Origin of the sequence: Rhodovulum sp. FJ3 (assembly GCF_032918305.1) — a bacterium.
In the GTDB taxonomy this organism is placed as follows: domain Bacteria; phylum Pseudomonadota; class Alphaproteobacteria; order Rhodobacterales; family Rhodobacteraceae; genus SAT37.
In genome coordinates this window covers 1-55,691 of record NZ_JAWJUU010000002.1, presented here as the reverse complement: position 1 = coordinate 55,691, position 55,691 = coordinate 1, and the positions used below count along the sequence as shown (strand labels likewise).

The window sequence follows — 55,691 nt, the reverse complement described above, 5'->3', positions numbered from 1 at the left end:
CGACCACGTGACCGGATTTCATAACCATCAGACGGTCCGCCAACAGACGCACAACCGCCAGATCATGGGTGACGATAATGGCGCTAAGGCCCATTTCCCGCACCAAACCGCGGAGCAGGTCCAACAGACGCGCCTGCACACTGACGTCCAGACCGCCGGTGGGTTCATCCATGAACACCAGACGCGGACCGGTCACCAGATTGCGCGCGATTTGCAGGCGCTGCTGCATCCCGCCGGAAAAGGCGCTGGGGCGGTCATCCACGCGGTCGGCGGTGATTTCCACGCGGTCCAGCCAGTCGATGGCCTGCGCGCGGATATTGCCGTAATGGCGATCCCCGACCGCCATCAGGCGTTCACCGACGTTGCCGCCCGCACTGACATTCATGCGCAGACCGTCGCGGGCGTGCTGATGTACAAAGGCCCAATCGGTGCGCGCCAACAGACGGCGGCGCGGTTCGGACATGGTCAGCGTGTCGACCAGCCCCTGATCGCGGGTGTCAAACAGAACCTGCCCGCGTTCCGGCGCAAGATGCCCCGCCAGACAGTTCAGCAAGGTCGATTTACCCGATCCGGATTCCCCAACGATGCCCAGAACCTCACCCGGATAGAGGTCAAAGTTCACATCGCCACAGCCCAACCGGTCGCCGTAGAATTTATGCAGATCGCGGACCTGCAACAAGGGTGCGGTGCTCATGCGGCGTCCTCCGTGGCGGCCAAGCGGCCGCGATGTCCGGCGGCGCGCCGCGCGGTGCAGTGATCGGTGTCCGAACAGACGAACATGCGCCCGCCCGCGTCATCAATGATGACCTCGTCCAGATAGGTGTCCTCGGCCCCGCACATGTCGCAGGGATGCTCGGCCCGCATGGGATCAAACGGATAGTCCTCGAAATCGAGGCTGACGACACGGGTATAGGGCGGCAGGGCATAGATGCGTTGCTCACGCCCTGCGCCGAACAGTTGAATGCCTGCCATTTCCATTTTCGGGTTGTCGAATTTGGGGATTGGCGAGGGGTCCATCACATAGCGCCCCTCAACCGAGACGGGATAGGCATAGGCCGTCGAAATCGCCCCGTGACGCGCAATATCTTCGTACAATTTTACATGCATGAGACCGTATTCGGCCAGCGCATGCATCTTGCGCGTCTCGGTCTCGCGCGGCTCAATAAAGCGCAGGGGTTCGGGGATCGGCACCTGATAGACGAGGATCTGACCCTCGCGCAGGGGCGTCTCGGGAATGCGGTGACGTGTCTGGATCACGGTCGACGCCGTGGTCTCTTCGGTCACGTCAACGCCCGCAGTGCGTTGAAAAAACTTGCGAATTGAGACGGCATTGGTGGTGTCGTCCGCACCTTGGTCGATCACCTTGAGGCAATCCTCGGGCACCAGACAGGCCGCCGTCACCTGCACCCCGCCCGTGCCCCAGCCATAGGGCATCGGCATCTCGCGGCTGGCGAACGGCACCTGATATCCGGGGATCGCCAGCCCCTTGAGCAAGGCGCGCCGGATCATGCGTTTTGTCTGTTCGTCGAGGTAGGCGAAATTATATTGACCCGATTGCGTCATGTTTCGGCCTTTTTCTGATGTGACACATGTCCCGGTTGCATATGAGGGACAGCGTGTTGGACTTTATTTTCTCGATTACATTTGATCAGATTTTGCTGAGCGGCCTGACCTGCGCCGTGATTTTCAAAGCATTGCCGCATGTTCTGCCCGATGACGTGGCCGGTCCTGGCGGCTGGCTGATCGACACGGGTGAATAGATCGAGCGAGGTCATTCGGCGGCCTCTTGCGTCGGGGCCGCCTGACTGCGTTCCACCTCGGCGCGCAGTTTGCGCACCAGTTCCAGTTCAGATTGGAAATCGACGTAATGGGGCAGCTTTATGTGCTCCAGAAACCCGGAAGCCTGAATATTGTCGGAATGGCTGAGGACGAATTCCTCATCCTGTGCGGGCACTCCGACGTTATCCTCACCCAGTTCTTTCCAGCGCAGCGCGCGATCCACCAAGGCCATCGAAATCGCCTTGCGTTCGGTATGCCCGAAACACAGACCATAGCCGCGCGTGAACTTGGGCTTTTCGGTTTTTGAGCCCGCGAACTGGTTCACGGTTTCACATTCCGTCACCTGCACCTCACCGATCTCGACGGCAAAGCCCAGTTCGGGGATGTCCATCTCAACCGCCACGGTGCCGACGCGCAATTCGCCCACGAACGGGTGGTTGCGGCCGTATCCGCGTTGCGTCGAATAGGCCATCGACAGCACGAACCCCTCATCCCCGCGCGACAGCGATTGCAGGCGCAGGGCGCGGGTCGCCGGAAATTCCAACGGCTCACGCGTCAGATCGGACGGCGTGTCATCGCCAAACGGTTCCTGTTCGATCAGATCATCGCGGTTCAAAAACCCCGTGACATGCGGCATGGGCGCGGGGTCGGCGGGACGGGTTACGACCTCGGGGCGCTCGCCCCCCTCTGCGGCCAGTGCAAAGTCCAGCAAGCGGTGCGTGTAGTCGAAGGTCGGGCCCAGAACCTGTCCCCCCGGCAGATCCTTGAACGTCGCCGAAATCCGGCGGTCACAGGCCATGTCGGCGGTTTCAATCGCGTTCGACAGGCCAAAGCGCGGCAGGGTCGTGCGATAGGCGCGGATCAGGAAGATCGCCTCGATCAGATCGCCGCGCGCCTGTTTGATCGCCAGCGCCGCAAGATCGGGATCATAGAGCGAGCCCTCGGCCATCACGCGATTGACGGCAAGGGACAGCTGCTCGCGGATTTGCGCGATGCCAAGTTCGGACACATCCGTGTCGCCACGGCGTTCAGACGCCAGCCACGCATGGGCGTTGTCGATGGCGGCCTCGCCCCCTTTGACAGCTACGTACATCAGCGCTCTCCGATTTTGGTGGACCGTGGCAGGGCGGCAACCTGTGCCCCTGCGGTCAGGATGAAATCAACGCCCAGCGGGAACAGGGCCGCGTTATCCGCCATCGCCCCCACATCGGGCAGGTTCATTTGCGCGCTGTCGCGGATGCCCGGCCCGCGCAGGGTCGCGCCGGTTTGCGCCAGCGCGTCCATTTCGACAATCAAGGTGGTGGACCGGTCGGGGTATTCGGGCGTGCCGATCGGGAACTGGTCCAGCGGCATCAACGCCTCCCACGTGCCGATGGCGAATGCCGCGTGACTGGGCCCGACAAAGGGCGCGCCGGTGTGAAAGGTGATCCAGTCGCGCACCGCATCGGTGTCATGCGAGGGCGCAAGATAGACCGGCGTTTCGGGATCACACAGGGTCAGGATGGCCACACCCGCCGCAACCGACAAGGGCGCCACCGGTACCGCGCCGGTTACGTCGTGGATCGTGCCGGGCATCGCCATCGCGTTCAACAGCGCGCGAAACCCGTGGGCCGCGTCGACCGCAGGATCGTCGAACCCGCCCTTCATAGCCGCAATCGTGCTCATGCTTATTCTCCGCGTACCATTGTGAAAAAATCGACCTTGGTGGCGGCGGCACGCTCGGCGCGCTGGCCCTTGGCCATTGCGGCCTGTGTGGCCAGCGGGGTCAGGATCGTCTCAACCACCGCGCCGCGTGCATCCGTCTGCATCAGGGCATCGCAGAGCGCCGCGCGTTCCGCGTGCCCCTTGTCCCGTCCTTGGACATAACCGTGTCCGACCGCGCCCCCGTCCGCCAGTTCCAGCGCACAGCGCGTGACGGTCATTTCCCCAAGGTTGAACGGCAAACCCGTGCCGCCCATCCGTCCGCGCACCATCACCGCCCCCGTTTCAGGGCGGCGCAGCCAGCGGTAGTCAGGGCCCAAATCGGCCTCATCCCACGCCAGCGCCAATGCCTCAACCGGAGCCTTGGCCAGCAGCGACATCCACGTTTTTCGGTCATTCCATTCTTGTGTCATAGACAACTTGCCGATTTATCTAGAGCTCTATACAACTAGACAAATCATAACCGACTCGCCCCGCCCCCAGCAACACCGAAGATGTGAAGATTAGGTGACACATGGCCCAAACCCCGATCTGGAAAAGCATTCAGGACACCCTGAGCGCGGACATCGCCAACGGTCATTACGCGCAGGGCGACAAGCTGCCGACCGAGGCGGAACTGTCCAAACGGTTTGGCGTCAACCGCCACACCGTGCGCCGCGCCCTGTCGGAAATGGCGGCCAACGGCACGGTCCACAGCCGCCGTGGCGCGGGCGTGTTCGTGGCCAGCCGCCCCACCGATTACCCCATCGGGCGGCGCGTGCGGTTTCACCAGAACCTGTCGGATCAGGGACGGTTGCCCGCGAAACAGATCCTGCGCCTTGAAACCCGCCTGCCCGATGCGCGTGAGGCCGAGGCATTGCGCCTAAACGACGGCGATCAGGTCCATGTCTATGAGGGCATATCGCTGGCCGATGACAGCCCCGTCGCCCTGTTCAAATCGGTGTTTCCTGCAACGCGCCTGCCGCAGATGCTGGTTGATCTGGCCGAAACGAAATCGGTGACACAGGCGCTGGCCCGTGGGGGTGTCCATGATTACACGCGGGCCGAGACGCGGCTGACGGCGAAACTGGCCACGGCGACACAGGCGTTGAACCTGCGCATTCAGGACGGCGCGCCGATCCTGCGCACCCAGAGCATCAACATCGACACAGACGGAGTGCCGGTCGAGTTTGGCCTGACATGGTTCGCGGGCGACCGGATCAGCCTTGTCATCACGCCAGACGGTTAAAATGAGGGCGAATTTTTCGCGTTCCGTCATAAAACGCACCGCGAAATGTCACAGTCACGATACAGAGCAGGGTTATCCACAGCCAAACCAACCTTGTCATGTCGAGCAGTGTCATGTCGCATATCCTGCCCCCGCTGCGCTTTACCGGCGCAACCGTCCTTCGTGACGGCGAGCTTCAGCAACGTTCGGTTGCCGTGGCCGACGGTCGTATCACCAAAGGCCCCCTGCCCGAGGTCGACCTCAGCGGGTATCTGATCCTGCCCGGTATTATCGATCTGCACGGCGATGCGTTTGAGCGTCACGTCGCCCCCCGCCCGACCGCGCCGTTTTCCTTGAACATCGGCCTGTCCAGCGTGGCGCGCGATGCGGCGTCGCACGGGGTGACGACCGCGTGGCTGGCCCAGAGCTGGAGCTGGGAAGGCGGACGCCGCAGCCCCGAGCGCGCGGTTGAGGTCATGCGCGCCGTGGGCCGGTTCCGCCGTCGCGCGTCCATTGATCTGCGCCTGCAGGTGCGGTGCGAAACCCATCTGGTCGATAGTGGCCCCGCCCTGTTGAACGCCGTTCGGGAATTCGGGATCGACTATGTGGTGTTTAACAACCACCTGCCCGAAGCGATGGAGTTGATGCAAAACGACCCCGCCCGTCTGGCCCATTGGGCGCGCGAGGCCGGTCGTACCCCCGAGGATCACATGACCCTTGTCGAGACCGCCATGGCCCGTGGCCGTGAGGTCCCCCGCCATCTGTGCCGTCTGGCCGAGGCGTTCGACGGTCTGGGCGTTGTCTATGGCAGTCATGATGACCCCGACGGGGAAACGCGCGAACGTTATTCGATGATCGGCGCGCGACTGGCCGAATTCCCCACCAGCCGCAGCGCCGCCGCCGCAGCACATGCGATGGGCGATCCGGTGATCATGGGCGCGCCCAATGTGGTGCGCGGTGGCTCGCAGGCGGGCAATATCGCCGCCGCCGATCTGGTGCGGCAGGGTCTGTGCGATGCGCTGGTGTCCGATTACTATTACCCCGCGCTGGCCGAGGCCGCGTGGACCTTGGTCGATGCGGGTATCCTGTCCCTGCCCAAGGCGTGGGCGCTGATCTCGACCAATCCGGCCGAGATCCTGCGCCAGCCTGATCGCGGGCGGATTGATTACGGGCGGCGCGCCGATTTGTGCGTGGTGAATGCAGAGACGCGTCAGGTCGAGATGACGATCTCGGGCGGGCGTCTGGCCTATCTGACGGGTGAGGCCGCGCATCGCTTTGCCCACCGGATTTCCCCGATGAGCCTTGCAGCCGAATAGGCGCGTGCGCCTTAGGTCGTTTCGTATTTTTCCAGAAACGCCTCGGCGGGCATGGACCGGAAATCAGGCAGGGCCTGACGCAGCCGGTCGTGCGACCAATCCCACCATGCAAGGGCGAGCAATCGATCCGCTATCCCGGTATCGAACCGGGCGCGGATCGGCGTGGCAGGCACGCCGGCGACGACCATATAGGGCGCGACATCATGGGTCACGACGGCGCCTGCGCCCACAATGGCACCGGTGCCGATGGTGATGTCGGGCCGGACAATCGCGCCATGCCCGATCCATGTGTCAGCACCGATCACGGTGCGGCGGCTGGCGCGGAGGGCAAAGAACTCCGCGTCGTTTTCGACATCATCCCAATAATCGGCCGAACGATACAGGAAATGGTGCAGCGACGCGGTCGTCATCGGGTGGTCCGTCGGCCCGATCCGTGTCATGGCGGCGATGTTGCTGAACCGCCCCACGCTGGAATTGGCGATATCGGACAGGCGGTCGCAATAGGCGTAATCCGCAAAGTCAGAGTTCTGGATGCGCGATCCCTGCCCCACCTCGGTATAGGCGCCAAAGGTCGAGTTCACGATCGCACAATCGGGGTGGATGAACGGCTCGGTCGCCGACAGGCGCGCCATATCAGCCCCCTTTGATCAGTTTGCGCCGCAGCCAGCCCGACAGCCAGTCCATCATCATCACCATCAGCACGACAAGAATGATGTAATAGGTGACCTCTTCCCAATCCTTGTGGGTGATCATCGCCTGTGTCAGCAACAGACCGATCCCGCCCCCCGTAATCGCGCCGATGATGGTGGCGCTGCGGGTGTTGGATTCAAGGTAATAGAGGATCTGGGACAACAGCACCGGCATCAACTGGGGCAGCACACCAAAGCGATAGCGTTGCAGACGGTTCGCGCCAGTCGACTGGATGCCTTCGATCTGTTTCTTGTCGGTGTTTTCCAACGCCTCGGAGAACAGTTTCCCGAAGGTCCCCGTATCGGTCAGCATGATCGCAAGGCTACCGGTCAACGGCCCCGGCCCGAACGCACGGCTGAGCAAGATGGTCCAGATCAACCCGTCCACCCCGCGCAGGAAATCGAACACACGCCGCAGGGCGAACCGCGTGCTGCGCAACGGATTGAACCCGCGTGCCGCAAAGAACGCCAACGGCAGCGCGATCAGACCCGCCGCCATCGTGCCCAGAAACGCCATCAGGATGGTTTCGAACATGGCCCAAGCGACCTGATGATGGTGCCACATCGAGTTCGTCCAGAAATCATGCAGCGCGCCGGCGATATTGCCGCGGCTCGGATCAATCTGATCACCGAACAGGATCTCGGTCAGGGAATGCCCGTGATAGGGACTGTCTAGCGTGAAAAAGAACAGCTCCCACCCTGTGAAATAGCGAAACACCTCGGTCTTGGACTTGGTGACATTGACGCGCCCGCCCTCGGTCGTGATCGACAGGCGGGTGTTGGACAGGTTGACCCACTCCGGCGCGGTCTCGGGCGTCAGGTTGGTTTCGATCCCGCGTCGCGTCGGCAGGGCCGTGATCAGACCAAAGCCCGGCACGTCATAGCGCATTTCGCCCTCGGGGCTGACCCGGACCTCTTGCCCGTGGTTCAGGGCGATGGTCATGCCGGTGTCGTTCAGAACGGCCCATGCAGGGAACACACCCTCGGCATATTTGCCTTTACGCTCGCCCTCAATCGCGGCGTCCCAATCGCCGCTGCGGTTTGAGCGGGTGATATGCGTCTTGTAGGAATAGCTGTCGGCCAACAGGGTCTGCGCGCGACCGGGCTCGGCCCGTTGCATCAGGCCGACCACATCAAAGGTCCAGACCACATAGGCCAGATAGGCCAGAACCATGAACGGCAGGGCCAGCGCCATCAGCCGTTTCCGCCGGAACAGCGCGTGAATTTCGGAATGCATCACCGCGTCGGTCATTTCTTGCCCCCATGGGTCAAACGGTTGCGCGCCAGATCGGACAGGTTGTCAACGACGACGATGGCGAGGAACAGCAGGATGAAAATCGCGGCTGCCTCATCAAACTTGCCTTGGCCCCAGCTGATGGTGTTCTTCAGCTCATAACCAATGCCGCCTGCGCCCACGAAACCGAGGATCGCCGAGGCGCGGATGTTGATTTCAAACCGCAACAAAGCATAGCTGAGGTAATTCGGCGCGACCTGCGGCACCACGGCAAGCCACATGCGCTGAGGCCAGCTTGCCCCGACGGACGCCAGACCTTCGACCGGTTTCAGATCGGCGTTCTCGTTCACTTCGGAAAACAGCTTGCCCAGCGCACCACAAGTGTGAAACGCGATGGCGATCATGGCCGGAACCGGCCCGCCGCCCAGAATAAAGATAAACGCCAGCGCCAGAACGATCTCTGGCAGTGCACGCATGATGTCCATGATGCGCCGACAAATCGGGATCAACCACGGCACAGGCGCCAAACCGCGCGTGGACAGCATCGACAGCAACCCGCCGATCATCGCCCCGATCAGGGTCGAGGCGGCGGCGATGTTGATCGTGTCGATCAGCGCGGGGAAATACGTGACCAGATGCGCGGGCATGTCGGCACGGCTCTCCCACGCTTCGGCCACGACGGTCGCCGGAAAATCGCCCAGTTGCGACAGGCCGTCCCAGAACCCACCGGCATTGCGCCCATCGGCCAGAACAAAGCCCGACACCAGCAAAACAACAAAAACCAGAATGGTCAGCCCGCCATAAAGACGCTTGCGCCGCACCATTTCGAAATAGGCGTCCCGTGTCGTGCCCCCACCCATGTAGTGGCCTAGTGCCGTATCGCTCATCTGTGATTGCCCCGCATAAAAAGACGGGCCGCGACATGTCGCGACCCGCTTGGATCAAGTGATCTTAGTTCGATTTTGCCTGACGGGCGGCAATGATCGACAGATAGGCGTCGTGACCAATCGGGTCAAAGCCCAGCGTCTCACCACCGGCAACGGTGTAGGTACAGTCCTGATCGCGGTCATAGAGACCATCCACCAGCGCGGTCATCTTGGCCTTTACGTCCTCGGGCAGGGTCTTGCGCAGAACGACGGGACCTTCGGGGATGGGTTTCGAGCGCCAGATTTCAACCAGATCGTTCATGTCGACCAGACCGGCGTCAACAGCTTTGCGCAGCGCGCCCGAGTTGTAACCGTCTTCCCATTCGCCCTGACCATCGGCCCAGGTCACACCGGCGTTGATGTCGCCACCCGCAACGGCAACGATGGTCTGCTCGTGACCACCGGTAAAGCGGACCTCACCAAAGAAATCGCCCGATTCCATGGTGACGTTGTATTCGGCGGGGATTTCGATCGACGGGATCAGATAACCCGAGGTCGAGTTCGGATCGCCAAAGCCAAAGGTCTTGCCTTGCAGGTCCTCGATTTTGGTGATGCCGCTGTCTTTACGGGCAAAACCGATCGAGTGATAGCCATACGAACCGTCGAGGTTGATTTTAACCAGAACCGGCTCAACCGCCTCGGGGTCCTGCAGATAGGTCGCGGCATAGCCCGATGCGCCCAGCCACGCCATGTCGATGGTGCCGCCCAGCAGGCCCTGAATCACGCCGTTATAGTCAGCCGGAGCAAACAGTTTGGTTTCAACGCCCAGAGTTTCGGTGGTGTAATCGGCCAGACACTGAAAGCTGTTCAGACGGTCTTGGGCGTTTTCGCCGCCCAGAATGCCGATGCGGAATTCGGTGATGTCTTCGGCCATTGCGGGCATCGCGATGACAGTGGTGGCCAGCAGGGCCGACAGGATCGTTTTCATGATAGGTCTCCAGGTTAAGTCCCCCGGCATCCCACCGGGGAGATGCATTCAGATCACGCCGGAATTGGCGCGTCGGAAATCGTTTCGATGGCGGTGGATGTGGCGGCCTCGCTAAAGCCCTCATCGGCGCCATAGATGTCGCGCGCAACGCCCGTGGTCAGTTGCTCGGGCGTGCCGTCAAACACCACGCGCCCGTCCCGCATGCCGATCACGCGGTCACAATACCGGCGCGCCGTGTCCAGCGTGTGCAGGTTGGCAATCACCATGCGCCCGTCCTCGTCATGAATACGGCGCAGCGTGTCCATCACGATCTGGGCGTTCATCGGATCAAGGCTTGCAATCGGTTCATCGGCCAGAATGACGCGCGGATCCTGCATCAGGGCACGTGCAATCGCCACGCGCTGTTGCTGACCACCCGACAGGGCCTCGGCGCGTTTGGGGGCCTGCTCGCCCACGCCCAAACGGTCCAGGATATCCATCGCGCGCTCAATATCGTCACGCGGAAACAGGTTCAGGGCGGTGCGCAACGTGGAATGCCGGTTCAACGTGCCGTGCAAAACATTGCTGATCACATCCATACGCGGCACCAGATTGAACTGCTGAAAAACCATGGCGCAATCGGATTGCCACGCGCGCTTGTCCTTGCCGCGCAGGGACAGAACATCGCGCCCCTCAAACAGGATTTCGCCCGACGTCGCATCGGTCAAACGGTTCAACATCCGCAGGAAGGTGGATTTCCCCGCACCGGACCGCCCGATAATCCCGATCATCATCGACCGGTCTACATCAAAGCTCACATTGTCGACGGCGGCCTTTTGTCCAAACAGCCGTGTCACCTTGCGCACATTCAGCATGTCGCACTTCCCTCAGTCCCTGTTGAGGGGCTGGATAAGACGATCAGGCGACAGAAAGTTTTCAGTTTCGTTATGATTTTATGACAGGGCACAAAACCGCGCACCAAAGGCCCCTTGCCCCAAGGCGCGAACATGTTATCTGAACACCAAGCCCGATACCCGCGCCCTAAGGACCACCACCCTATGCCTGACACCCCCCATCACGGCCTCTCGCACCGCGATCTGCGCAGCGTCCTTGGCCGCTTTGCGACCGGGGTGACCGTGGTGACGACCGGCACGGCGAATGGTCCACTGGCGATGACCGCAAACAGTTTCACCTCGGTCTCGCTGGACCCGCCGCTGGTCCTGTGGTGCCCCGCCACCAAATCCGCGCGCAGCCCCCATTTCGTCGACGCCAGCCACTTTGCCATCCACGTGCTGGCCGATCACCAACTGGACATCGCGCGTCATTTCGCGAAATCGGGCGACGATTTCTCTTGCGGCCCCTTCACGACCGGCCCGCATGATCTGCCCCTGCTCGAGGACTGCGCCGCGCGCCTTATCTGCGAACGCCACGCGGTCTACCCCGGCGGTGATCACCACATCGTCCTTGGTCAGATCCTTGACGCCGTCTCGGGCGACCACCGCCCGCTTCTCTTCTGCGACGGTCAGTTCACCTGATACTTTCGGCCTTCATCTTGGCCCAAATACTCACATCCCGCTTACCACTTAAAACGACGCAGGGCGGCCCGTTTCCGGACCGCCCCACGCGCAATTTGATCTGTCTGGCCTTAGTTGTGGCTCTGGAGATAGGCGATGATCGCCGCGCGATCCTCTTCCTTCTTCAAACCGGCAAAGGACATTTTGGTGCCTTTCAGGAAGGACTTTGGCTTGGCCAAAAACGCGTCCAGCGCGGCCGCATCCCAAACATTGCCGCCCTCGGCGAACTCGGTCATCGCCTTGGAATAGCGAAAGCTCTCCACCGCGCCCGGCGCGCCACCGACGATCCCGTTCAGAACCGGACCGGACTTGTTCTTGGCCTTGTCGCCAACCATGTGACAGGAGGCGCATTTCTTGAACAGCTTCTTGCCATCCTCGACCATCGCGGGATCGGGTGCGGCAACCGCGGCGACCTCAACCACCTCTTCGGTGACCTCTTCAACCACCTCTTCGACAACCGCTGCGGCCTCTTCAACCGCGCCTTCCTCGCTGCCCTCTTCGTCCGGCGTCACGTCCAGAACCATGGCGCGCATGGTGATCTCGACGCTGTCCTTACAGTTCTCCATGCAAGGGGCCTGCGAAAACTGCGGATACTCGGTTTCGGGGCGATCATCGATGATGAACCCGTCCGCATTCGGCATCTCCACCTCAAGGAAGTTCTCGTTGCTGAGCACGAAATCATCATCCACAAGGTAGTTGGAATAAAGGATATAAGCCACGATCGCATAGGTCTCATCCGCGCTCAGGCTCTGGGCGTTCCCGAATGGCATCGACCGGTGCACGTAATCCCACGCCGTTGACAGATAGGGCCAATAGGACCCCACCGTTTTCAACGGATCCTCGTGGTCCAGCGTGTCATCCCCACCGGCCAGTTTGGGCCAGTTGCCCGCCCCTTCGGCGAATTCACCATGACAAACCGCGCAGGCCTCGGAAAACAGCGCCTCGCCATCCTCAACCGACCCAGACCCGACAGGCAAACCCGTTCCATCGGGACTAACGTCCAGATCCCATGCGGCGATCTCTTCGGGCAGGGCCGCGCGCCCAAGGCCCAGCTTTTCTGCAGCAGCAGGTCCAGCGGCCAGTGCAAAACCGGCGGCCGCGCCCATCAGGATCTTACGATACTTCGACATTTTCGGCCTCTCCGTTTTCTTTGACCCACCACGTCTGGATACAGTTGTTGTGATAGATAGAGTTCAGGCCGCGCACCTCGCGCAGCTGGGCTTTGGTCGGCTGAACATAGCCAGTGCTGTCCATCGCGCGGCTCTGGAGCAGCATCTCGGAGCCGTCCCAATCAATGTCCAGATAGAACCGGCTGAGGGCGTTTTTCACACCCTGCGCCCCAAGGCGCGCGGTCTGCCACGTTTTGCCCCCGTCAATCGAAACGTCCACGCGTTCAATCGCGCCACGCCCCGACCACGCCAGACCGGTGATGACCAAGGGGCCGGGTCCATGCGTGATGGGCGATTGGGGACTGGGCGATGTGACAACCGATTTGGCGTCCATGACCCATGTCCATTTACGGCTGGTGCCGTCCTCAAGCGTATCGGTGTATTTCGAGGTTTCTTCGCGGCTCTCGACGGGGCCATCCATGACCTCAATCCGGCGCAGCCATTTGACCCACATGTTGCCTTCCCAACCGGGGACACACAGACGTACGGGATAGCCGTGCTCCATGCGCAGGGCCTCGCCGTTGGCCTTGAACGCGACCAGAACATCGTCCAGCGCCTTTTCCATCGGGATCGAGCGCCCGTTGGACGAGGCATCCGCGCCCTCGACATAGACCCACTTGTCCGACAAATCGCCCGCCGCATCCAGACCGGCCTCGGCCAGCAGGGTGCGCAAGGGCACGCCGGTGTATTCCATGTTGTGGATCATACCATGGGTGAACTGCGCCCCGTTTAGCTGGGCCCCTGCCCATTCCATGCCGGTGTTGGCCGCGCATTCACAGAAATAGACGTGGTTTTCGCGGGGAAAGCGTTCCAGATCGGCATAGGTGAACACCAGAGGCGTATCGACCAAACCGTTGATCATCAGGCGATAGTCCGATTTCGACAGTTCGATCGCGCCCGAATGATGCCTTTCAAACGCACAGCCCTGCGGCGTGATCGTCCCGTCCAGCGCGTGGATCGGCGTAAAGTTGATCGAGCTGATCGGATCGGCGGTCAGCCACGGCACATTGCGCCGGATGACGTCCTCTTCGAACTTGATCGGCAGACCATAGGGCGTGGCATCCACACCGTCGCCAAGGGCCTGTGCCCAAGGTTGCTTTTCCGTGATCAGGGGATCACCTGCCGCCTGCGCAGCACCGGCGGTCATGGCCGCCCCACCCGCCGCCGCGGTGGCCTTTAGAAAGCCACGGCGCGTGGTAAAGGGATCGCGTGAATCGCTCATATTGTTACCTCCTCCGAAGTCACAAAACTTATATTCTTTTTTGCGAATGTGTCCAGTCCTACCTTAGACCCCCGTCACCTGAACGGATTGGTTGGGGTCGATGGTCACGGTGCCTTTGCGCTTGATGTAGTTTTCCACCACATCCCAGATCGCGGGACCCTCGGTGCCCTCGTTCACACTGGCCCAACCGGCGATGACATAGGTTTTCGCGGGATCAACCGCCTCGCCCGTTTTCAGCAGGGTCATATTGGTGATCCGGCTGCCTTGGGGTTTGGAGACGTCGATGTGATAGCCCATGCCGCCAACGCGCACCATGTCGCCGCCCTGTTGGTAATAGGGATCGGGGTTGAACAGGTTGTCCGCCACATCTTCGAGAATAATGTGCAGCATCTCGCCCGTCATTTCCGAACGATAGGCCGCCGGATAGGACATGGACGTGACGTTGTGCAGATCCTCGCGCGTGATCGGATCGCCGGGCAACAGGCTGGGCCCCCAGCGGAAGCCGGGCGACAGGGCGATGTCGGCCTCACGCTCTTCGATCAGGGCGTTACAGATCAGATCGTCCCATGTGCCGTTAAAGTTGCCGCGCCGATACAGCAGACTATCGGTGTGGCCCAGAACTTCGGACAGTTCACCTGCAAACGGGGCGCGCTCGGCCTCAATCACCTTGGCCATCTCGGGATCGGGGGTGATGACGTCGCTAAAGATCGGGATCAACTTGTGACGGAAGCCCATCATCTGACCATCGCGCACGTCCAGATCAACGCGGCTGACGAATTTACCGTTCGAGCCACTGGCGATCAGCAGGGTTTCATTGACCATCACCGGTTCGGGCAGTGCGTCGTGGGTGTGACCACACAGAACCACGTCGATCCCGTCGACCTGCGCGGCCATCTTGCGGTCCACGTCGAACCCGTTGTGCGACAGGCAGACGACCAGATCGGCCCCCGCCGCGCGCACCTCGGCGACGACTTCGCGCATGCGTTCCTCGCGCACACCGAACGACAGGCCGGGGAACATCCAGCCGGGGTTGGCGATGGGCATATATGGAAAGGCCTGACCGATCACGGCGATCTTGGCCCCGCCCCGTTCAAACATCTTGTAGGGTTCATAGGCGGGTTCGTCCCATTCGGCGTCAAAGATGTTCGCGCCAAGGAACGGAAAGTCCAGCGTGTCCACGATTTCATTCACGCGGTCGATCCCCAGCGTGAATTCCCAGTGCGAGGTCATCGCATCGGGGCGCAACTTGTTCATCACGTTCACCACGTCCTGACCGGCGGTCTTGTGCGCGGTATAGGACCCGTGCCACGTATCCCCGCCATCCAGCAACAGGGCCTCGGGACGGTCCGAGCGGATCGCGTTCACGACAGTGGCCACGCGGTCCATGCCGCCCATGCGACCATAGCCTTTGGCCAGCGCGACAAAGTCCATATAGGTCAGGGCATAGGCCTCGGGCGTGCCCGGTTTATAGCCGAACAGGTTCAGGAAATCCTGCCCCGTCACATGGGGCGGCAAGCCGTTCACTTGACCGACGCCGATGTTGATGTCGGGTTCGCGGAACCAGATCGGGCGCAGCTGGGCGTGGATGTCGGTCAGGTGGATCAGCGTGACGTTGCCATAGGTGTCAAAGTCCAGCAGATCGTTCTGGCTGAGCTTTTGCTGGGCCGCCAGACGGGACCAGTTACCAACGCCAGACGCGCCGATCACCGCCGAGGCCGCCACGGTTGCTTGCAGGAAATCTCGCCGCGAAATCATTGTCGTGTTCACTCCGTTCAGAATGCAGAAAGCCGTCCGGTGCCCGCAGAATGCGGTCCGTGGCGTGTGGGGTAAGATAAAGGAACAAACGAATGACCCATGCGCGCGTGGAGCACGCGCATGGGGAGGGTATGCTTAGTTGCGCACCGCAGGGGCCTCAACCGACAGGCCGTTGCCGCGCGAGGCGACGTAGAGTTCCAAGGCGACGAATTCGTCCGAGCCGGGCTTGAAGGTTTCGGCGCGGGTGTCACGCACACAACCTTTGAAACGGGCATGGGTCGAGTTCAGCTTGGCGTTCTTCAGACGGTAGGTCGGGAACCCGTTGATCTGGCCTTGGCTCAGGTGATCGGCGCGGATGTAGTTGTCATAGTTGTCTTCATGACAGTTCGCACAGGACAGTTCCAACTGACCATAGCGGGTGTAATACATCTCTTTGCCTTGCTCCCAAGTGGATTGGGCCGGACCGTCGATGGCGACGTTCACGGGCATGCCGCGCGACTGAACCGAGATCAGAGCGGTCAGGTTGACCATGTCCTTATCGTTCCAGCCATAAGCGTCAGCGCCCATGCGTTCCGTCCGGCAATCGTTGATGTACATTTCCATCGTGTACACCTTGCCGGCGTCCTCATTCCATTTGGGCAGTTCTGCGCGCAGACCCTTCAGGCTTTCGGGGCCTTCGTGGCAGGATGCACAAGACTTATCTGCACTGCCTTCGACGGTGTTCCAGACATCCATGCCCTGATCGACAAAGATCATGCCGGGGTTGTCAAAGTCATCCATCTGAAGGGCTTGGGTTTCCGAGGTCCGGAATGTCCAACCCGAGCGGATTTCGTCGACATACTCCATATGCGCCGGAGCACCGGTTTGCGTGACGATCTCGGTTTCCCCGTTGACCACGAGGCTGGCCATATCGTCCGCCTGTGCACCACCGGTTGCCAGTGTCAGTGCGAGTACGGACGATGCCACCACCTTGAGCGACGTTAGTTTCATGTTCTTCCTCCCTGAAGTGAAACCAGCGTTCAGCCTTAGCCGACCGAGATTGATTTCGTTTCCTCGTAGACCGAGCCGTCGTCGTCGTACCAAGTGAATTTGAAATCACCGGCCGCAGGCACAGTGGCGTCAAATTCCAGATACGGGTTGGTCGACACAGCCGGTTCCAGCGTGACGTCGATCACGGATTCACCGTTAAAGTCGCAGGTGAACCGGTTGATGATCGAACGCGGGATCGGGTTGCCCTCTTTGTCCTTACGCTGGCCGGATTCCATGGGGTGACTGATCAGCGTCTTGATGGTGATCGAGTCCCCTGCAGCCGCAGACTTGGGCACTTTAACGCGGGGTTTTACGCCTTTTGCCATTTCCTAATTCTCCTCTGATCAGCCGCCGCAGCCGCCGATGGTCACTTTGACGGTGTTGGATGCGCGCACAAAGCTGCCGTCGGCCATTTTCGCAATCGCGATGACCTCTTGCGTGCCCGCCAGACGGATGCGCACGGAGGCACGCTGGGCCGCCGCCAAGGGACCGAATTTGAATTCCGCAACGCCCGGCGTCGGGTTACCCGAAGCCAGAACCATGATCGCCGCAGCGCCGGGGGCGTCGACCTCGATCGGAACGGTGTTGCCGTTTTCCGCGATTTCGGGCGTGGTCAGCGTCAGACCGCCGTCACCCACCGCAGCACCACCGGTAAAGGTGGCAATCGAATCTTCGACCGCACCAAAGGCCGGCAGAGCCAGAGCCGCCGCAGCCGCCCCCGCACCCAGCGCAAGTGTGTCGCGTCGTGTCAGTTCCATGTTGATCTCCTTTTCAAAGGGGACGCGCCAAGGGCGGTCACTCTTCCTTCAATGTCATCAGATATGCGACCACGTCTTCGACCTGTTGCGCGGTCAAAAGCGGGGGCAGCGGATCGACCTTTGCGGCCTTGCCGGTATAGGCGTCACCCGGACGGACATAACCGGTGTCCTTGTAGAACGAGGGCATGATCGTACCGTCGTAGGTCATCTTGGCGTTGGCCACGATCCCGCGCAGTTCTGCCTCGTTCCAGCGGTCAGCAACACCGTCCAGAACCGGCCCCACCTCTCCGTGGAACGGAACGTCCGACATTTCACTGATCGCGTGGCAGGAAACACAGTTGCCCATGCTTTTCGTGCTGACAACGACGCGGCCCTCGACAGGGTCCCCTGCCGCCCCGCTCAGCGATGCAGCAACTGCGCCGTATTCGTCATACTCGACGGCCTGCGGTGCGGTTTCAGCAACCGCCGCACCCGCCCCAAGCATCAGGCACGTGACGCCAATTAGCGTAGGTTTCATTCGAAGACTCCTCCCTTAGCCTTTCACGTTTTGTTGAGCGTAACCGACGCCCTGCGGGGAACGCAACAACAAATATAATTTTTTGCATGCATTGGTATCCACTGTCTGGAATGCCACTTTACACCCCGTCAACGCATTGTTTCTTTTGATGTTTTTACCTACTGAAGGACACGCGCGACATACTTCTGGAAATGCTCTTCGCCCTCGTAGCCCTTTTCAAGCACCCACGTCAGCAGCGCCCGAGTCGTTCCGCGACCGAATGCACCGGGCATCGAAACGACCGCCGCCTCACCGCCGTTTTCCACCCCCTCGCCGTCCTCGGGCATGAACATCATCGTCGGCGTGAACACCACGCCCCAGCGCCGCGCCATGTCCTTCTCCGACAGGGTCGTGCCGTCGAAATCCGTGACCTCGACATCACCGAACAGGTTCATCTGGACCACGAAATAGTTCTCGCGGATCAGGGCGTCGATTTCGGGATCGGGAAAGACCTCTTCGTGCATCTTGCGGCAATAGATACATCCGCGCTGCTCCCAGATGACCAGCATCCGCTTGCCCTCGGCATTGGCCTCGACCAGATCCTCGGACATATCCTTGAACGTATCGCGCAGCCACGTGGGTTTATGCAGGCCATCGTCGCCCATCGGCGCAGCGATGGCGGCTTGGGCGGCCATCATGGCCCCCACGATCAAACCGGTCAGGTGCTTCATATCAGACCCTCCTCTTGGTCTATCCGAAACGGGTGAACATCGGGAATGTGTCCAGCATCCATTGGGCAATGAGGGACACGGTATTGGTGGCAATCAGCACGCCGAACAGGATCAGCATCCCGCCCATGACCTTTTCGACATGGCCCATGTATTTGCGGTTACGCTGAACCCAGCCCAAAAACGGGCGCGCGAAAATGGCGGCGATGATAAAGGGGCTGGTCATGGCGATGCCGTAGGTGAACAACAACAGCCCCCCGCGCGTCACATCCCCCATGCCGCCCGCAATCATCAGGATCGCGGCCAGCGCAGGCCCCACACAGGGCGTCCAGCCGAACCCGAATGCCAGACCCATCACATAAGACCCTATCGGCCCCGAAGGTGCGCTTGGCCCCTCGACCCGCGCCTCGCGGTAAAACAGGCCGATCCGCAGCACGCCGATGAAATGCAGCCCGAACAGGATCAGAACAGCAGCGGCGACCCAACGCAGGGCGTCCATATAATCGCGAAACGCCTGCCCGATGGCCGTCGCCCCCATCCCGAGCAGCACAAACACCGTCGTCACGCCCAGCGCGAATGTGACCGAAGACAGGATCAACCGGCGGTGTGTTTCGGGGGGCAAACCATCCGCGTCGCGCAGTTGTGCAACCGACGTCCCCGCCATATAGCACAGGTAAAACGGCACCATCGGCAGGATACAGGGCGACAGAAACGACAAGAGGCCCGCAACCAAGGCCCCTAAAAACGAAATATCCGGCACGCGTGGCCCTCCCTTGCCGTGCAGCCAAAAACATATTACTATATTTATATGTATCAGAGGACCCGTCAATGAAAACGATACGCACAGGGATCACAGCACTGGCACTGGCCACAATGGCGATGGCCACGGCTGCACGTGCGGAATTGACGTTGATGATGGTGGATCAACCGGGCTGTGTGTATTGCGAACGGTGGGAGGCCGAGATCGGCCCCATCTATCCCAAAACCGCCGAAGGGCGCATTGCGCCGCTGGTGCATCACGAAATTCGCACCGCCCTGCCCGACGGTGTGACCCTGAAATCCAAGCCGCGCCTGACACCGACCTTTGTGCTGTTGCAGGACGGGACGGAAATCAACAGGCTTGAGGGATACCCGGGCGAGGATTTCTTTTGGGGCCTTCTTGGCATGATGCTAGAGCCCCTGCCCGAATGGCAAAACCGGTCCGAGGACACGTCCGTCGGCGGTTAAATGGGCAAAAATGCGGCACATGCCCCAAAAATGGGACTAAAACGCCGCATATACTCGAATACGCCCCCCTGCGATGCTATATGCAGGACTGGGATTTGAGATTTTGGACGGAACAGACAGCGATTTCGGTCGCTGATGGGGATGACATGACACAGGCAGCGCACGCTATGGGAATGGAAGGCGGGTTTGTTTTGGACAGTCAGGACGACGAGGTCGCACTGGCCAACGACATGGTCAGCAAGGCCGAAGCCGCGTCGAACTTTCTAAAGGCGCTCTCGCATGAGGGCCGCCTGATGATCCTGTGTCATCTTTCCACTGGTGAAAAGACAGTGACCGAATTGGAGAATCTGCTATCGTCCCGTCAGGCAGCGGTCAGCCAGCAATTGGCACGGCTGCGTCTGGAGGGGCTTGTAGCACACCGTCGCGAAGGCAAGGCGATCTATTACTCGCTGGCGGATGATCGTGCGCGTCGCATGATCGCTTTGGTCTACGATATGTTCTGCAACGCCCCCTAATACGGCCTTGCGCCGAGGGAGGAACATATGGACGCGTTACCCTATGGGGTTATTGCGGCCCTGATCGGGTTGTGCACCGGCATTGTGCTGGGCCTTGCGGCCCGTTTGGGCGAATTCTGTACATTGGGTGCCATCGAAAGCGCCGCCTATGGTGATGACCAACGCCGTTTGCGCCAATGGGGCGTGGTTCTGGGCACCGCGATCTTCAGCACGTTTTTGTTGGCAGACGCGGGTCTGATCGACCTGCAGGCCACAATCTATCACAGCATCCAATGGAACCCCTTGGCCAGCATCGCGGGCGGCTTGCTGTTCGGCTATGGCATGGCCTTGGCGGGGAATTGCGGCTTTGGCGCGCTGGCGCGGTTTGGCGGCGGCGACCTGCGGTCGATGGTCGTGGTCGTCGTGATGGCGATTGCGGGGTTTGTGACCCTGAACGGTCCCTTGGCGCAACTGCGCATTACCCTCTTCCCCCAAGACATAAGCTTTGTCCCCCAAGGGATCGCGCACACCCTGTCGTCGCTGACGGGGCTGCCGCCGCTGGCCTTTGCGACGGTAATCGCCCTTGGCGTTGCGGCGTGGGGCCTGTCCTATGCGCCGTTGCGCGCCGCGCCGCGTCGGGTGATCTGGGGCGTGGCCGCCGGTCTGGCGATCACGATGGCATTCTGGGGCACCTCGGCCCTGAACGATCAGACGTTCGGCGCCGTCCCCGTTGAGGGGCACAGCTTTACCGCGCCTCTGGGGCGCAGCTTGCTGTGGCTCATGATGTCCTCGTCGGGCGGCATGGGGTTCGGCGTCGGATCGGTCGCCGGTGTTCTGGCGGGGGCGTTTATCGGATCGTCCATCAAGGGCCTGTTCCGGTGGGAGGCCTGTGAGGACCCGCGTGAGCTTGGCCGTCAGGTCAGCGGCGCGATCTTTATGGGCATCGGCGGGATCATCGCCATGGGCTGTTCCGTCGGTCAGGGCCTGTCGGGCGTGGCGACGCTGGCCTATTCCGGCCCTGTGACCTTGGCCGCGATCTATGGCGGCGCCCTGTTCGGGTTGCGCCGGTTGATCGCAGGGTTTCAACCGGACTAAGCGCGCTCAGGCCCGCGTGGCACGCGACGGGCCTGCGCCGAAATACTGTTCCACAATCTCCGCGATGTTTTCCGTGCGCAGGGGTTTGGCCAGCACACGGTCCGCGCCTGCGACCTCAAACCGGCGGGCCTCTTCTCCCACAACGGCCGCAGTGACGCCAATGATCGGCAGGGTCGGGAAATCGGGGCGCAGTTTCGCGATCATCTCATCCCCTGCCATATTGGGCATGAAGAGGTCGGTCAGGATGATATCGGGTGTATGGTCATCGACCATTTTCAAACCCTCTACCCCGTCATTGGCGACGATCACCTTCGAGAAATGCTGACGCAAGACAGCGGCCATGATTTCGCGGATGATCTCGCTGTCCTCCACCACCAAGGCACAGCCGTCGACCACGGTTTTGGCGGGCTCGGCGGCGGCAGGTTTCGGGGGGGTGACATCGTTTGACGGCGTGGGAGTGGCCGCAACCGCCCGCACATCCAGAGCAGGCCGCGCGGGGGCCACGACGCCCTTGGCAAGGCTTTCGGGCAGGGTAAAGGTGAACTGCGCACCGCCACTGGGGCTGTCGCTGTGCCAGACCTTGCCGCCCAGCAGTTCAATCGCGGATTTCACGATATAAAGGCCCAGACCACTGCCATCGACGCGCTTGGTGCCGTTGGACAGACGCCGGAAGGGTTCAAAGATTTTCTCGACATCCTCAGGCGGAATGCCCTGACCGTTGTCGATCACCGACCATTGGCCAACGCGCCCCTTCTCGGTGTACTGGGCCTCATAGGCGATGATGACGTTTTGCGCTGTTGAATGCAGCAGTGCGTTGCGCAACAGGTTGCTGAGGGCGGCGCGCACGCGGTTCACCTCAATCATACAGATGTCATGCGCCCCGTCGCCCAGATCGACCGACAGGCGCACGTTATGATCGCGCGCCATCTGGTCAAAGCTGTTCATGACGCGCTCCATCATATTGGCAGGCGCCATGGGTTGCATCCGCACCGGCAGGTTGCGTTCGGGATAGACCGCCTGACGCATATCGCCCAGCGTCGCCAGCAACTGCTCGGACGCCTCGTTGATCTTGGGGCTGACCTCGGTCCAGTCGGGGTCGAGATCCATCCGTTCGATCAGCATAGCAATGATCGACGCGGGCGTGCGCAATTCGTGCGAGATGATCGAGAACAGCTCTTTCTGGCGTTCCTGTTTCTCGTTCAGCCGATCCAATGCGTCCTGAAGCGCGACCTCTTTGCGCCACTCCGAGGTGATGTCGATCAGGAACCCATAGGCCATCGCCCGCCGCCCCTTGCGCAGTTCATAGGCGATATAGACCTTGATCAACGCCGTACCCTCGACGTCATTGGGATCAGGCGGGGCCGAGCCTCCCCTGCGGAAATGCAGGGTGAATTCGTTCATCTCGGCGCCGACATTGCTGAGGGCCTCTTCGACCTTGTCGCTGTCTTCGGGGCGCAGGCGGCTGCTGACGCGGTGCAAATCGACCACATGCGGAAAATCCAGAATGCGACTGGCCGCATCGTCCAGAACCATGCGCCCGCGTTTCAGGTTCACCGTAAACCGACCGATGTCGGCGAAATCGCGCACGTTCTCCAGACGGGTCACGGTCAGGCGTTGGATATCGGCCTCAAACCGCAGGCGGGTCTTGTTCAACAGGATCGCAAACAGGATAAAGGTCAGGGCCGCCGACATCGCCTCGGACAAGAGGCCGAATTCGGGGTCGTCGGACACCGGATAGATGAACACGCCCGTGGTCAGGGAATAGGCCGCCGCGCCCCCAAACACCACGATGGGCGCAAGGTTGACCGACAAAACCGCCGCCAGAAACGTCAGAAGCAGGGTCATTTCCACGATCGGCGCGATGTAGATCCCCGTGTAGTACATCCAGATCATGGCGCCAAAGACCGGCAGGAACATCAAAGCGCGCAGGAAATGGCGACGGCGCGGGGCCTCAACCGCCAAAATCATCGCCATCGAGGACACAAAGGACGCGCGCAGTCCGCGAAAGAACACCTCGGTCCAGGACATGTCGGAAAACCCGCTTTGGCCCCACCACGGCCCGACGACCACCGGCCCCAGTGCGGACAGGGCCACCATCATGACCATGCACATCGGCACGACCACGGCAAAGTTCACCCCGATCAGGGCCAAATCCGCGCTGATCGGATCGGTACGGCCCATCAAAAACAGATGCAGCCATCGCCCGCCCAGCCCCGCAAACAGACCCACGGCCAGATTGACGGTCAGGTTCAACAGATGCAGCCGCAACAAAACACCCAGATCGGGCGCGTCAGCCGTCTGCATGAACGGAAATAGCAGACTGATCCCGTACAGACCGCAGAACACCACCAGCGGGTACCACACAATCCGCATCGGAAAGACCACGATGCCCAGCACGATCGCGAAGAGAGAGATGTGCGGCGTGCTTTGTAAAAACAGGGTGCTTTGGCCGTGGACGCTGATCGCGGTGGAAAAGGATAACGTCCAGACCAGCATACAGACCGCGTAAAACGCCATATGCACGCCCAGTCGCCCGCGGCTGACCATGCGCAGCCCTATGATCTTGGAGCGCACCTCATCCGCAAACAGCATCCCGTCGGTAATCAATGGTTTCCCCCTGACCCTGCCCCGCCCATGCGGGAGCGTCTTTTCTGCCCTGTAGGTTTAACGACCAAGGCGGCACTTAGGTTACATATTTCACAGCTTTGGCGCGAAAATCTGTGTCGATTCAGCCCAGCCCATCGCAGTGACGCCCCCCGATCCCCGCCAAAGGATCAAACACCCCCGTGCCTAGGTGAAATTTAACAGCCAAGAGACGCTATGCCGCAAGGAAAATCGCCCGAAACCTCCATTGCATACAATTGCACACATTGACTTGCCCCCGCCCGTCCGCTAGGCGATACGCCAAGATACACACACCTGCGCACCTTGCGCTTTTGTGTACGGTCGGCCCCATTTCCCGCGCGCGGGCCGATCGCATTCTGATCGCGGAGATGACGGACATCATAGCTATGACAAAGACACCCGATATCATTTACACCATTGTTGACGAAGCCCCCGAACTGGCCAGCGCCTCGTTGTTGCCGATCATCCGCTCTTTTGCTGCGGCTGCCGATATCGACGTCGCAACGCGCAACATTTCGGTTGCGGCCCGTATCCTGTCGGCCTTCCCCGACTACCTGAACGAAGATCAGCGTATCTCGGACGATCTGGCCGAACTGGGCAATCTGGTGAAAACGCCCGATGCCAACGTCATCAAGCTGCCGAACGTATCGGCCTCGGTGCCCCAGCTGACCGCCGCGATCAAGGAACTGCAATCGCAGGGCTTTGCCGTTCCCGCCTACCCCGCCGATCCCGCAACGGATGAGGAAAAAGACATCCGCGCCCGTTACGACGCGATCAAAGGCTCGGCTGTGAACCCCGTCCTGCGCGAAGGCAACTCGGACCGTCGCGCCGCCAAGGCCGTCAAGGAATACGCCAAGGCCAACCCGCACTCGATGGGCGAATGGACCGCAGACAGCAAGACCACCGTCGCCTCTATGCCCGGCAACGATTTCTTCGCCAACGAAAAATCGGCCACCATCACCGCCGCACAGGCCGGTGGCGCGAAAATCGTCTTTACCGCCGCTGATGGCACCCAGACCGTTCTGAAAGACGGCCTGAACTACGAAGAAGGCACCATCGTCGATGCGACCTTTATGTCGGCCTCGGCGCTGCGCGACTTCATCAAGGCCGAAGTCAACAGCATGGAGCCCGGCGTTCTGTTCTCGGTCCACCTGAAGGCGACCATGATGAAGGTCTCGGACCCGATCATCTTTGGCCACTTTGTGTCGGTCTACCTTGAGGACTTCATCGCCAAGCACGGTGACAAACTGGCCGCTCTGGGCTGGAACCCGAACGGCGGTATCGGCGATCTGGAGAAACTGATCGCGGACGATGCTGACCTGCAGGCCGACCTCAAGGCCGCTCTGGACGCGCGCCCGCCGATGTACATGGTCGACAGCGACAAAGGCATCACGAACCTGCACGTGCCCAGCGACGTGATCATCGACGCCTCGATGCCCGCCGTGATCCGTGCCGGTGGCATCGGCTGGGGTCCGGATGGCAAACCCGCCGACACCAAATGCTGTATCCCCGACAACTGCTATGCGGGCGTCTATGCGGAAACCGTCGACTTCTTCAAAGCCAACGGCAAACTGGACGTCACCACCGCCGGTGCCGTTTCGAACGTTGGTCTGATGGCCCAAAAAGCCGAAGAATACGGCAGCCACCCCACCACGTTTGAAATCCCGTCCGAAGGCACCGTGGAAATCGTTCTGGACAACGGCGGCACCCTGCACAGCCACGCCGTCAGCACCGGTGACATCTGGCGTTCGGCCACGGTCAAAAAGGCCCCGATCGACGACTGGATCAAACTGGGCGTACGTCGGTTCAAGGCCACCGGCACCGCCGCCTTCTGGCTGGACGAGAACCGCGCGCACGATGCCGAACTGATCAAATACGTCACCCCCGCCCTGAAAGAGGCCGGTGTCGACATCCCGATCATGGCACCGCAGGCCGCGACCCGCTTCACGCTGGAGCACATGGTCAAAGGCACCGACGTCGTCACCATCACCGGCAACGTTCTGCGCGACTATCTGACCGACCTGTTCCCGATCCTCGAACTGGGCACCTCGGCCAAGATGCTGTCGATCGTCTCCCTGATGCAGGGCGGCGGTCTGTTTGAAACCGGCGCGGGCGGCTCGGCCCCCAAGCACGTTCAACAGCTGGTCGAAGAAAACCACCTGCGTTGGGACAGCCTTGGCGAATTCTGCGCCCTCGGCGAAAGCTTCAAGTTCCTCGCCGACAAAGGCAACGCCAAGGCCGCTGTCTTTGGTGCCGCGATTGAGGACGCCACCCAGAAGGTTCTGGAAAACGGCAACAGCCCCGAGCGTAAGGTCGGCCAGAACGACAACCGCACCAGCCACTATTTCTTTGCCCGCTACTGGGCCGAGGCATTGGCCGCACAAACCGACGACGCCGATCTGGCCGCGCACTTTGCCCCCATCGCCAAGCAACTGGTCGAGGGCGAAGAGGCGATCCTGTCCGAGATCAAAGCGGTCGAAGGTCAGCCCGTTGATCTGGGCGGCTACTACAACACCGATCCGGTGAAAACCGCCGCCGCGATGCGCCCCTCGGCCACGCTGAACGCGATCATCGGCTAATCCGGTTCTGGATCACAAATGGCGAAGGGCGGCCCATCGGGTCGCCCTTTTTCTTTGCCTGTCGCGCGGCCCCTAGGCCGGCATGCCGATGGCCGCGCGCCCCTCATCGACCTTGAGGGAAAAATCGGTGCCCAGCCATTGATCGGCATCCGCCGTGGTCAGAAAGGCAATCGCGCGGGCCACCCAATCGGGGGTAATGTGGTTTTCCCACGGAATCTGGCTGACCGGATTAATGCCCGAGGCGCGGATCTGTTCCTGCATCTCGGTCGCGACCGTGCCGGGGCTTAGACCAAAGACGCGCACGCCCATGCCGTGGGCCTCTTTATGGGCGACGCCGGTCAGACGCTGAACGGCGGCCTTGGAGGCGCAATAATGCGACCACCCCTCAAGAAACGAATTCGCCGCGCCGGACGAGATATTGACGATGGTGCCCCCGCCCTCTTGGGCCGCCATGACCGGCATGGCGTGGCGCAACCCGTAATAGACCCCTTTGACGTTCACATCGATGATCCCCGACCAGGCCTCGGGATCGCTGTCCATAATCCGTGCGATCGGATCAATCAGCCCTGCGTTGTTCACCAACAGATCCAACCGTCCCGTCGCAGACACCGCCCCGTGGATCAGCGCCGCCACCGCGTCATTGTCCGCGACGTCGGTCGCGACCGCCGTGGCCATGCCGCCGGTGTCGGTGATCTCATCCGCAAGGCGCGTGATCGCAGGGGCAGAGCGCGCGGCCAACACAACATGGGCACCAAGATTGGCCAAATGGCGCGCCGTCGCTGCGCCAATCCCGCGCGAGGCACCGGTGACAATCGCGGTTTTGCCCGTCAAATCGGGGGTCGTGGTCATGAATGATACTCCTTTGGATCAACAGTAAGGACCGGCGAAAACAGGTCATCCGTCACAAGGGCGCGCACCGCCACGCTTGACCCCACAAGCCCAAGCGCGATCATGGCCGTCAACGCGACCGCCATGATCCACTGTGCCGGATGACCGGTTTCGCAGGCGGGCTTAGCCCTCATTCGGGCCTTTGAAACCATCGACGTAACCCCAGTTACAGGGCACGTTCGTCTGCGCCTTATCCGCAGGCAGGGACGCGCAATCCACCAGATCGAAATGGATGTCGAGGTCAATCTCGGTTCCCGTGGGCGAACCGGGGAAGGCGATAAAATCCATACCGAAATCCGTGCGGGTGATGGTGCCGGTGGCCTCAAAGCTGGCCGTGCGGATCTCGTCATAGTTCGGGATGAAATCCGGATAGAGGCGATCCGCCACCTGCGTAAAGTCCAACTCGACCGGAGCACTGACGCCCAGCATGGTCAGGGTGCCCGCCATGGTGCCCTCGGTTTCGGACGTCATATGGATATCGCCCGAGGTAAAGGTGACCGTCGGAAAGGCCGGCACGTTCATATAATCGGCGTTGCGGATGTGGTTGTCCCGCCCGACGTGGTTTGAATTCACCGAAGCCGCCTCAACCGTCACGGTGATTTTCGAGTTCTCGGGATGCGCCTCATCAATCAGGAACTCGCCCTGAAAATCGTCAAACCGTCCAACGGTGCGCGACAGGTCCATATGGTCGATTTCCCAACCCAGATGCGCGTGACCAAGGTCAAGCGTCCATTCATGCGGCTCGGCCAAGGCGGGCGCAGCCATGGCAGTCAGGGTCAAGGCGGTCAGTGTGGTGATGCGTGTCAACATGGTCTCTCTCCTGTTTGGGCCAAATCACTTGGTTGACGCCTTTATGACCCCTGCGCATACTGCGAGAAATCGACCTATACGACATACTCTCATGCACATCTCGCACGAATAGGACTGCTATGGACCTGTCCCTGCTTCAGACTTTTGCCGATGTGGCCCGCCTCGGGTCCTTTGCCGCCGTCGCCCGCGATGAAGGCGTCGATCCATCCTCCGTGTCGCGCCGTGTGGCCGCGCTGGAACAGGCGCTTGGCCTGACCTTGTTTGAGCGCACAACCCGCCGCCTGTCCCTGACCGAGGCGGGGCGCATCTATCTGGACCGGACCAGCGCGATCATGGACGGGTTGGCCGAGGCCGCCGACGTGGCCCGCGACGCCATCCGCGAACCCTCGGGCCTGTTGCGGGTGACGACCTCGGTCGCGTTTGGCGAACGCTGGCTGACCCCGCGCCTGAGGGCGTTTCGCGCGGCCTATCCACGGGTCCAGATCGAATTGATCCTCAGCGACGGGCGCATCGACATCGCCGCCGAAGGGATCGACGTGGCCCTGCGTCTTGGCCCCGCGGTTGAGGGCGCCTTTGTCGTGTCCAAGCTGTTTGACGTGCATTACCGCGCGGTCGCGGCGCCCGAATATCTGGCGCGCGCGGGGCGGCCTACCGATCCACAGGAGTTGACCAATCACGACGGGGTGCATTTCGCCCTGCCCCGTTTCGGCGGCGCGTGGCAGTTTCGCGCGGATCGCAACAGCCCGCCCATCGCCGTCACCCCGCGCCCCGCGCTTGCGATCTCAAGCGCACTGGCCGTGCGCCGCGCCGCGCTTGAAGGGATGGGCGTGGCCCTCTTGGCCGATTGGACCATTGCCGAGGATCTACAAGCGGGCCGCCTGATCGACCTTTTCCCCGGCGTAGAGGGCAGCGCGACCGATTTCGACACGGCCGTCTGGACCGTCTACCCCAGCCGCGCGCACCTGCCCGCTCGCGTCCGCGCCTTTGTCGACCACGTCAAAACCAGCGCACGGGGTGAGTAAGGGAAAGGACGTCTTGCGGCCCACGCCTCGGCAAAACGACGAGAACGCGCCCCTTACAGTCGTACATTAATCCGCACACCCGTTCACAGACCCGAGAGTAAAGCGCTCGTGATTGGTGGTTTTGATTGTGCGACATCTAATTGATGCGCGCAAAAGTTGCGCTGCCAATTAGGAAAAAAGAATGCGTTTTACACTGCCCCTTATTCTGATCACCACGGTTTTGACGGCCTGCAGCGGCTCCCATCTCACCGCCGAACAACAGGCCCAACGCAAGGTCAATATCGCCCAGAACGAAGCGGCTTGGGCCAAAGCGCAAACTGTAAACGTTGGTGGAAAGCTATTCAGCGTCGCAATTGTCACCGAACGCAACTCCGCACTGATCCGGCCTGTCGGCGATACGCCGTCCTACACTGTGGCAGATGTCGAGGCCGCGTCGCGCGCGGTCAGCCACTGCGATGGCACAATGGATGCTGGCGTCCTTGCGTTCTTGTCAGGCGACATCCGGACCGCCAACTTGGTCGACCTCCACGACAAGTTTTCTGGCGACTTCAATTGGCTCGTGCGACTGGAGTGCTAAGTGTCTGCTTTAACGCTCCTAAAGGCGCTTGCGGTCGTGTTGCCCCTTGCCGGATGCATCAGCACGCCACAGCCCGCCGACCCCACGTCGGCGATCGCCGAGGTCAATTCCCGAACCAACCATTTCCCGTCTTATCCACAGGCGGGAGTAACCTATCTTTCCTTTGATTTGGCCCACGGGTTTCAGATCAATTACATCGGAAATTCCGGCAACGCGTGGCTTTGGTATCCGGGAAATCAGGTCGCTTTGAGTGAGGAATACAAAAAAGACAGGATACGGGAACAGAACGCGATTTGTTGGCGCTCGACCGAAATCAGTTTCAATTCGGTCACCGGCACCAGAGGCGATCAATACGCCTGTGAAAGCCTAGACTTCGCCCAGCGCACAACAATCTCGTCACTTTCGGGCGACGTGTTCAACCTTCAATCAGGAAATGTCCCCTACACCTTGGACAGATGTTTGGCGCCGACTGAATTCCAATTCGACAGGCAGCGATATTCCTGCTGATCATTGCCTCAACCATTTTCATGGTTGAGGCGTTTCATTTCCACGATCAATACGGCAGGCCGGTATAGTTCAGGGCCATGGTGGCCTGTGCGCTGTTGAGGGTGGCGAGTTGTTGTAGTTCGCTTTCCTGCATGCGCTGATCGAACTCGTTTTGCTCGGGGAAGCGGTGGAGCAGCGACGTCATCCACCAGCTAAACCGCATCGCACCCCAGATACGGGCCAGTGCTTTTTCCGAATACTGCTCTAGCCCCGATTGATCCCCGTCCAGATAGGCTGCGCGCAGGCCCTCATACAGGTAATTCACATCCGACGCCGCAAGGTTCAGACCCTTGGCCCCCGTCGGCGGCACGATATGCGCGGCGTCACCCACAAGGAACAAATGGCCCCAGCGCATCGGCTCGGTCACAAAGCTGCGCAAGGGGGCGATGGATTTCTCGATCGACGGGCCGGTCTGCATCGTCTCGGCCACCTCGGCGGGCAGACGGCGGCGCAGCTCATCCCAGAACGCCTCATCCGACCAATCCTCGACACGGTCCGTCAGGGGCACCTGAATGTAATAGCGCGACAGGGTCTTGCTGCGCATAGAGGCCAGCGCGAACCCGCGCGGATGGTTGGCATAGATCAGTTCATCCGCCGCCGGAGCCGTATGCGATAGAACGCCCAGCCAGCCGAACGGATAGACCCGTTCATATTCGCGGCGCACGTCGACGGGGATGGATTGGCGGCTGACCCCGTGGAACCCGTCACACCCCGCGACGTAATCGCAGTCCAGACGCTGTTCCACGCCATCGACGGTGTAGGTCACATAGGGCGCGTCAGATTTCAGATCGTGCAGAACCACGTCCGACACCCCGTGGATGATCGTCGCGCCGATAGCATCCTGCGCCTCATACAGGTCCTGCGTGACCTCGGTCTGGCCATAGACCATGACCTGCCGCCCGATGGCGACGTTGAAATCGACGCGGAACATGCCTTCGACCGTGGACAGGTAACAGCCCTCATGCGGGATGCCCTCGCGGTCCATCCGGTCGCCACAGCCCGCCTTGCGCAGCAGATCGACACAGCCCTGTTCCAACACACCGGCGCGAATCCGGCCCAGAACGTACTCACGCGTTTGGCGTTCCAGAACGACGGTTTTGATCCCCGCCTTGTTCAAAAGTTGCGATAGCAAAAGCCCAGAGGGGCCGCCCCCGATGATGGCAACCTGCGTTTTCATAGATATCTCCATATTCCCTGACCGCGAATATAGAACATCCATGCAGCGGATTAATGGACGGTGGGCGCAATCGCTGGTACATTTGGAACATGCGCACCCTATCTGACCGGCATATTCCGAACTTCGACCTCTATGGAGAGGCCAGCCCCTTTCCAGATGTTCTGCACGTGGAACGGATCGTGGACCGCGCGGCGGCGCATGACTGGTCTATTGCCGTGCATCGCCACCCGAACCTGCATCAGTTGTTCCTGATTGAAACGGGCGGCGGGCATGTGCAACTGGACGGGGATCGCCACGCCTTGCACCCGCGTCAGGTGGTTAGCGTCCCGCCCATGACCGTGCACGGGTTCCAGTTCGACCAAGGCACGCGGGGCTGGGTTCTGACCCTGCCGGTGGCGGAATTTGCGGATGTGCTGACGGGCGACGGGCCGCTGGCCACGCCCTTGTCGCGCTGGGGGCATGTGGATTTGACCGAGGCGATACAGACCCATGTGGCGCGTCTGGCGGGCGAACACGCGGCGCAGGATGCGTTTCGCATTCCGGCCCTGCGCGCACAGGCGATTGATCTGCTGTGTCAGGTGGCGCGCGCCCTGCCCGCGCCCGAGGATACGGCGGCCCCCACCCGACCCGACATCATGGCGCGGTTTGACGATCTGCTGCGCGCGGGTCTGCGTGATCGGCGCACGGTGGCCGAATACGCCGCCGATCTGGCCATCACGCCGACGCATCTGAACCGCGTGATCCGCGCGGCAACCGGCCTGTCCGCCGCGCGCTATGTCGAGGTGCAGATGATCCAAGAGGCGCGCCGCCAATTGGCCTATACCCGCCTGTCCGTGGCCGAAATCGGCTATCGCATGGGGTTTGAGGACCCCGCCTATTTCTCGCGCGTGTTCCGCCGTCACACCGGCGAACGGCCCACGGAATACCGCCAGCGACTGCGCCATTAGGGGCAAAACCCGCGCAGGAACCGCCCATTTGCCGCGCGTTTCGCCCAAATTTCGGGCAGCAATACGCAAAACACCCCATATCCCCCCGCAACCCCGACCCCGCGCCCCTTGCCCGTGCGGGGCGGAATCGGCTGTCCTGAACGGGCAGAGCGTTTAGGGTTCCGCCGCCGCCCGATGGGCAAAGGGTCTGGTCCGAGAAGCGCTACCCCAGTGGCAAATTCCGCGGGGGCACACGGCGGGCCAAAATCCCGGGAGACTACTGCGCTGGTTTTGACCGCGCCACATCTCTTTGTTCCGCCTGCGGCCAATCCACAATCAATTGGCGGAACGCACAGTGGGGAAGACTATGATCAAAAAGACCTTATTGTCCGCAACGGCCTTGTCGATTGGGGTGCTGGCCTCGGGTGCGCTGCCCGCGATGGCGCAAGAGAAAACCGATTTCAAACTGGCGTGGTCGATCTATGTGGGCTGGATGCCTTGGGGATACCTTGAGGACAGCGGCATCATGGACAAATGGGCCGACAAATACGGCATCACCGTCGATATCGTTCAGATCAACGACTATGTGGAATCCATCAACCAATACACGGCCGGTGAATTCGACGGCGTCTCGGCCACCAACATGGACACCCTGTCGATCCCGTCGGGCGGCGGCGTGGACACCACGGCCCTGATCATCGGGGATTATTCCAACGGCAATGACGCGGTCATCCTCAAGGGTGAGGGCACGCTGGCCGATCTGGCGGGCAAGCCTGTGAACCTCGTGGAACTGTCGGTGTCGCATTACCTGCTGGCACGCGGTCTGGATACCGTTGGCCTGTCCGAGGCCGATCTTGATGGCGTCATCAACACCTCGGACGCGGATATGATCGCGGCCTATGCCACCAATGACGTCGAGGCGGTTGTGACGTGGAACCCGCTGGTGTCGGAGATCATGGGATCGAATCCCGATGCCACCAATGTATTTGATAGCTCACAAATCCCTGGCGAAATTCTGGACCTGATGGTGGTGAACACCGAGACCCTGGCCGCGAACCCCGATTTCGGCAAGGCCGTTGTGGGCGCATGGTATGAGGTCATGTCGTTGATGGCCGCAGGCGATCCTGAGGCCCTGACGGCTATGGCGACCGCATCGGGCACCGATCTGGCGGGCTATCAGGCCCAGCTTGGCGCGACCGAGATGTTCTTTGACCCCGCCGCCGCCGTAGCCCAAGCGACCTCGCCCGACCTCCCGACCACCATGGTCAGCGTGGCCGAGTTCCTGTTTGACAAGGGCATCCTTGGCGAAGGCGCGCCCAGCGCGGATTACGTCGGTGTGGCCTATCCTGACGGGTCGACCACCGGCGACGCGGGCAACGTCAAGTTCCGCTATGACGCCACCTATATGCAGATGGCCGCCGACGGCGCGCTGTAATCCCGCATGACGGATCGGGCCGCCATTCGGTGGCCCGACATCCCCACCCTGCACCTGTGATCCCATGCGTCTGATCAACAAAACCCCAGCCCGTGCGGGCGCCGTGTTTCTGGCCGCGCTGCCGTTTATCGTGATTGCGATTGCCTATGCGATCGGATCCGATATCCGCCTGTCCGCGAACCCGCAGGACAAGCTGTTGCCAGCGCCCGGCACGATCTGGGACACGGCGGTGCGCCTGTTCACTGAACCCGACAAACGCACGCGCGACATCCTGTTGTGGAAAGACACATGGGCCAGCCTGATCCGCCTTGGGGTCGGTGTCGCGGTCTCGGCGGTGATCTCCCTGACGCTGGGGATGGTGATCGGATTGCTGCCCTATGCGCGGGCGGGTCTGTCGGGGTTTGTGGCCGTGTTGTCGATGGTGCCGCCCCTTGCCCTGTTGCCGATCCTGTTCATCGTGTTCGGCCTTGGGGAATTGTCCAAGATCGTTCTGATCGTCATCGGCATTACCCCGTTCATGACCCGCGATCTAGCCCAGCGCGTGCTGGACATCCCGCGCGAACAGATCGTCAAGGCCCAGACGTTGGGCGCATCCAGCGGCGTGATCGCCCTGCGCGTGGCACTGCCGCAAATCCTGCCGCGTCTGATTTCGAATATCCGCCTGTCGCTGGGCTCGGCGTGGCTGTTCCTGATCGCGGCCGAGGCGGTGGCGTCCAACGTCGGCCTTGGCTACCGCATCTTTCTGGTGCGCCGCTATTTGGCGATGGATGTGATCCTGACCTATGTGATGTGGATCACCCTCTTGGCCTTTGTCATCGACTGGGCCCTGCGCCGCCTGTCGCGCCGCGCCTTTCCGTGGATGGAGGCAGGGCTATGACCGGTTTTCGTTTCCCCATAGGACAGCGCCAGACCCGTGAGGTGTCGCGATGAGCTTTGTTCAAGTACGCGATCTTTGGCAGGCCTACGGCGACCGATCCATCCTAGAGCGCGTCAATGTCGACGTGGCCGAGGGCGAGTTCATCTCGATCGTTGGCGCGTCCGGCTGTGGCAAATCCACGTTCCTGCGGATGCTCTTGGCCGAGGAACGCCCGACCCGTGGCAGCATCCGCATCGACGGCGGCGAACCGGCCCTCGAACCCAACCGCGAACGCGGCGTGGTGTTTCAGAAATACTCGGTCTTTCCGCATCTTACTGTGCGCGACAACCTGATCGCGGGGCAATCGTTCTCCACCCGCTGGGGCGCGCTGTTTGGCGGGGCCAAGGCGGCGGCGCGCGCAAACGCCGACGATATGCTGGCCAAGATCGGCCTGAACCACGTGGCCGATCAATACCCCGCCTCCCTATCGGGCGGGATGCAGCAACGTCTGGCCATCGCCCAAGCCCTGATCGCGAAACCGCGTGTTCTGCTGCTGGACGAACCGTTTGGCGCGCTGGATCCGGGCACGCGGGTACAGATGCACGAATTCCTACAGGCCCTGCGCGATGAGACCGGCATGACCGTGTTCATGGTGACCCACGACCTTGAAGAGGGGTTCAAGCTGGGCGACCGCGTTCTGGTTTTTGACAAGCCGCGCTGGGACCCCCACGACCCCGGCGCCTACGGGGCTACGATCACCTACGACTTTGACGCCCGAGATGGCGGCATTCCGTTTCAACACCTCAACCCACCTACGACAAAGGACATTACCGATGCTCTCTAATCCGATGGATCGGACACGTTCCCACCACCCGCGCGACCATGCTGACGCTCTGGCCGCCCGCGCGAACCGCGCCCACCACCCCGACTTGACCAAGCTGGGCGGATGGAAGGCAATGCAGGCCGAAAAGGACCTGCCCGAAGGCCGCTGGGATGAGGAACGCCGCTGGGCGCTGCGCATGGGTCTGACCGGCGCGGACACCATTGAGGACAAGTCGATCCCGACCTTTGCGCGCGGGGAACTGCCCCATTACGCGGGCATCAACACCTTCCTCAAGGCCCCCTATGCCGAGGACGTTCTAGAGGTCGCCAATTACGACGCCACCGTTCTGGGCATTCCGTTTGACGGGGGCACCACCTATCGCCCCGGTACGCGGTTCGGCCCCCAAGGCGTGCGCAAGATCAGCGCCCTTTACACCCCCTACAACTATGAAATCGGCGTCGATCTGCGCGAACAGATGACCATGTGCGACGCCGGCGACGTGTTCACCATCCCCGCCAATATCGAGAAGAGTTTCGACCAGATCAGCCGCGCCGTCAGCCACGTGTTCAGCTCGGGTTCCCTGCCGATCATGATCGGCGGCGACCATTCCATCGGCTTCCCCTGTGTGCGCGGCATCGCCGAATGCACGTCCAAGAAAATCGGCATCGTCCATTTCGACCGCCACGCCGATATTCAGGAAAAGGATCTGGACGAACGGATGCACACCACCCCGTGGTTCCATTCGACGAACCTGCCCAATGTGCCCGCCAAGAACCTTGTTCAGGTCGGCATCGGCGGCTGGCAGGTCCCGCGCGAGGCGGTCAAGGTCGCGCGCGAACGCGAAACCAACATCATCACCATGGCCGATATGGAGCGTATGGGCGTCGACAAGACCGCCGAAATGGCGCTGGAGATGGCATGGGATGGCGTGGACATGGTCTATATGTCCTTTGACATCGACAGTATCGACTGTGGCTTTGTGCCCGGCACCGGCTGGCCCGAACCGGGTGGGTTCCTGCCGCGTGAGGCGCTGGCGCTGGCGTCCAAGGTCGCGGCCGAAGGGATCTGCGGCATGGAACTGGTCGAGGTCTCGCCACCCTATGACACCTCCGACATCACCGCCCTGATGGGGACGCGGGTGATCGTGGACGTTCTGGGCGCAATGGTCAGCAACGGCACGCTGGGCAAGCATAAACGCCATATCGACAAGCCGGTCTCGGTCCCGCACGGGGAATTCGAGGGCAAACGCTGGTCCAACCCGAAACCGCATTTCTGAGGTCGCCATGCCCCATGATCACGGCCCCGACGGGCATCATCATCACCATCACGACCACCACCACCCGCATGATCACAACCATCCCCATGATGGCGATCACCTGCACAGCCATATGCATCACCACGACGATGCGGCGGATTTGCAGGTTCTGGCGACCCAGTTCATTGACGGGTTCCTGAATGCCAAGGACAAGCCCAGCTATCTAAAACTGGCCGGTGTTCCGTTTGAACGGCCCGGCACAGGGGGCGATAAGGTCTTGAAACTGGTGGATATTGAGTTGAAAACCGAATGGCAGGTCGGCACCGCCGCGCCGAGCTTTGGCTCGCGTGAGCTAAGCTATCTGCCCTACCCCGCCCAGATGGTGACCGAGCGTACCAATATGGGTCTGATTTACGTGTCCATGGACGAAAAACAGGTCATGGACATTCGCGACTTTCTGCGCGCGCGCAAACAGGAGATTGAGGCATGACAAAACTGGCAACCACAATGGCGGCCCTGATTGGAACCACCGGTGCGGCATTGGCCCATGGGGGGGCACATCTGCACCCGCACGGGTCGGACACCGCATGGGGTCTGGTTCTGGGTGTGACCGCGCTGGCCCTTGCCGGTGCGATGATTATGGTCGCGCGCAACCGTGGCTAAGACATTGGGGCGCCTGCGAAATCGGGCGCCCTACCCGCCGTTTGGCACGGTGATATCGGCAGGGGCCGAACGATCCAGAACCGTGCGCATATTGATCAGGTCATTGCCCGCCACCTTGGTGCGCGCCTGATCCTCGGACATCCCCAAATCCCGCCAGCGCGCCATCAAACGATGCTCTAGCACCTCCTCGGGCACGTCCAGAAACAGGCTGATGTCCCAGCGATCTTTGATCCCCGCCCAATCGCCGTCCTGTAACAACAGATAGTTGCCCTCGACCACCACCGTGTCGATATCCGCGCCGATTTCCTCGGCCCCTGCGATGGCGATTTCGCGGCTGCGGTCGAATACGGGGATATAGACCGTATCGCCCCGCGCCACGCGGTCGATCATCGCGCGAAACCCGCCCACGTCATAGGTATGCGGCGCGCCCTTGCGCGGCAGGTCCCCGCGCGGCCCAAGGATACGGTCATCAAGGTGATAGCCATCCATCGGGATCACAGCCGCCCGCGCGCCAGCCTTGGCCAGACCCGCCATCAACGGGGCCGAAATCGTCGATTTCCCCGCGCCGGGTGCACCGACCACGGCGATCATCTTGCGCGCCTCGCGCGCAGGCGTCTCCAGCACCCGCGCAATCACGGTGTTCAAATCCATAACCGCCCCTCCCTTGCCGACGTCAGGCGGCATTGATCAAATGCGTTTGTCCAAGCAGGGTCAAGGCCGCGCGAAAACTCTCGTCCTCTACCGCCTGATAGAGGGCCAGTTCATCCAAAACCGACGCGCCCAGCGCGGCCTCAAACGCGGCGCGGTTGGCGGATTGACCAAAATTGCTCTGTTCATCCGAGCCAAGGTTCGATTGGAAAATCCCCGCCGCCGAAACGGGCAGGAAATCCTCATACGTTTGCGGATCCACGATCAGATGCCCGCCCGCGATCAGGTCCTCAACCGAGGCCGCCGTGCCATCGACCGGCGCGCCCGCGCGATAGCGGACATAGGCCAGCCCCTGTTGACGCAGCGCGGTTAGATCGTCGGGAAAGCCCGCGAATGCATCCGAGAGGGCCGCGACATATTCCGACGCACGCTCTCCATTCGGGCCGACGGACACACGGCCCCGCGCGTCGTTCAGACAGGAATCATACATCGCCCGCCCCGACGGTTTCAGGGCGACGCCACGCTGTTCGATTTCGCCAAACCGCGCGGTGTGCGTGCCGGTTTCGCCGTGAAACGAAATCGGTTCCTGCAGCGCCTTGAACGAGGTCTGGCGCAACAGGATATCGGCGGCGCGGCGCGGCGGGCCCTCGACCACGGCCTTGGGGGAAATGCCGCGCGCGGGCATCTCGGCCTGTACCGCGTCAATATCCAGTGTGCGTGGCGTCAGGTGGTTGATGTGGGGTCCGCGAAAGCTGACCACGTCGGCGATCAGACGGTGCGCGGCGACCAGATCGGAATAGGTATCGGCGTCCACCGTCGCCTCGGAATGCCAGCGGAAGGTCTCTAGCGCGGCGGCGACAAACGCCTCGGCCTCGGCTTGGGTCAAACCGCCCTTCGCCTCGGCCTGTTCGATCAGGCGCAGGGCGACGGGTGTCACAATTGAACGGTTGTTCAATATCTCGGCCGCACGGGCCGCCAAATCCTGATCCTCTAGCAATTCCAGACGGATCAGGGATGTGAACACCCGAAACGGATTGCGCGACAGGGAATGCGGATCGACGGGGCGAAACGCGGTCGAATGCACCGGCAGACCCGCCACGGACAGGTCATAATACCCCACCGGCACCATGCCCATCACCGCAAACATCCGCCGGATCAGCGACAGTTCCGCCGGCGTACCCACACGGATCGCGCCATGGCGTTCGACGTCCAACCGGTCCAGCTCATCCGCCGCGCGCATCCGGTCGCGCATCGCGGGGTTCTCCGCCAGAACCCGCGCGTTCACATCGCGCACAAGGTCGATCAGCGTGCCATATTGCGGCACCTCGGCGCGATACATGTCCGACATGGCGCGCGAAAACAGGGTGCGGATGGCGTCAGGGTGTAGGAAATCGGTCATATCATCCTCAACTCAGGTGGCGGCGCGCGCTGATCGCATGGGTCAGGATCGCGCCGGTCTCGTAATAATGGCGTTTGATGGGGGCCAGCGGTTCGCGATGTCCGGCCACGGGCGCAAGGGGTAGCGCGTCCATGCCACCGCCCGTCAGGGCACGCGCGGCGGCGGTGCCAAACACGGTGCCGGGACCAATGCCCCGCCCGCTATAGCCAAAGATCGACAGGGCATTGGGGCCGAATTCAACCACCTTGGGCACATGGTCCGAGGTCATCGCGATATCGCCTTGCCAGACATGGTCGAACGCGATGTCGCGCAGATCAGGATAGAGCGCGGCCAGCTTGCGACGCGCCCATGCGTGATGGACCCCGCGCCCCGCGCCCGCCACATCGCCGATGCCGCCGACGATCAGACGCCCCGCCGCATCCGTGCGGATCGAGGACATCACCATCGCGGTGTCCCACGCGCCCTCGCCCTCGGGCAGGATGCGCGCGCGCATTTCGGGCGACAGGGGCGCGGTGGCGAACTGGCTGTATCGCACGGGCACATAGGTCGGCGCGGCCCCACGTGGCGCGCCCATACCGCGGTGATAGGCGTTGGTCGCCATCAACACCGCGTCCGCGCGCACGGTATAGGCCCCGATGCGCGCGGCCCAATGATCGCCCTGCCGCGTCAGGCGGGACACGGGCGCATGTTCGTGGATCGCCGCGCCCGCGACCTGTGCCGCGCGGGCCAGACCCCGACAGTATTGCAGCGGCTGGATCGTCCCCGCACGCGGATCAAACAGCGCGCCGTGAAACGCCGCCGATCCTGTGCGCGCCGCCGTTTCCCCCGCATCCAGCAGACGCAGGGGCGCACCGGTCCGGTTCCCTTGGGCCAAACGATGTTCCAGATCACGCAGACCGCTCGGCGCATGGGCCAGATGCAGGGTCCCCGCGCGCCGCGCCTCACACGCGATGCCATGGGTGTTGATCAGACCGAACACCGCATCGGGCGCCGCGCCAAGGGCAGCGACCAACCGCATTCCCGCCTCGTCGCCCAAGGCCGCGCAGACCTGATCGGGCGGCAACCACAAGCCCGCGTTGACCAGACCCACGTTGCGCCCCGATCCACCGTGTCCGATCTGGGCGGCCTCGACCAGAACCACCCGCGCGCCACGCGTGGCGGCCTCAAGCGCGGCGGCGCATCCGGTGAACCCGCCGCCGATCACCAACAGATCGGCCTGCGCGTCCCCCGTCATGCCCGCGTACCCGATCAGGTCGGACGCGCCGAGCCGCCAGAGCGGCCTATCGGTGTCAGATGTCAAACTTGACCCCTTGGGCCAGCGGCAATTCGGCGGAATAGTTCACCGTGCTGGTCTGACGGCGCATATAGCCCTTCCACGCGTCCGAGCCGCTTTCGCGGCCACCGCCGGTTTCCTTTTCGCCGCCAAAGGCCCCGCCGATTTCCGCGCCCGACGGCCCGATGTTGACGTTGGCAATGCCGCAATCCGAACCGGTCGCGGACAGGAACGTCTCGGCCTCGCGCAGGTTCAGGGTAAAGATGCAGGACGACAGGCCTTGGGGCACATCGTTTTGCATCGCAATCGCCTGTTCCAGCGTGTCGTATTCCATCACGTAGAGGATCGGCGCAAAGGTCTCTTCGCGCACCGTGTCGGTCTGTTCGGGCATCACGGCCAGCGCGGGCGACACATAGGCCCCACCGGCGGGCACGCCATCGGTGACGGCCTCACCGCCGTAAACGGTCGCACCTTCGGCCCGTGCGGCGTCCAGTTGCGCCAACATCCGGTCCCGCGCACCCGCATCGACCAGCGGCCCGATCAACGTGCCCTCGGTACGCGGATCACCAATGGGCAAAGACGCATAGGCCGCGCGCAGACGCTCAACCAGATCACTGGCCACGGATTTATGCACGATCAACCGGCGCAGCGAGGTACACCGCTGCCCCGCCGTGCCGACGGCGGAAAACACGATTGCGCGCACCGCCATGTCCAGATCGGCAGAGGGCGCGACGATCATCGCGTTGTTACCGCCCAGTTCCAGAATACTGCGTCCCCAGCGGGCCGCGACCTTGGGCCCGACAATCGATCCCATGCGGGTCGAACCGGTGGCCGACAGGATCGGCACGCCCTTGGACATAACCATGGCCTCGCCCACTTCGGGGCCGCCGATGACCAGTTGCGCCAGACCTTCGGGCGCATCATCGCCAAACCGTTCAATCGCGCGGTTCAGGATTTTCATACAGGTCATCGCGGTCAGGGGCGTCTTTTCCGACGGCTTCCAGATGATCGGGTTCCCACAGACCAGTGCCACCGCCGCGTTCCACGACCAGACCGCAACGGGAAAGTTGAACGCCGAAATGATCCCCACCGGCCCGACGGGATGCCACGTTTCCGTCATCCGGTGACCGGGGCGTTCGGATGCAATCGACAAGCCGTACAATTGGCGCGACAGCCCGACCGCGAAATCGCAGATGTCGATCATCTCTTGCACTTCGCCCAGACCCTCGGACGTGATCTTACCGGCCTCCAGCGTGACCACCGCGCCCAACTCGTCCTTGGCCGCGCGCAGTTCCTCGCCCAAAAGGCGCACCAACTCGCCACGGCGCGGCGCGGGTACCTGACGCCATGCGGTAAACGCCTCGCCCGCACGCGCGATGATGGCGGCCATGTCCGACGGATCGGTCTCGGTCACATGCGCCACAACGGCCCCGTCGATGGGCGAGGTCACGGCCAATGTGCCGCCCGTTAGGTCCTGTGCGTTCAGCCCCGCCGCGGCGAGGGTCTGTTCATGTGACATGGGGTTCTCCTGTTTCGTGGGACGGGCCGATATCAAACCCGTCCATTTGTTCGCTAAATTCACATTAGCGGCTGATATCCGCCCGAATAAGTGCTAAATACGCACGAACCTTGGAGAAAAGCGAACATGATTGCACCGCGCCGGTTCCTACCCTCGATCAGTTCCCTCTTGGCGCTTGAGGCGGTGGAACGTCTGGGCACGACCTTGGCGGCGGCGGATGAATTGTCGCTGACCCACTCGGCGGTCAGTCGCCAGTTGCGTGTGCTGGAGGATCAGATCGGCGTGCATATGTTCCACCGCGAAGGGCGCGGCCTGCGCCTGACCCCTGCGGGGCAGCAATACGCGCATTCGGTGCGCCAGACCCTGAACGATCTGGCGACGGCAAGCTTGCACCTGCGCGCCAGCGGCTCGCGCGCCAAGATCAGTCTGGCCGTTCTGCCCGCCTTCGCGATGTACTGGCTGACGCCGCGCTTGGGCGGGTTCATGGACCTCTATCCCGACGTTCTGGTGAACCAGAGCACGCGCCTGACCCAGTTCGATTTCCAGCGCGAAAAATTCGATGCCGCGATCCATTACGGGCGCCCCGATTGGCCCGGTGTGGACCACGTCGAAATCTGTGCCGATCGGGTGATCCCCGCCTGTGCGCCCGCCCTGCATCCCGGTGGCAGGCCCAGCGTGCAGGACATCCTGTCCATTCCCCTGTTGCATCTGGAATCCCGCCCCGGCGGGTGGGAGCACTGGGCCCAGCGCCAAGGGGTTGAGGCCAGCCGGTTGCGCGGCCCGCTCTATGATCAGTTCGCCACACTGGCCCGCGCGGCGGCGGCGGGTCTGGGGGCGGCGCTGCTCCCCGACTTTGTGGCCGAGCATGAGTTCGCGACGGGGGGGTTGGTCCCGCTCTGGGATGCGCCGACGCCCACCGACGGGTCCTATTTCATCGTCTGGCCCACCTCGCGCCCCCGCACCGAGGCGTTGACGCATCTGTGCGACTGGCTGTCCTCGGCGGCGCGGAATTAGGCGGCGGGGGTGGTCAGATCGGCCATCAGTTCCAACAGGCGTCCGACCTCATCCAGACTGTTGTAATGGCAGAGGGAAATGCGGATACAGTCGCTCATCCCCAACGGATTTAGGACATTGCCCGAGTAATGATCCGCCTTGCGCGTATGGGTGCGGATGCCGTTCTGGTTCAGGTATTCAACCACCTCTTCGGACGGGCGGCCCGCAACCACACAGGACACCAGCCCCTCACGCGCGGGGTTTTCAACGCCGCCAAGAATCGTGATCCCCGGCAGATCGGCCAGTCCCGGACGATTGCCAACCCCATGCAACATCGCATCGGTCAGGGCCTGTTCATGGGCGTGGATCGCGGCGCCTGCGGCCTCGATCCGCGCGCGGGGATCGGTTTCGTCGCTGACCTCAGCCCCCAGCCAGTCGAAATAGGCCACCACATCGGACATGGTCGCATAGGCCCCCGTGTCCCGCGTGCCCAGTTCCCAGGCACCGGCAGGCGCACCGTCGAGCGCATTATGCGCCACCGCCGAGAGACGATCCGACACCCACGCCATGCCATAGCCGTGGCGCGAGAACATCTTGTAGGGCGACACGACATAGCCGTCGATCCCGTAGGCCGCCAGATCAATGCGCCCGTGCGCGGCGTGCTGAATGCCATCAACGATGATGAAACAGTCGGGCGCGACCGCACGGATTTCGGCAGCAATTGCGGCAACGTCCACGCCCATCCCCGTCACGGGCGAGGTATGGATGATCGTCGCAACCCGCGTATCGGGCGTGATTTCGGTGCGGTAGGCGTCCACGCCAACGGTGCCCGTCGCCGCGTCATGGGGGAAATGCACAACCTGCAGCCCCGCGCGTTCACCCCATTGGCGCGTCGCACTGCGCGTTGCGGGATGTTCCAGCGTCGATCCAACGACACGACCGCCGCGTGGCCCCGCATCCAGACAGGCCGCCGAGATCAGACGAAAGCAGAGCTCGGTCCCGCTTTCGCCCGCGAAGAACTGCCCACCGGGCGCGTTGAACAGGGTCGCCATATCGGCGCGGGATTTGGCGATGATGTCGACCAAGGCCTGCGCGGCGGCGTTCGCGCGCCCTTGGTTGTCGGGGATGGCGGCGAAGGTGGCGCTTGTCTCCGCCACGGATTTCAGGGCCAGCGCGCCGCCCGCGTTCTCAAAGAACACACGCGGCCCCGTGAACGGGCAGGTCTCGACATGGGCGAAACGCGCCCGTACCTCGGCCAAAAGTTCCGGCGAAAACGACATCCTGTACCCCGTTGGTTTAGTTGGTGAATCACGCGCATTGGTTCACGGAACGCGCGCCAGACACAAGGGCGAAACGCCCTGTTCCGATACCCAATACCGGCGCTGATGTCGGACACGCCTTCGGCGAGAGTATTTTTGCCAAGATGAAAACAGAAGCGCGCGCGAAATCCTACGCCGGATCAAGTTTTTGCGCGGCGCGAAAGGATCTGAGACAGGTGATGCCACATGTCGGCGCCGTAGCTGCGCGCGACGAGGAGGCGCAGGGTGCCCTTTTCGGGGCGCAGGGCGAAGGCGCTAAAATGGCTGATCAAGGTGCGGGTTGCCCCGCCGGGTGCAAGGACGCGAGGCGGGAGGTTCACGAGATGTGGCAACAACGCGTCGATGTCGCCGCCCAAAATGTCCAGCGTGATCCAGCCGTCGGATTGATCGGTGACGCGGGCCCCACCTGCGTCGAGAGCGGTGAGATCCGCGCCCATCGCCATGTATTGCGACGGACCGGTCCAGATCACGTCAACCGCGCCGCCGAATTGTCCCTGTCCGGCCTGTGGGGGTGCCACTCCCACGATGTGTTCAGGGTGTAAGCCCGTCGGAAAGGCGAGCGACATCAAACGGAGATCGCCGCGCTCGGCCAAGGTGTAGGGTCCATGATTGACGACCGACGGCGTACCGCCGCCCAGCGCATAAGTGGCAAGCAAATCAGTCACGTAGGCGTCCCCCCTCTGGATCAACGAAATGCGGCGACACCACGCGGCAGGTCAAGTCGCCCCCCTCAATCGGGTTGGCGGCGATGACCGTTTCGCCCTCCACCGGATCGGCAAGATAGGCCAATGCGATGGAGCGCCCCACATGCGGCGAATAGCAGGCCGACGTGACCCAACCACGGTCGTGATCCAAGTTGCGCGGGGTATCAGGCGTGAACAGATGCGCGCCCGCAACCATCGTCCCCTCGGCCTCGACCGGCATCAAACCGACCAACCGGCGGGGATCATGTGCCAGACCTTCGCGCCGTGACATGACCGCGCCAATCGCGTCCTTTTTGACCGATACCATCCGCCCCAGCCCCAGCATCTGCGCCGTGGTTTGACCGTTCAACTCATTCCCGGCGGCATGGCCCTTTTCGATGCGCAAGACGCCAAGCGCCTCGGTCCCATAGGGCGTCACATTCAGGTCCGCGCCGAGCGTCATCAGACGCTCCATCAATGCATTGCCATAGCGTGCGGGCACGGCCAGTTCATAGGCCAGCTCCCCTGAAAAAGAGATGCGGAACAGGCGTGCGGCCAATCCCCCGCAGACCGTCAAAGACGCACAGGCCATGAAGGGAAATGCCGCGTTCCCAAGGTCGAATTCGTCAACCATCCGCGACAGCAACGCGCGCGACTTGGGACCCGCCACGGCGATTTGCGCCCATGCATCCGTGACCGACATCAGTGACACATCGAGGTCCGGCCACAGACATTGGCGCGCGAATTCCATGCGTTGAAACACAAGTCCCGCCTGTGCCGTGGTGGTTGAGACGACGAAATGCTCGTCACTCATCCGAGCGCAGGTGCCGTCGTCATAAGCGAACCCGTCCTCGCGCAGCATCAGGCCATAGCGCACCTTGCCCACGGCGAGCGTGCTCATCATGCCTGCGTAAATCCGATCCAGAAAGACGGCGGCATCCGGCCCCTGCACGTCGACTTTCCCAAGGGTCGAGACATCGCAAATCCCGACATCTGAACGCACCGCCATGGCCTCACGATCGACGGTTTGACGCCAATGATGCTCGCCCGCGCGGGGGAAATATTGCGCGCGCATCCATGGGCCAACCTCGGTGAACACGGCGCCTTGTTTGCGCGCCCACGCATCGGTCGGGGTCAGGCGACGGGGCCGGAAATACGCGCCCGTATCCCCGCCCCCCAGCACCCCAAGCGACACCGGCGTATAGGGCGGACGGAACCGCGTCGTGCCCGTTTCGGGGATCGGTTTACCGGTCAATTCGGCCATCAGGGCAAGCGCGGTGACATTCGCCGTTTTGCCCTGATCCGTCGCCATCCCAAGGGTGGTCCAACGTTTCAGATGCTCGACCGAGCGCATGTTTTCGCGGTGCGAGAGGGCGATATCCTTGACCGTCACATCGTTCTGGAAATCGACCCAAGCGCGCCTTTTGGACGGGACATGCCAGATGTCACCGGCGGGCATGTCCGCGCCGACGGCCTCGGCCTCGGGCAAGGGGATGTCGGGCGCAGATTTCCCGAGGGCGACCACCACGTCCCGCGCGATCATGGCCCCGTCGGCAATGGCGGAAATCGCGCTGTCCCCGCATCCGCGCGCGGCACCGGCGGCCACCATCGCATCGCCCGCACCGATGGTCGGCAGGAACGCGCGGTGCGCCTCGGACCATGACGGCGCGGCCCCGCGCTGGGTCAACAGGGCGATGTTCGGGTTCCATCCCCCCGCAACGCCCAAAGCCCCCGCCGTGATCCAGCGCGCAGGCCCGTCGCCCTCCACACGGATCGCGCGCAGCCCCTTGCGTCCCTTGCTGCCCGTCACAGTCGCGCCGCGAAACACCGGATAGTCCGGCGACACCGGCACATCCGCGCGCGTGTCGATCACACCGGCCAAAGGCACCCCCGCCGCGACCAGATCGCGGGCGGTGCGGTGGCCGTCATCGGTGCTTGTGAAAATCGCGATGGGGTCGTCTGCGTTCCGTTGCGCCGTCACGGCCCAGCGGTTGGCATAGGCGCGCATCGCACCCGATAACATGAGGCCCGGGCGGTCGTTGTTTTCAAACGGGATGTGGCGTTCAATCGCGCCCGCCGCAACAATGGTGCGGGCCGCCGTGATCCGCCACAAGGTCTGGCGCACAGGGCCATCGGCGTGCCGTTCCACCGCGCCAAACACACCGTGATCATAGACGCCGAAGACCGTCGTGCGCGGCATGATCCGGACGTTGCCCATCTGACGCAACTGGGCGACCACCGCATCCGCCCACTCGGGCGCCGGCGCACCGTTCAGCACCTCACGCTCGGCCAACAGGCGCCCACCGGCGCGCGTGTCCTCATCCGCCAGAACAACGTTCAATCCCGCCGCCCCACAGATCAGCGCGGCCATCAAACCGGCCCCACCCGCCCCGACGATCAACACATCGGGATGCAAATAGCCCTCATCATAGACGCCCGGATCGGCCTCCATCGACAGCCGCCCCAAACCGGCGGCGCGCCGGATGATGGGTTCATACAGACGCTCCCAAAAGGCACGCGGCCACATGAAGGTCTTGTAGTAAAACCCCGCCGCCAGAAACGGCGACAGAACATCGTTCACGGCCATCACATCGCGGGTCAAACCGCCTATGTGGTTCTGACTGAACGCGGTCAAACCGTCGGACAGTTCAACCACCGTGGCGCGGGTGTTTGGTGTCTGCGCGGCACCCGTACCGATGGTGATCAGGGCATTGGGCTCCTCCGATCCGGCTGTGAAAATCCCACGTGGACGGTGATATTTGAAACTGCGCCCGACCAGTTGCACGCCATTGGCCAATAGGGCCGAGGCCAAGGTATCCCCGCGCGCACCCGTCATCGCCCGCCCGTCAAAGGTGAACCGCAAAACCGCATCACGGTCGATCAAGCCACCGGAAATCCGCGTCATGCCTGTCCCCCTTTGTGCGCCAGTTCCGCGCCCAAGACCTCATGCGTCAGGGTGTTGCGCGTCACGATCAACCACGACCGGTCGCCGTGCTCATGAAACCAGAGTTCGCGATGCACACCGGCGGGGTTGTCGCGCAAAAACACATAGTCGCAAAACGTGGCCTCGGCCCCGTCGGCCATACCATCGGGCCGGTTCATCAGGGACGCATCGCCCAGATAGGTGAATTCGGACGCATCGCGCGGGCCCAAAAGCGGATGAGGGATCAACATCGCCGCCTCCTAATGCAGGTTGGGTTGGGCGCCGACGCCCTTTTCATCAATGACATAGCCACGGTTGAACCGATCCAACCGATAGGCGCTCGCGGTCTCATGCGGACGATCCGTGGCCAGCAAATGGGCAAAGGCATAGCCCGAGGCAGGCGTCGCCTTGAACCCGCCATAGCACCAGCCCGCGTTCAGATAGAGCCCCTCGATCGGCGTGCGGTCGATGACGGGCGAGCCGTCCATCGACATGTCCATGATCCCGCCCCAAGAGCGCAACAACCGCGCCCGCCCGATCATCGGCATCAGGGCCATGCCCCCCTGCGCGACATCCTGCAACACGTCCAGATTGCCGCGCTGTGCGTACGAGTTATAGCCGTCGATATCGCCGCCAAAGACCAAACCGCCCTTGTCCGACTGGCTAATATAGAAATGCCCCGCGCCAAAGGTGATGACGCCGGGAATGGTGGGCTTTAGACCCTCGGACACAAAGGCCTGCAAAACGTGGCTCTCAATCGGTAGACGCAGGCCCGCGCGCTCCATCACGCGGCTGCTTGACCCGGCGACGGCCACACCGACCTTGGGCGCGCGAATGTCGCCGCGCGTGGTCTGAACACCCTGCACGCGACCGCCCTCGATCAGGAACCCCGTGACCTCACAATGCTGGATCAGATCGACGCCCAACTGATCGGCGGCCCGCGCGTAGCCCCACGCCACCCCGTCATGGCGCGCCGTGCCCGCGCGGCTCTGCCGTAACCCGCCCTTGATCGGGAACCGCGCATTGTCGAAATTCAGGAACGGCACGATCTCGCGCAACTGATCCTGCGACAGCAACTCGCCCCCCGCACCGATCAGATGCATCGCATTCCCGCGCCGCCGATAGGCATCCCGCTGCCCGTCCGAATGGAACAGGTTGATGATGCTGCGCTGGCTGACCATGGCGTTAAAGTTCACCTCTTGTTCAAGGGTCTCCCACAGCTTCATCGAGAACTCGTAAAACGGCTGGTTCCCCGGCAAGAGATAGTTCGACCGAATAATCGTCGTGTTACGTCCGATGTTTCCGGACCCCAGCCACCCTTTTTCCAGAACCGCGATCCGCGCCTGACCAAAGGTCTTGGCCAGATAGAACGCGGCTGCCAGACCGTGACCGCCACCGCCCACAATAATGATGTCATAGGCCGGCTTGGGCGCAGGATCGCGCCACAGCGCGCCCCATCCCTTGTGCCCCGTCAGGGCCTGTTGCAACACCCGAAATCCGGAAAAGCGCATGAAACTCCCCACATCCAATTCCCCCATTGTATCGCCCCGCGCCGCGCTTTACCTTTCACCTTGGGACAAATACTTAATCTAAACGGACAGATGCAGCGGATCGGCTTTGTATTAATCGACGGGTTTGCCTTGCTCAGCACCGCCGCAGCGATGGAGCCCCTGCGCGCCGCCAACCTGTTTGCGCCAAAGCCGCTTTATGACCTCGTGCCGCTGTCGACATCGGGCGGCTGGGTCGGTGCCTCCCTTGGGGCGGGGTTTCAGACGACGCGCCTGCGTGATGCGGGGGCCCTTGATATGGTGTTTGTGGTCGCGGGCGGCGATCCGATGGCCTTGCGCGATCCGGACCTGATGACGTGGCTGCGCGACATGGACCGGCGCGGCGTTCCCCTTGGCGGCATCTCGGGCGGGGCGGCGGTTCTGGCGCGGGCGGGCGTGATGGATCAACGCCGCTTTACCGTTCACTGGCACCATCTGGATCAGGTGCGCGCCCTCTCCGACCGGTTCGTGGTGGAGCAGCGTCTTTATGTGATCGACCGCGACCGGTTGACCTGTGCGGGCGGCGCGGCGCCCCTTGATATGATGTACGCGATGATCCGCGCGGACCATGGCGCGCCCCTTGCCCGCCAGATAAGCGATTGGTTCATCCAAACCGACATCCGCCTGCCCGACGCCCCGCAACAGGCGGGCATCGGTGCACAGTTCGGCCCCCTGCCCCGCGCGGTTGAGGACGCCCTTGACCTTATGCACAGCCACCTGTCCGACCCGTTGGCACGTGATCAGATCGCCGATCTGGTGGGCCTGTCCACGCGCCAATTGCAACGCCTGTTCGATGCCCATATCGGCAAGGGCCTGATGGCCACCTATCGCGATCTGCGCCTGCGTGCCGCCGATGACATCCTGCGCAAAACCGTTCTGCCGGTGGCGGATGTGGCGCAGATGACCGGCTTTGGCAGCGCGCCAGCCTTTGCCACGGCCTATCGCACACGGTTCGGCCATCCGCCGCGCGACGCCCGCAAAACGCAAAACGGCGGCCCAAATTCGGACCGCCGCAATCGCACCTAAGCACTCGGTATTAGTCTTCGACGGGGACGATATCAAAGACGAACAGATGGGCCTGATCGCCCTCGTTCTTGACCCAGTGATGGACCTCTTTGCTCTCCAGAACCGCCGTGCCGGGGGCGATGTGGTGCTTTTCCTTGCCACGGATTTCCATCACGCCGTCGCCCGAAACAACGAAAAACGCGCCGGGGCGGTGCTCATGCCCATGGACGGCGACCACGCCGCCGGGTTCAACGGTGACTTGGCGGATGCGCACCTGAAAGCCCTCCATCTCGGGGATTTGCGCACCCAGTTCCAGCGCGCCACGGCCCGAGACGCTGACACCTTGGTGTTCGGTGGGGGCCTGTTCGGCCAAGGTGACGGTGGCCGATACCAATGCTGCGGCCAAGGTGGGGATAAACAGTTTCATGTCGGTCTCTCCTGTTCTGCGTGTGGGAGAGATATGAGGCCAGGTCAGTTAGCTAATCAAGTAAACTAAGTGAATGCATAATGTGACCCGCCCGACCCGATTGTGATGGCGCAGGTGCTTGACCGAAATAGCTAGGTCAGTTAACGATTCTGCCCTTATTGCCGGAGGCCCCCATGGATCAGAGCAACGCGTTTTCCTTTCCCCTGACGATCACGCGGCCCGAATTGATGGTGGATGGCAACGACCGGCAATTGCGCCGGTTGCTCTATGATGTCACGGCCTTGGCCGCGCGGATCGAACAGATGCGGGCGGAATTTGCCAAACGCCTTGAGGTGTCCAAACCGCAATACAACATCCTGCTGCACCTCGCCCAACATCAGGGCCAGACGGGGCGCACCGTGGCGCAAGTGGCCGAGGCCCTGCGCGTGACCGGTGCCCATGTGACCAAGGAAACGCGTCTGTTGATCGATCAGGGGCTGATGGTCAAACACCCCAACCCCGAGGACGGACGCAGCGTGTTGTTGATGATTTCGCCCGAGGCCGGTCGACGCATTACCGAGCTGTCCGCGGTCCTGCGCAGGGTGAACGACAACCTGTTCGCGACCCTGAGTGCCGAGGCCTTTGCCCAGATGTCCCAACATGTGCACGACACGTTGAACGACGCGGAACGCACGCTGCGCAACCTGCCGTTCTATCTGGACAACACGACGGATTAGACGTCGAGACCCGCGTCGTTCAGGGCCGCACGAATGCGGGCGATCTCGCGTTCGGTCGTCAGGCCCTGTTGCGCGTGATCCCAGATGTCGCGCAGCACCTCGTCAATCGCGGCCTCAGGGTGCAATGTCGTGCAGGCGCGCAGACGGCACAGCACGCTGATCATGGTCAACAGAACCTCGGCATTGCCCGCCCCGTCGCGCACAATCGCGCGAAAGGCCTGAATGATCAGGGCGTCGGTATCAAGCGGCGGCAGGTACACGCGGTCAAATGCGGGATCGGGCGTGGGTTGGTCGGTCTCAGGGTGGCTCCAGTTCCAGAGCAGCCGCTCAAGGCGCGCGATCACCTCAACCGCTGTGCCCTGATCGTTGATGCCGGGCGACAGGGCCTTGGACGCGGCCTCTCGCAATATGGCAAGCGCATAGGTCGGGTCATCCTGAATGGTGCGGTTTTCGGACACGACGAAACACCGGCTTGGCGCATCGCCGCCCTGATCACCGGTGATCCAGCCCACAGACTGCCCGCGCAACACCCGTGCGCCCGGCAGATGGCGGACATAGATGCGCGCGTCGCGGTCCTTGGCCAAGGATTGCAGTTCTTCGATGTCGATATGCGCCACATAGCCCGACCCGGGCGCGGGGATGTCGACATGTGGCCCATCGGGCGGGCCGTCCCCCGACCACGCCACGCCGCCCAGTTGGGGCACATCGCGCGCACGTGTCAGGGCCTGTTCCGCCGCCGTCTCGGCCTGATCCAACGCATAGGCCAAGGACCCGATCCGCGACAATTGCCCGATCCAGCGCACCAGCGACAGCACAATCGCCGCCACAACGAACACCGTCGCGCCAAACACGATCACCGCCGCGCTGTCGCTATAATATCCCGCGCGAAACAGGATCAGCGACGTCAGCGCAAAGACAAAGGCCCCAAGAAACGTTGCCAGAACCGTCTGTGTTTCGGAATCCTCGGCCAACAGGCGGTGAATGCGCGGCGTGGATTGATCGGCCAAGGTCCGGTGCGAGGACACCATCACACCCAGCGAAAACGTCACCACCGCCAGCATCCCGTTCGCCAGAACTGTCAGAATGGGCAGGGTTGTAGCTTGGGTAAACCGGTCTTTGGGGCCGTCGGGGATATAGCCATCAAACAGTTCCGCCGACAGCGCCGCTAGAAAGGCCAACGCGGTATAAAGCGCCACGCGCACCCACAACACGCGGCTGAGACGGCGCGCCTGCCAATAAAACCGTGCAATAATCGGTCGGGGGTCCAAAGCCATAGGTCATCCAAATTCAAAATCCGCCCGACATGGGGCTTGGGATGAACAATAGCCCGTCCCTGCCAAGTTGACAGGTCTCTTAGCCCTCGAACCCGACCGATTTGGCAAACAGGTCCAGATATGACCCCTCGGGCGGTTGGCGGCGGGCGTTGTATTTGCGCATCTGGTCCTTGAACAGATGGACGACCTGTGTGTCCTCGCTCACAAAGGCCTCAACCCCCGCGGGCGGGGCAAAGAACAGATCGCTCAGCCACCAAGGCACGGGCGAATAGACATCCATCGGACGCGCGTGCACATGTTCGCCCGTCTTTTGCAACGCATGGTTCAACCCGCGCGGCCCATAGACGATCCGCAACAGTTTCCCCTGTTTCAGCAACCGCCGCCCGACCGGCGTTTTCTCGACGATCCGGCGCTGATCCGCGTTCATCCATTCGGGCACGATTTCGGGGTTCTCGATATGCTCAAGCAGATGATCAAGCGCGGCTGAATCGGGCGGCAACCGCAAGGTGGCATTGTTGATCTGCCCCGAGCTATTCGGCCCCGACCACGAAATCGCATAACCGTCCTGCACGCTCACCGGACGCACGGCCAGAATATCGCTGTCCATCCAGACGTAATCGGTCTTTTTCATCAGGTAGAGACGGAAAATATCGGCCAGAAACGACGGCGCCGCGTTTTTGGCAAGGCGACGGGGCGGATCATAGACCTCTTGCACGGGCACCAGTTCCAGCCCCTCGATCTGTGGGTCCATCGGATCGGTGTGGAACAGTTTGACCACATGCCCCTGATGCAGAAAGGAATGGATCGAAAGCCGCTCAAACCAGCCAAGCTCACTCCCCTTCCAAAACATTGCAATGACCGGAAGTGCCTGCCCCATCGTTCATATCCCCTTTTTTGCCGAGGTAATATCGCCAAGGCGGTGAAGTCAATTCCGGATCAGACCTTCACGGCGCGGCGGATTGGGCTTCTCATCGCGGGTTTGCGGCGATAGGTTTCTCCCAAGGGTTGTTTTATCTTGCCTTTGCACGCCATATCGGGCCCGTTCCCGCGGTGGTCAAGGGACACGGATGTCGCCCGCATTAACCCGATGATGAGGGAGCTCATGCCCGTACCACGTTCGGGTGAGGGAACGGATGGCGTTGGAATGTAGGCCGCAAAAACCCTCACGCCCGGCAATGGGGATTGCTGAGGCACGAGTGCATGACGATACCACCACCAAATAAGGGCCGCGCATGATAAACACGATACTGGGCAGGTTCCGCAAAAATTGAGATGGCACAATCCCTCTCACCCAACAACAAAACCGTCTCCGACATCAACTTGCCGCATTGGAGCGTCAAGCAATGAATATGTTCACTTTCCATACCCCCGAGCGTCCTGAACCTCTTGGACTTGACCTTGCCAATCTTGCCGGTGGCGGGTCGTGTCCCTCACAATTCTACGGAAAAACCCATGATGGCCTGGATGTCTACGTTCGGTATCGTGGCGGCATACTGCGCGTCCATGTCGCCAATGTGCCAGGTGTTCGTGCAGTAGACGACGGTCAATGCATCCTACAGACGCAAATCGGGACGCAGTATGATGGCACGATATCGCTCAGCCAATTTTGCAGCACCTTTGGCGTGACCGTAAACGGGATCATGCCCAAAGAGACGAACCCAGAGGCCCATCGCAACGCTGACTTCACAGGACAAACGACCTATTGGGAAAGTCACCTTGATCAAATCACCATTGAGACGTCGCGCAGAATTCTTAGTGAGGCATGCCTGACCTTACCCGATGCCCTATTGGTGCGGCCAGTGGTTACCGACGCCCACAAGCTAGAGCGCCTTGAAGCAACCACGCCGGAACAGATTGACTATTGGCATGCTTGGCTGATCACCGGAGCATCTGGTATGGCGGAGTTAAACATCGATCCAGAGTTCGGAGTCTTGCCGGCCCCTGATCAACTCGTTGTCGAGATCCAATTTTCGCCTTGGCAATTTCCGGCGCCAAGGTATACCGGCCTAACGAAACATGCGGAAACGGATTTGGGATGCAGACTCTTCGTTCCAGGAGAGCGTGGGATGCCGGAAGACATAGCACTCACGACCGATACTTTGCGCATGAGGTCAAAGTTCCGGAAAAACGATGAAGTCACGCGAAACCAGCTTGCCGCTCTAGGGGAAGCAATCTCTCGGTTGATCCCACCAACCAATCTAGAAAGGAGAGACCTAAAGACAGGCAGCCTTATTGACTATGTCGACCGACCAATCGACCCCGTCATTGTTGACTGGTGTAACTCCGCCGAAAACCGGTGGGTATCAATCACGCGAACAGACCGAAATGGCCCATGGATCGGCGAGCGCCCCACAAGACCCTGAACACTCCGCGCCTGGACTTAGCGCCATCCGTAAGAACGCAAACAGCCCCATGCGATTTGCTGGGGCTTTAGGTATAATTTGGTTGCGGGGAGAGGATTTGAACCTCTGACCTTC

58 protein-coding genes (1 of these 58 running past the window's edge) are annotated in these 55,691 nt (G+C 61.9%); 22 read left to right on the top strand and 36 right to left on the bottom strand.

Going from position 1 to position 55,691, the window contains the following annotated elements; translation table 11 throughout:
* Positions 1-694: the 5' portion of a phosphonate C-P lyase system protein PhnK gene (gene phnK, locus R1W00_RS05235; protein WP_317261673.1), read on the bottom strand. The gene continues 83 nt to the left of window position 1, outside the view; 694 of the gene's 777 nt are visible here — the first part of the coding sequence; the start codon lies at positions 692-694; its stop codon lies off the left edge, out of view.
* Positions 691-1,563 (bottom strand): alpha-D-ribose 1-methylphosphonate 5-phosphate C-P-lyase PhnJ, encoded by an 873-nt coding sequence (locus R1W00_RS05230; RefSeq protein ID WP_317261672.1) that lies wholly within the window; start codon positions 1,561-1,563, stop codon positions 691-693. The genes phnK and R1W00_RS05230 overlap by 4 nt, the downstream gene beginning before the upstream one ends.
* Before the next feature lie 53 nt (positions 1,564-1,616).
* Here R1W00_RS05230 and R1W00_RS05225 point away from each other — a divergent pair, with 53 nt between their 5' ends.
* Positions 1,617-1,760 (top strand): hypothetical protein, encoded by a 144-nt coding sequence (locus R1W00_RS05225; protein WP_317261671.1) that lies wholly within the window; start codon positions 1,617-1,619, stop codon positions 1,758-1,760.
* An 11-nt stretch (positions 1,761-1,771) separates the two neighbouring features.
* On the opposite strand, the gene R1W00_RS05220 is transcribed toward R1W00_RS05225, so the two are convergent.
* Genes R1W00_RS05220 through phnG form a run of 3 tightly spaced genes read right to left on the bottom strand, consistent with a single transcriptional unit; the run spans position 1,772 to position 3,893 of the window.
* Complete coding sequence (locus tag R1W00_RS05220; protein ID WP_317261670.1) at positions 1,772-2,872, bottom strand: carbon-phosphorus lyase complex subunit PhnI; 1,101 nt, start codon at positions 2,870-2,872, stop codon at positions 1,772-1,774.
* Positions 2,872-3,444 (bottom strand): phosphonate C-P lyase system protein PhnH, encoded by a 573-nt coding sequence (phnH, locus tag R1W00_RS05215; RefSeq protein WP_317261669.1) that lies wholly within the window; start codon positions 3,442-3,444, stop codon positions 2,872-2,874. The genes R1W00_RS05220 and phnH overlap by 1 nt, the downstream gene beginning before the upstream one ends.
* Positions 3,445-3,446: 2 nt before the next feature.
* Positions 3,447-3,893 carry a phosphonate C-P lyase system protein PhnG gene (phnG, locus tag R1W00_RS05210; RefSeq protein WP_317261668.1) on the bottom strand — a complete coding sequence of 149 codons (447 nt, stop codon included), beginning with the start codon at positions 3,891-3,893 and terminating at the stop codon, positions 3,447-3,449.
* Between the two features lie 101 nt (positions 3,894-3,994).
* On the opposite strand from phnG, the gene phnF reads away from it, so the two are divergent.
* Positions 3,995-4,708: a phosphonate metabolism transcriptional regulator PhnF gene (gene phnF / locus R1W00_RS05205; protein ID WP_317261667.1), complete on the top strand. Its 714-nt coding sequence runs from the start codon at positions 3,995-3,997 to the stop codon at positions 4,706-4,708.
* Positions 4,709-4,806: 98 nt separating this feature from the next.
* Complete coding sequence (locus R1W00_RS05200; RefSeq protein ID WP_317261666.1) at positions 4,807-6,003, top strand: alpha-D-ribose 1-methylphosphonate 5-triphosphate diphosphatase; 1,197 nt, start codon at positions 4,807-4,809, stop codon at positions 6,001-6,003.
* An 11-nt stretch (positions 6,004-6,014) separates the two neighbouring features.
* Here R1W00_RS05200 and R1W00_RS05195 read toward each other — a convergent pair whose 3' ends face one another.
* The 5 genes from R1W00_RS05195 to phnC form a co-directional block, all read right to left on the bottom strand.
* Positions 6,015-6,635, bottom strand: coding sequence for a chloramphenicol acetyltransferase (locus tag R1W00_RS05195; protein WP_317261665.1), 621 nt, complete (start codon positions 6,633-6,635; stop codon positions 6,015-6,017).
* 1 nt (position 6,636) lies between these two features.
* Positions 6,637-7,944, bottom strand: coding sequence for a phosphonate ABC transporter, permease protein PhnE (gene phnE, locus R1W00_RS05190; protein ID WP_317261664.1), 1,308 nt, complete (start codon positions 7,942-7,944; stop codon positions 6,637-6,639).
* On the bottom strand, positions 7,941-8,813 hold the full coding sequence (gene phnE, locus R1W00_RS05185) for a phosphonate ABC transporter, permease protein PhnE (RefSeq protein ID WP_317261663.1): 873 nt from the start codon (positions 8,811-8,813) through the stop codon (positions 7,941-7,943). Before phnE (R1W00_RS05185) ends, phnE (R1W00_RS05190) begins: the two co-directional genes overlap by 4 nt.
* Positions 8,814-8,877: 64 nt before the next feature.
* Positions 8,878-9,780 carry a phosphonate ABC transporter substrate-binding protein gene (phnD, locus tag R1W00_RS05180; protein ID WP_317261662.1) on the bottom strand — a complete coding sequence of 301 codons (903 nt, stop codon included), beginning with the start codon at positions 9,778-9,780 and terminating at the stop codon, positions 8,878-8,880.
* Between the two features lie 53 nt (positions 9,781-9,833).
* A complete protein-coding gene (gene phnC / locus R1W00_RS05175) occupies positions 9,834-10,634 on the bottom strand; it encodes a phosphonate ABC transporter ATP-binding protein (RefSeq protein ID WP_317261661.1) in 801 nt (266 codons plus the stop codon).
* Positions 10,635-10,817: 183 nt separating this feature from the next.
* Between phnC and R1W00_RS05170 the strand changes: the two genes are divergently transcribed.
* Positions 10,818-11,294 carry a flavin reductase family protein gene (locus R1W00_RS05170; protein ID WP_317261660.1) on the top strand — a complete coding sequence of 159 codons (477 nt, stop codon included), beginning with the start codon at positions 10,818-10,820 and terminating at the stop codon, positions 11,292-11,294.
* A gap of 110 nt (positions 11,295-11,404) precedes the next feature.
* On the opposite strand, the gene R1W00_RS05165 is transcribed toward R1W00_RS05170, so the two are convergent.
* From R1W00_RS05165 to R1W00_RS05125, 9 genes are all read right to left on the bottom strand, one after another.
* Entirely contained in the window at positions 11,405-12,463 is a 1,059-nt protein-coding gene (locus tag R1W00_RS05165; protein ID WP_317261659.1) for a c-type cytochrome, read from the bottom strand.
* A complete protein-coding gene (soxC, locus tag R1W00_RS05160; protein WP_317261658.1) occupies positions 12,447-13,724 on the bottom strand; it encodes a sulfite dehydrogenase in 1,278 nt (425 codons plus the stop codon). Before soxC ends, R1W00_RS05165 begins: the two co-directional genes overlap by 17 nt.
* Positions 13,725-13,787: 63 nt before the next feature.
* Positions 13,788-15,479: a thiosulfohydrolase SoxB gene (gene soxB / locus R1W00_RS05155; RefSeq protein ID WP_317261657.1), complete on the bottom strand. Its 1,692-nt coding sequence runs from the start codon at positions 15,477-15,479 to the stop codon at positions 13,788-13,790.
* A 135-nt stretch (positions 15,480-15,614) separates the two neighbouring features.
* On the bottom strand, positions 15,615-16,469 hold the full coding sequence (soxA, locus tag R1W00_RS05150; protein ID WP_317261656.1) for a sulfur oxidation c-type cytochrome SoxA: 855 nt from the start codon (positions 16,467-16,469) through the stop codon (positions 15,615-15,617).
* Positions 16,470-16,504: 35 nt separating this feature from the next.
* Entirely contained in the window at positions 16,505-16,834 is a 330-nt protein-coding gene (gene soxZ / locus R1W00_RS05145) for a thiosulfate oxidation carrier complex protein SoxZ (protein WP_317261655.1), read from the bottom strand.
* Positions 16,835-16,852: 18 nt separating this feature from the next.
* Positions 16,853-17,266, bottom strand: coding sequence for a thiosulfate oxidation carrier protein SoxY (soxY, locus tag R1W00_RS05140; RefSeq protein WP_317261654.1), 414 nt, complete (start codon positions 17,264-17,266; stop codon positions 16,853-16,855).
* 37 nt (positions 17,267-17,303) lie between these two features.
* On the bottom strand, positions 17,304-17,783 hold the full coding sequence (soxX, locus tag R1W00_RS05135; RefSeq protein WP_317261653.1) for a sulfur oxidation c-type cytochrome SoxX: 480 nt from the start codon (positions 17,781-17,783) through the stop codon (positions 17,304-17,306).
* Between the two features lie 158 nt (positions 17,784-17,941).
* Positions 17,942-18,493 carry a thioredoxin family protein gene (locus R1W00_RS05130; RefSeq protein WP_317261652.1) on the bottom strand — a complete coding sequence of 184 codons (552 nt, stop codon included), beginning with the start codon at positions 18,491-18,493 and terminating at the stop codon, positions 17,942-17,944.
* A 19-nt stretch (positions 18,494-18,512) separates the two neighbouring features.
* Positions 18,513-19,250 carry a cytochrome c biogenesis CcdA family protein gene (locus R1W00_RS05125; protein ID WP_317261651.1) on the bottom strand — a complete coding sequence of 246 codons (738 nt, stop codon included), beginning with the start codon at positions 19,248-19,250 and terminating at the stop codon, positions 18,513-18,515.
* Between the two features lie 68 nt (positions 19,251-19,318).
* Between R1W00_RS05125 and R1W00_RS05120 the strand changes: the two genes are divergently transcribed.
* The 3 genes from R1W00_RS05120 to R1W00_RS05110 all read left to right on the top strand — a co-directional run bounded on the left by R1W00_RS05120 (position 19,319) and on the right by R1W00_RS05110 (position 21,306).
* Complete coding sequence (locus tag R1W00_RS05120) at positions 19,319-19,717, top strand: thioredoxin family protein (protein ID WP_317261650.1); 399 nt, start codon at positions 19,319-19,321, stop codon at positions 19,715-19,717.
* 230 nt (positions 19,718-19,947) lie between these two features.
* On the top strand, positions 19,948-20,232 hold the full coding sequence (locus tag R1W00_RS05115; RefSeq protein ID WP_317262392.1) for a metalloregulator ArsR/SmtB family transcription factor: 285 nt from the start codon (positions 19,948-19,950) through the stop codon (positions 20,230-20,232).
* Between the two features lie 27 nt (positions 20,233-20,259).
* Positions 20,260-21,306: a YeeE/YedE family protein gene (locus tag R1W00_RS05110; protein WP_317261649.1), complete on the top strand. Its 1,047-nt coding sequence runs from the start codon at positions 20,260-20,262 to the stop codon at positions 21,304-21,306.
* A gap of 6 nt (positions 21,307-21,312) precedes the next feature.
* Here R1W00_RS05110 and R1W00_RS05105 read toward each other — a convergent pair whose 3' ends face one another.
* Entirely contained in the window at positions 21,313-23,913 is a 2,601-nt protein-coding gene (locus R1W00_RS05105) for a hybrid sensor histidine kinase/response regulator (RefSeq protein WP_317261648.1), read from the bottom strand.
* A gap of 398 nt (positions 23,914-24,311) precedes the next feature.
* On the opposite strand from R1W00_RS05105, the gene R1W00_RS05100 reads away from it, so the two are divergent.
* Positions 24,312-26,510, top strand: coding sequence for an NADP-dependent isocitrate dehydrogenase (locus R1W00_RS05100; protein WP_410901536.1), 2,199 nt, complete (start codon positions 24,312-24,314; stop codon positions 26,508-26,510).
* 72 nt (positions 26,511-26,582) lie between these two features.
* Here the strand turns inward: R1W00_RS05100 and R1W00_RS05095 are convergent, their stop codons facing one another.
* The 3 genes from R1W00_RS05095 to R1W00_RS05085 are packed head-to-tail and all read right to left on the bottom strand — an operon-like array spanning position 26,583 to position 28,208.
* A complete protein-coding gene (locus R1W00_RS05095) occupies positions 26,583-27,359 on the bottom strand; it encodes an SDR family oxidoreductase (RefSeq protein ID WP_317261646.1) in 777 nt (258 codons plus the stop codon).
* Entirely contained in the window at positions 27,356-27,532 is a 177-nt protein-coding gene (locus R1W00_RS05090) for a hypothetical protein (RefSeq protein ID WP_317261645.1), read from the bottom strand. Before R1W00_RS05090 ends, R1W00_RS05095 begins: the two co-directional genes overlap by 4 nt.
* Complete coding sequence (locus R1W00_RS05085) at positions 27,522-28,208, bottom strand: YceI family protein (protein WP_317261644.1); 687 nt, start codon at positions 28,206-28,208, stop codon at positions 27,522-27,524. Before R1W00_RS05085 ends, R1W00_RS05090 begins: the two co-directional genes overlap by 11 nt.
* Before the next feature lie 119 nt (positions 28,209-28,327).
* On the opposite strand from R1W00_RS05085, the gene R1W00_RS05080 reads away from it, so the two are divergent.
* From R1W00_RS05080 to R1W00_RS05070, 3 genes are all read left to right on the top strand, one after another.
* The gene (locus tag R1W00_RS05080; RefSeq protein WP_317261643.1) at positions 28,328-29,230 is read left to right on the top strand and encodes a LysR family transcriptional regulator; all 903 of its coding nucleotides are present in this window, start codon (positions 28,328-28,330) and stop codon (positions 29,228-29,230) included.
* A gap of 181 nt (positions 29,231-29,411) precedes the next feature.
* Positions 29,412-29,807: a hypothetical protein gene (locus R1W00_RS05075; protein WP_317261642.1), complete on the top strand. Its 396-nt coding sequence runs from the start codon at positions 29,412-29,414 to the stop codon at positions 29,805-29,807.
* Positions 29,808-30,314 (top strand): hypothetical protein, encoded by a 507-nt coding sequence (locus R1W00_RS05070; RefSeq protein WP_317261641.1) that lies wholly within the window; start codon positions 29,808-29,810, stop codon positions 30,312-30,314.
* A gap of 46 nt (positions 30,315-30,360) precedes the next feature.
* Here R1W00_RS05070 and pobA read toward each other — a convergent pair whose 3' ends face one another.
* Positions 30,361-31,530 carry a 4-hydroxybenzoate 3-monooxygenase gene (gene pobA / locus R1W00_RS05065; RefSeq protein WP_317261640.1) on the bottom strand — a complete coding sequence of 390 codons (1,170 nt, stop codon included), beginning with the start codon at positions 31,528-31,530 and terminating at the stop codon, positions 30,361-30,363.
* An 89-nt stretch (positions 31,531-31,619) separates the two neighbouring features.
* Between pobA and R1W00_RS05060 the strand changes: the two genes are divergently transcribed.
* The 7 genes from R1W00_RS05060 to R1W00_RS05030 all read left to right on the top strand — a co-directional run bounded on the left by R1W00_RS05060 (position 31,620) and on the right by R1W00_RS05030 (position 37,488).
* The gene (locus R1W00_RS05060) at positions 31,620-32,477 is read left to right on the top strand and encodes a helix-turn-helix domain-containing protein (RefSeq protein WP_317261639.1); all 858 of its coding nucleotides are present in this window, start codon (positions 31,620-31,622) and stop codon (positions 32,475-32,477) included.
* Between the two features lie 346 nt (positions 32,478-32,823).
* Positions 32,824-33,891: a putative urea ABC transporter substrate-binding protein gene (locus R1W00_RS05055; RefSeq protein WP_317261638.1), complete on the top strand. Its 1,068-nt coding sequence runs from the start codon at positions 32,824-32,826 to the stop codon at positions 33,889-33,891.
* Between the two features lie 64 nt (positions 33,892-33,955).
* Positions 33,956-34,768: an ABC transporter permease gene (locus R1W00_RS05050; RefSeq protein ID WP_317261637.1), complete on the top strand. Its 813-nt coding sequence runs from the start codon at positions 33,956-33,958 to the stop codon at positions 34,766-34,768.
* Positions 34,769-34,817: 49 nt separating this feature from the next.
* The gene (locus R1W00_RS05045) at positions 34,818-35,591 is read left to right on the top strand and encodes an ATP-binding cassette domain-containing protein (RefSeq protein WP_317261636.1); all 774 of its coding nucleotides are present in this window, start codon (positions 34,818-34,820) and stop codon (positions 35,589-35,591) included.
* On the top strand, positions 35,581-36,846 hold the full coding sequence (locus tag R1W00_RS05040) for an agmatinase family protein (RefSeq protein WP_317261635.1): 1,266 nt from the start codon (positions 35,581-35,583) through the stop codon (positions 36,844-36,846). Before R1W00_RS05045 ends, R1W00_RS05040 begins: the two co-directional genes overlap by 11 nt.
* Before the next feature lie 7 nt (positions 36,847-36,853).
* Positions 36,854-37,315 (top strand): hypothetical protein, encoded by a 462-nt coding sequence (locus R1W00_RS05035; RefSeq protein WP_317261634.1) that lies wholly within the window; start codon positions 36,854-36,856, stop codon positions 37,313-37,315.
* Positions 37,312-37,488, top strand: a complete 177-nt coding sequence (locus tag R1W00_RS05030) for a hypothetical protein (protein WP_317261633.1) — start codon at positions 37,312-37,314, stop codon at positions 37,486-37,488. The genes R1W00_RS05035 and R1W00_RS05030 overlap by 4 nt, the downstream gene beginning before the upstream one ends.
* Positions 37,489-37,518: 30 nt before the next feature.
* Here the strand turns inward: R1W00_RS05030 and R1W00_RS05025 are convergent, their stop codons facing one another.
* The 4 genes from R1W00_RS05025 to R1W00_RS05010 are packed head-to-tail and all read right to left on the bottom strand — an operon-like array spanning position 37,519 to position 42,327.
* Positions 37,519-38,139 (bottom strand): nucleoside/nucleotide kinase family protein, encoded by a 621-nt coding sequence (locus R1W00_RS05025; protein WP_317261632.1) that lies wholly within the window; start codon positions 38,137-38,139, stop codon positions 37,519-37,521.
* 22 nt (positions 38,140-38,161) lie between these two features.
* Positions 38,162-39,535 (bottom strand): VOC family protein, encoded by a 1,374-nt coding sequence (locus R1W00_RS05020; protein WP_317261631.1) that lies wholly within the window; start codon positions 39,533-39,535, stop codon positions 38,162-38,164.
* 7 nt (positions 39,536-39,542) lie between these two features.
* Entirely contained in the window at positions 39,543-40,835 is a 1,293-nt protein-coding gene (locus tag R1W00_RS05015; protein ID WP_317261630.1) for an FAD-binding oxidoreductase, read from the bottom strand.
* Positions 40,825-42,327, bottom strand: coding sequence for an aldehyde dehydrogenase family protein (locus R1W00_RS05010; RefSeq protein ID WP_317261629.1), 1,503 nt, complete (start codon positions 42,325-42,327; stop codon positions 40,825-40,827). The genes R1W00_RS05015 and R1W00_RS05010 overlap by 11 nt, the downstream gene beginning before the upstream one ends.
* A 126-nt stretch (positions 42,328-42,453) precedes the next feature.
* On the opposite strand from R1W00_RS05010, the gene R1W00_RS05005 reads away from it, so the two are divergent.
* Positions 42,454-43,341, top strand: coding sequence for a LysR substrate-binding domain-containing protein (locus R1W00_RS05005; RefSeq protein WP_317261628.1), 888 nt, complete (start codon positions 42,454-42,456; stop codon positions 43,339-43,341).
* Here R1W00_RS05005 and R1W00_RS05000 read toward each other — a convergent pair.
* The 5 genes from R1W00_RS05000 to R1W00_RS04980 all read right to left on the bottom strand — a co-directional run bounded on the left by R1W00_RS05000 (position 43,338) and on the right by R1W00_RS04980 (position 49,756).
* Complete coding sequence (locus tag R1W00_RS05000) at positions 43,338-44,600, bottom strand: aminotransferase class V-fold PLP-dependent enzyme (protein WP_317261627.1); 1,263 nt, start codon at positions 44,598-44,600, stop codon at positions 43,338-43,340. The genes R1W00_RS05005 and R1W00_RS05000 overlap by 4 nt on opposite strands.
* A gap of 179 nt (positions 44,601-44,779) precedes the next feature.
* Positions 44,780-45,304 carry a sarcosine oxidase subunit gamma gene (locus R1W00_RS04995; protein WP_317261626.1) on the bottom strand — a complete coding sequence of 175 codons (525 nt, stop codon included), beginning with the start codon at positions 45,302-45,304 and terminating at the stop codon, positions 44,780-44,782.
* Positions 45,297-48,227, bottom strand: coding sequence for a sarcosine oxidase subunit alpha family protein (locus R1W00_RS04990; RefSeq protein WP_317261625.1), 2,931 nt, complete (start codon positions 48,225-48,227; stop codon positions 45,297-45,299). The genes R1W00_RS04995 and R1W00_RS04990 overlap by 8 nt, the downstream gene beginning before the upstream one ends.
* Positions 48,224-48,496 carry a sarcosine oxidase subunit delta gene (locus R1W00_RS04985; protein ID WP_317261624.1) on the bottom strand — a complete coding sequence of 91 codons (273 nt, stop codon included), beginning with the start codon at positions 48,494-48,496 and terminating at the stop codon, positions 48,224-48,226. The genes R1W00_RS04990 and R1W00_RS04985 overlap by 4 nt, the downstream gene beginning before the upstream one ends.
* Positions 48,497-48,505: 9 nt before the next feature.
* A complete protein-coding gene (locus R1W00_RS04980) occupies positions 48,506-49,756 on the bottom strand; it encodes a sarcosine oxidase subunit beta family protein (protein ID WP_317261623.1) in 1,251 nt (416 codons plus the stop codon).
* A gap of 90 nt (positions 49,757-49,846) precedes the next feature.
* On the opposite strand from R1W00_RS04980, the gene R1W00_RS04975 reads away from it, so the two are divergent.
* The gene (locus R1W00_RS04975; RefSeq protein ID WP_317261622.1) at positions 49,847-50,818 is read left to right on the top strand and encodes a GlxA family transcriptional regulator; all 972 of its coding nucleotides are present in this window, start codon (positions 49,847-49,849) and stop codon (positions 50,816-50,818) included.
* 10 nt (positions 50,819-50,828) lie between these two features.
* On the opposite strand, the gene R1W00_RS04970 is transcribed toward R1W00_RS04975, so the two are convergent.
* The gene (locus R1W00_RS04970) at positions 50,829-51,224 is read right to left on the bottom strand and encodes a cupin domain-containing protein (RefSeq protein WP_317261621.1); all 396 of its coding nucleotides are present in this window, start codon (positions 51,222-51,224) and stop codon (positions 50,829-50,831) included.
* 173 nt (positions 51,225-51,397) lie between these two features.
* On the opposite strand from R1W00_RS04970, the gene R1W00_RS04965 reads away from it, so the two are divergent.
* Entirely contained in the window at positions 51,398-51,940 is a 543-nt protein-coding gene (locus R1W00_RS04965) for a MarR family winged helix-turn-helix transcriptional regulator (protein ID WP_317261620.1), read from the top strand.
* Here R1W00_RS04965 and R1W00_RS04960 read toward each other — a convergent pair.
* Positions 51,937-53,214 (bottom strand): DUF2254 domain-containing protein, encoded by a 1,278-nt coding sequence (locus R1W00_RS04960; RefSeq protein WP_317261619.1) that lies wholly within the window; start codon positions 53,212-53,214, stop codon positions 51,937-51,939. The genes R1W00_RS04965 and R1W00_RS04960 overlap by 4 nt on opposite strands.
* Before the next feature lie 79 nt (positions 53,215-53,293).
* Positions 53,294-54,064, bottom strand: coding sequence for a hypothetical protein (locus R1W00_RS04955; RefSeq protein WP_317261618.1), 771 nt, complete (start codon positions 54,062-54,064; stop codon positions 53,294-53,296).
* A 493-nt stretch (positions 54,065-54,557) separates the two neighbouring features.
* On the opposite strand from R1W00_RS04955, the gene R1W00_RS04950 reads away from it, so the two are divergent.
* Positions 54,558-55,577 carry a hypothetical protein gene (locus R1W00_RS04950; protein ID WP_317261617.1) on the top strand — a complete coding sequence of 340 codons (1,020 nt, stop codon included), beginning with the start codon at positions 54,558-54,560 and terminating at the stop codon, positions 55,575-55,577.
* The last annotated feature ends 114 nt before the right edge of the window (positions 55,578-55,691 follow it).

What these genes read in the sequence shown, in the direction of transcription:
- R1W00_RS05230 (WP_317261672.1), bottom strand. Translation starts at nt 1,563, where the DNA reads ATGACGCAATCGGGTCAATATAATTTCGCCTACCTCGACGAACAGACA.
- R1W00_RS05220 (WP_317261670.1), bottom strand. Translation starts at nt 2,872, where the DNA reads ATGTACGTAGCTGTCAAAGGGGGCGAGGCCGCCATCGACAACGCCCAT.
- phnH (WP_317261669.1), bottom strand. Translation starts at nt 3,444, where the DNA reads ATGAGCACGATTGCGGCTATGAAGGGCGGGTTCGACGATCCTGCGGTC.
- phnG (WP_317261668.1), bottom strand. Translation starts at nt 3,893, where the DNA reads ATGACACAAGAATGGAATGACCGAAAAACGTGGATGTCGCTGCTGGCC.
- phnF (WP_317261667.1), top strand. Translation starts at nt 3,995, where the DNA reads ATGGCCCAAACCCCGATCTGGAAAAGCATTCAGGACACCCTGAGCGCG.
- R1W00_RS05200 (WP_317261666.1), top strand. Translation starts at nt 4,807, where the DNA reads ATGTCGAGCAGTGTCATGTCGCATATCCTGCCCCCGCTGCGCTTTACC.
- R1W00_RS05195 (WP_317261665.1), bottom strand. Translation starts at nt 6,635, where the DNA reads ATGGCGCGCCTGTCGGCGACCGAGCCGTTCATCCACCCCGATTGTGCG.
- phnE (WP_317261664.1), bottom strand. Translation starts at nt 7,944, where the DNA reads ATGACCGACGCGGTGATGCATTCCGAAATTCACGCGCTGTTCCGGCGG.
- phnE (WP_317261663.1), bottom strand. Translation starts at nt 8,813, where the DNA reads ATGAGCGATACGGCACTAGGCCACTACATGGGTGGGGGCACGACACGG.
- phnD (WP_317261662.1), bottom strand. Translation starts at nt 9,780, where the DNA reads ATGAAAACGATCCTGTCGGCCCTGCTGGCCACCACTGTCATCGCGATG.
- phnC (WP_317261661.1), bottom strand. Translation starts at nt 10,634, where the DNA reads ATGCTGAATGTGCGCAAGGTGACACGGCTGTTTGGACAAAAGGCCGCC.
- R1W00_RS05170 (WP_317261660.1), top strand. Translation starts at nt 10,818, where the DNA reads ATGCCTGACACCCCCCATCACGGCCTCTCGCACCGCGATCTGCGCAGC.
- R1W00_RS05165 (WP_317261659.1), bottom strand. Translation starts at nt 12,463, where the DNA reads ATGTCGAAGTATCGTAAGATCCTGATGGGCGCGGCCGCCGGTTTTGCA.
- soxC (WP_317261658.1), bottom strand. Translation starts at nt 13,724, where the DNA reads ATGAGCGATTCACGCGATCCCTTTACCACGCGCCGTGGCTTTCTAAAG.
- soxB (WP_317261657.1), bottom strand. Translation starts at nt 15,479, where the DNA reads ATGATTTCGCGGCGAGATTTCCTGCAAGCAACCGTGGCGGCCTCGGCG.
- soxA (WP_317261656.1), bottom strand. Translation starts at nt 16,469, where the DNA reads ATGAAACTAACGTCGCTCAAGGTGGTGGCATCGTCCGTACTCGCACTG.
- soxZ (WP_317261655.1), bottom strand. Translation starts at nt 16,834, where the DNA reads ATGGCAAAAGGCGTAAAACCCCGCGTTAAAGTGCCCAAGTCTGCGGCT.
- soxY (WP_317261654.1), bottom strand. Translation starts at nt 17,266, where the DNA reads ATGGAACTGACACGACGCGACACACTTGCGCTGGGTGCGGGGGCGGCT.
- soxX (WP_317261653.1), bottom strand. Translation starts at nt 17,783, where the DNA reads ATGAAACCTACGCTAATTGGCGTCACGTGCCTGATGCTTGGGGCGGGT.
- R1W00_RS05130 (WP_317261652.1), bottom strand. Translation starts at nt 18,493, where the DNA reads ATGAAGCACCTGACCGGTTTGATCGTGGGGGCCATGATGGCCGCCCAA.
- R1W00_RS05120 (WP_317261650.1), top strand. Translation starts at nt 19,319, where the DNA reads ATGAAAACGATACGCACAGGGATCACAGCACTGGCACTGGCCACAATG.
- R1W00_RS05115 (WP_317262392.1), top strand. Translation starts at nt 19,948, where the DNA reads ATGGTCAGCAAGGCCGAAGCCGCGTCGAACTTTCTAAAGGCGCTCTCG.
- R1W00_RS05110 (WP_317261649.1), top strand. Translation starts at nt 20,260, where the DNA reads ATGGACGCGTTACCCTATGGGGTTATTGCGGCCCTGATCGGGTTGTGC.
- R1W00_RS05095 (WP_317261646.1), bottom strand. Translation starts at nt 27,359, where the DNA reads ATGACCACGACCCCCGATTTGACGGGCAAAACCGCGATTGTCACCGGT.
- R1W00_RS05090 (WP_317261645.1), bottom strand. Translation starts at nt 27,532, where the DNA reads ATGAGGGCTAAGCCCGCCTGCGAAACCGGTCATCCGGCACAGTGGATC.
- R1W00_RS05085 (WP_317261644.1), bottom strand. Translation starts at nt 28,208, where the DNA reads ATGTTGACACGCATCACCACACTGACCGCCTTGACCCTGACTGCCATG.
- R1W00_RS05080 (WP_317261643.1), top strand. Translation starts at nt 28,328, where the DNA reads ATGGACCTGTCCCTGCTTCAGACTTTTGCCGATGTGGCCCGCCTCGGG.
- R1W00_RS05075 (WP_317261642.1), top strand. Translation starts at nt 29,412, where the DNA reads ATGCGTTTTACACTGCCCCTTATTCTGATCACCACGGTTTTGACGGCC.
- pobA (WP_317261640.1), bottom strand. Translation starts at nt 31,530, where the DNA reads ATGAAAACGCAGGTTGCCATCATCGGGGGCGGCCCCTCTGGGCTTTTG.
- R1W00_RS05060 (WP_317261639.1), top strand. Translation starts at nt 31,620, where the DNA reads ATGCGCACCCTATCTGACCGGCATATTCCGAACTTCGACCTCTATGGA.
- R1W00_RS05055 (WP_317261638.1), top strand. Translation starts at nt 32,824, where the DNA reads ATGATCAAAAAGACCTTATTGTCCGCAACGGCCTTGTCGATTGGGGTG.
- R1W00_RS05050 (WP_317261637.1), top strand. Translation starts at nt 33,956, where the DNA reads ATGCGTCTGATCAACAAAACCCCAGCCCGTGCGGGCGCCGTGTTTCTG.
- R1W00_RS05045 (WP_317261636.1), top strand. Translation starts at nt 34,818, where the DNA reads ATGAGCTTTGTTCAAGTACGCGATCTTTGGCAGGCCTACGGCGACCGA.
- R1W00_RS05040 (WP_317261635.1), top strand. Translation starts at nt 35,581, where the DNA reads ATGCTCTCTAATCCGATGGATCGGACACGTTCCCACCACCCGCGCGAC.
- R1W00_RS05035 (WP_317261634.1), top strand. Translation starts at nt 36,854, where the DNA reads ATGCCCCATGATCACGGCCCCGACGGGCATCATCATCACCATCACGAC.
- R1W00_RS05030 (WP_317261633.1), top strand. Translation starts at nt 37,312, where the DNA reads ATGACAAAACTGGCAACCACAATGGCGGCCCTGATTGGAACCACCGGT.
- R1W00_RS05025 (WP_317261632.1), bottom strand. Translation starts at nt 38,139, where the DNA reads ATGGATTTGAACACCGTGATTGCGCGGGTGCTGGAGACGCCTGCGCGC.
- R1W00_RS05020 (WP_317261631.1), bottom strand. Translation starts at nt 39,535, where the DNA reads ATGACCGATTTCCTACACCCTGACGCCATCCGCACCCTGTTTTCGCGC.
- R1W00_RS05010 (WP_317261629.1), bottom strand. Translation starts at nt 42,327, where the DNA reads ATGTCACATGAACAGACCCTCGCCGCGGCGGGGCTGAACGCACAGGAC.
- R1W00_RS05005 (WP_317261628.1), top strand. Translation starts at nt 42,454, where the DNA reads ATGATTGCACCGCGCCGGTTCCTACCCTCGATCAGTTCCCTCTTGGCG.
- R1W00_RS05000 (WP_317261627.1), bottom strand. Translation starts at nt 44,600, where the DNA reads ATGTCGTTTTCGCCGGAACTTTTGGCCGAGGTACGGGCGCGTTTCGCC.
- R1W00_RS04990 (WP_317261625.1), bottom strand. Translation starts at nt 48,227, where the DNA reads ATGACGCGGATTTCCGGTGGCTTGATCGACCGTGATGCGGTTTTGCGG.
- R1W00_RS04985 (WP_317261624.1), bottom strand. Translation starts at nt 48,496, where the DNA reads ATGTTGATCCCTCATCCGCTTTTGGGCCCGCGCGATGCGTCCGAATTC.
- R1W00_RS04980 (WP_317261623.1), bottom strand. Translation starts at nt 49,756, where the DNA reads ATGCGCTTTTCCGGATTTCGGGTGTTGCAACAGGCCCTGACGGGGCAC.
- R1W00_RS04975 (WP_317261622.1), top strand. Translation starts at nt 49,847, where the DNA reads ATGCAGCGGATCGGCTTTGTATTAATCGACGGGTTTGCCTTGCTCAGC.
- R1W00_RS04970 (WP_317261621.1), bottom strand. Translation starts at nt 51,224, where the DNA reads ATGAAACTGTTTATCCCCACCTTGGCCGCAGCATTGGTATCGGCCACC.
- R1W00_RS04965 (WP_317261620.1), top strand. Translation starts at nt 51,398, where the DNA reads ATGGATCAGAGCAACGCGTTTTCCTTTCCCCTGACGATCACGCGGCCC.
- R1W00_RS04960 (WP_317261619.1), bottom strand. Translation starts at nt 53,214, where the DNA reads ATGGCTTTGGACCCCCGACCGATTATTGCACGGTTTTATTGGCAGGCG.
- R1W00_RS04955 (WP_317261618.1), bottom strand. Translation starts at nt 54,064, where the DNA reads ATGTTTTGGAAGGGGAGTGAGCTTGGCTGGTTTGAGCGGCTTTCGATC.
- R1W00_RS04950 (WP_317261617.1), top strand. Translation starts at nt 54,558, where the DNA reads ATGAATATGTTCACTTTCCATACCCCCGAGCGTCCTGAACCTCTTGGA.